General features: G+C 60.1%; 58 protein-coding genes (1 of these 58 cut by a window edge). 33 read left to right on the top strand and 25 right to left on the bottom strand.

Annotated elements, in window-relative coordinates:
- Nucleotides 1–301: 301 nt before the first annotated feature.
- Nucleotides 302–1054 (bottom strand): hypothetical protein, encoded by a 753-nt coding sequence (locus tag FEF26_RS07325; protein WP_138252891.1) that lies wholly within the window; start codon nt 1052–1054, stop codon nt 302–304.
- Complete coding sequence (locus tag FEF26_RS07330) at nt 1051–1317, bottom strand: helix-turn-helix transcriptional regulator (RefSeq protein ID WP_243730475.1); 267 nt, start codon at nt 1315–1317, stop codon at nt 1051–1053. The genes FEF26_RS07325 and FEF26_RS07330 overlap by 4 nt, the downstream gene beginning before the upstream one ends.
- A 163-nt stretch (nt 1318–1480) precedes the next feature.
- On the opposite strand from FEF26_RS07330, the gene FEF26_RS07335 reads away from it, so the two are divergent.
- The 3 genes from FEF26_RS07335 (at nt 1481) to FEF26_RS07345 (ending at nt 3526) form a co-directional block, all read left to right on the top strand.
- Nucleotides 1481–2284 carry a SurA N-terminal domain-containing protein gene (locus tag FEF26_RS07335; RefSeq protein ID WP_166432950.1) on the top strand — a complete coding sequence of 268 codons (804 nt, stop codon included), beginning with the start codon at nt 1481–1483 and terminating at the stop codon, nt 2282–2284.
- Between the two features lie 49 nt (nt 2285–2333).
- Entirely contained in the window at nt 2334–3032 is a 699-nt protein-coding gene (locus tag FEF26_RS07340) for a Pr6Pr family membrane protein (RefSeq protein ID WP_138252893.1), read from the top strand.
- A 68-nt stretch (nt 3033–3100) separates the two neighbouring features.
- A complete protein-coding gene (locus FEF26_RS07345) occupies nt 3101–3526 on the top strand; it encodes a VOC family protein (RefSeq protein ID WP_138252894.1) in 426 nt (141 codons plus the stop codon).
- A gap of 6 nt (nt 3527–3532) precedes the next feature.
- On the opposite strand, the gene FEF26_RS07350 is transcribed toward FEF26_RS07345, so the two are convergent.
- Both FEF26_RS07350 and purB read right to left on the bottom strand, forming a co-directional pair.
- Nucleotides 3533–4117 carry a sugar O-acetyltransferase gene (locus tag FEF26_RS07350; RefSeq protein WP_138252895.1) on the bottom strand — a complete coding sequence of 195 codons (585 nt, stop codon included), beginning with the start codon at nt 4115–4117 and terminating at the stop codon, nt 3533–3535.
- Nucleotides 4114–5523, bottom strand: coding sequence for an adenylosuccinate lyase (purB, locus tag FEF26_RS07355; RefSeq protein WP_243730476.1), 1410 nt, complete (start codon nt 5521–5523; stop codon nt 4114–4116). The genes FEF26_RS07350 and purB overlap by 4 nt, the downstream gene beginning before the upstream one ends.
- A 187-nt stretch (nt 5524–5710) precedes the next feature.
- Here purB and FEF26_RS07360 point away from each other — a divergent pair, with 187 nt between their 5' ends.
- Together FEF26_RS07360 and FEF26_RS07365 are read left to right on the top strand one after the other, a co-directional pair.
- Nucleotides 5711–6223 carry a hypothetical protein gene (locus FEF26_RS07360; RefSeq protein WP_138252897.1) on the top strand — a complete coding sequence of 171 codons (513 nt, stop codon included), beginning with the start codon at nt 5711–5713 and terminating at the stop codon, nt 6221–6223.
- A 24-nt stretch (nt 6224–6247) separates the two neighbouring features.
- Nucleotides 6248–7759 carry an alpha/beta family hydrolase gene (locus FEF26_RS07365; RefSeq protein ID WP_138252898.1) on the top strand — a complete coding sequence of 504 codons (1512 nt, stop codon included), beginning with the start codon at nt 6248–6250 and terminating at the stop codon, nt 7757–7759.
- A gap of 2 nt (nt 7760–7761) precedes the next feature.
- Here the strand turns inward: FEF26_RS07365 and FEF26_RS07370 are convergent, their stop codons facing one another.
- Nucleotides 7762–8151, bottom strand: coding sequence for a phage holin family protein (locus FEF26_RS07370; protein ID WP_138252899.1), 390 nt, complete (start codon nt 8149–8151; stop codon nt 7762–7764).
- Between the two features lie 44 nt (nt 8152–8195).
- Here FEF26_RS07370 and FEF26_RS07375 point away from each other — a divergent pair, with 44 nt between their 5' ends.
- The 4 genes from FEF26_RS07375 to FEF26_RS07390 are packed head-to-tail and all read left to right on the top strand — an operon-like array spanning nt 8196 to nt 12939.
- On the top strand, nt 8196–9302 hold the full coding sequence (locus FEF26_RS07375; RefSeq protein ID WP_208012868.1) for a histidinol-phosphate transaminase: 1107 nt from the start codon (nt 8196–8198) through the stop codon (nt 9300–9302).
- Nucleotides 9303–9332: 30 nt separating this feature from the next.
- Nucleotides 9333–10472 carry a thiamine pyrophosphate-dependent enzyme gene (locus FEF26_RS07380; RefSeq protein WP_138252900.1) on the top strand — a complete coding sequence of 380 codons (1140 nt, stop codon included), beginning with the start codon at nt 9333–9335 and terminating at the stop codon, nt 10470–10472.
- A gap of 56 nt (nt 10473–10528) precedes the next feature.
- Entirely contained in the window at nt 10529–11512 is a 984-nt protein-coding gene (locus FEF26_RS07385) for an alpha-ketoacid dehydrogenase subunit beta (protein WP_138252951.1), read from the top strand.
- Complete coding sequence (locus FEF26_RS07390; RefSeq protein WP_138252901.1) at nt 11512–12939, top strand: dihydrolipoamide acetyltransferase family protein; 1428 nt, start codon at nt 11512–11514, stop codon at nt 12937–12939. The genes FEF26_RS07385 and FEF26_RS07390 overlap by 1 nt, the downstream gene beginning before the upstream one ends.
- Before the next feature lie 23 nt (nt 12940–12962).
- Here the strand turns inward: FEF26_RS07390 and FEF26_RS07395 are convergent, their stop codons facing one another.
- On the bottom strand, nt 12963–13649 hold the full coding sequence (locus FEF26_RS07395; RefSeq protein ID WP_166432951.1) for a GerMN domain-containing protein: 687 nt from the start codon (nt 13647–13649) through the stop codon (nt 12963–12965).
- A gap of 177 nt (nt 13650–13826) precedes the next feature.
- Between FEF26_RS07395 and FEF26_RS07400 the strand changes: the two genes are divergently transcribed.
- From FEF26_RS07400 to FEF26_RS07410, 3 genes are all read left to right on the top strand, one after another.
- On the top strand, nt 13827–14672 hold the full coding sequence (locus tag FEF26_RS07400; protein WP_138252903.1) for an HpcH/HpaI aldolase/citrate lyase family protein: 846 nt from the start codon (nt 13827–13829) through the stop codon (nt 14670–14672).
- 49 nt (nt 14673–14721) lie between these two features.
- On the top strand, nt 14722–15825 hold the full coding sequence (locus tag FEF26_RS07405) for an enoyl-CoA hydratase/isomerase family protein (protein ID WP_138252904.1): 1104 nt from the start codon (nt 14722–14724) through the stop codon (nt 15823–15825).
- A 129-nt stretch (nt 15826–15954) separates the two neighbouring features.
- Nucleotides 15955–16725, top strand: a complete 771-nt coding sequence (locus tag FEF26_RS07410) for a winged helix-turn-helix transcriptional regulator (RefSeq protein ID WP_138252905.1) — start codon at nt 15955–15957, stop codon at nt 16723–16725.
- Between the two features lie 22 nt (nt 16726–16747).
- Here the strand turns inward: FEF26_RS07410 and FEF26_RS07415 are convergent, their stop codons facing one another.
- Together FEF26_RS07415 and FEF26_RS07420 are read right to left on the bottom strand one after the other, a co-directional pair.
- Entirely contained in the window at nt 16748–17827 is a 1080-nt protein-coding gene (locus tag FEF26_RS07415) for a prolipoprotein diacylglyceryl transferase (protein WP_138252906.1), read from the bottom strand.
- A gap of 101 nt (nt 17828–17928) precedes the next feature.
- On the bottom strand, nt 17929–18933 hold the full coding sequence (locus FEF26_RS07420) for an aldo/keto reductase family protein (protein ID WP_138252907.1): 1005 nt from the start codon (nt 18931–18933) through the stop codon (nt 17929–17931).
- Nucleotides 18934–18980: 47 nt separating this feature from the next.
- Here FEF26_RS07420 and FEF26_RS07425 point away from each other — a divergent pair, with 47 nt between their 5' ends.
- Entirely contained in the window at nt 18981–21998 is a 3018-nt protein-coding gene (locus FEF26_RS07425) for an AfsR/SARP family transcriptional regulator (protein WP_138252908.1), read from the top strand.
- Here the strand turns inward: FEF26_RS07425 and FEF26_RS07430 are convergent.
- Nucleotides 21985–23532 (bottom strand): MFS transporter, encoded by a 1548-nt coding sequence (locus tag FEF26_RS07430; RefSeq protein WP_138252909.1) that lies wholly within the window; start codon nt 23530–23532, stop codon nt 21985–21987. The two genes, FEF26_RS07425 and FEF26_RS07430, sit on opposite strands and share 14 nt — an antisense overlap.
- A complete protein-coding gene (locus tag FEF26_RS07435; protein WP_138252910.1) occupies nt 23520–24158 on the bottom strand; it encodes an NADPH-dependent FMN reductase in 639 nt (212 codons plus the stop codon). Before FEF26_RS07435 ends, FEF26_RS07430 begins: the two co-directional genes overlap by 13 nt.
- Nucleotides 24159–24359: 201 nt before the next feature.
- On the opposite strand from FEF26_RS07435, the gene FEF26_RS07440 reads away from it, so the two are divergent.
- Nucleotides 24360–25091 carry an aminoglycoside 3'-phosphotransferase gene (locus tag FEF26_RS07440; protein WP_138252911.1) on the top strand — a complete coding sequence of 244 codons (732 nt, stop codon included), beginning with the start codon at nt 24360–24362 and terminating at the stop codon, nt 25089–25091.
- Between the two features lie 62 nt (nt 25092–25153).
- Here the strand turns inward: FEF26_RS07440 and FEF26_RS07445 are convergent, their stop codons facing one another.
- A complete protein-coding gene (locus tag FEF26_RS07445) occupies nt 25154–25618 on the bottom strand; it encodes a GNAT family N-acetyltransferase (RefSeq protein ID WP_138252912.1) in 465 nt (154 codons plus the stop codon).
- 99 nt (nt 25619–25717) lie between these two features.
- Here FEF26_RS07445 and FEF26_RS07450 point away from each other — a divergent pair, with 99 nt between their 5' ends.
- The gene (locus tag FEF26_RS07450; RefSeq protein WP_138252913.1) at nt 25718–26641 is read left to right on the top strand and encodes a DUF4031 domain-containing protein; all 924 of its coding nucleotides are present in this window, start codon (nt 25718–25720) and stop codon (nt 26639–26641) included.
- Between the two features lie 77 nt (nt 26642–26718).
- On the top strand, nt 26719–27222 hold the full coding sequence (locus FEF26_RS07455) for an NAD(P)H-dependent oxidoreductase (RefSeq protein ID WP_243730477.1): 504 nt from the start codon (nt 26719–26721) through the stop codon (nt 27220–27222).
- Nucleotides 27223–27273: 51 nt separating this feature from the next.
- On the opposite strand, the gene FEF26_RS07460 is transcribed toward FEF26_RS07455, so the two are convergent.
- On the bottom strand, nt 27274–28014 hold the full coding sequence (locus FEF26_RS07460) for a TetR/AcrR family transcriptional regulator (RefSeq protein ID WP_138252915.1): 741 nt from the start codon (nt 28012–28014) through the stop codon (nt 27274–27276).
- A 105-nt stretch (nt 28015–28119) separates the two neighbouring features.
- Between FEF26_RS07460 and FEF26_RS07465 the strand changes: the two genes are divergently transcribed.
- From FEF26_RS07465 to FEF26_RS07485, 5 genes are all read left to right on the top strand, one after another.
- Entirely contained in the window at nt 28120–29088 is a 969-nt protein-coding gene (locus FEF26_RS07465) for an ATP-binding cassette domain-containing protein (protein ID WP_138252916.1), read from the top strand.
- Complete coding sequence (locus FEF26_RS07470) at nt 29085–29954, top strand: ABC transporter permease (protein WP_138252917.1); 870 nt, start codon at nt 29085–29087, stop codon at nt 29952–29954. The genes FEF26_RS07465 and FEF26_RS07470 overlap by 4 nt, the downstream gene beginning before the upstream one ends.
- A gap of 152 nt (nt 29955–30106) precedes the next feature.
- Nucleotides 30107–30664, top strand: a complete 558-nt coding sequence (locus tag FEF26_RS07475; RefSeq protein ID WP_138252918.1) for an acyl-CoA thioesterase — start codon at nt 30107–30109, stop codon at nt 30662–30664.
- Nucleotides 30665–30729: 65 nt separating this feature from the next.
- Complete coding sequence (locus FEF26_RS07480; RefSeq protein ID WP_138252919.1) at nt 30730–31455, top strand: MOSC domain-containing protein; 726 nt, start codon at nt 30730–30732, stop codon at nt 31453–31455.
- Nucleotides 31452–32369 carry a nuclease-related domain-containing protein gene (locus FEF26_RS07485; protein WP_138252920.1) on the top strand — a complete coding sequence of 306 codons (918 nt, stop codon included), beginning with the start codon at nt 31452–31454 and terminating at the stop codon, nt 32367–32369. Before FEF26_RS07480 ends, FEF26_RS07485 begins: the two co-directional genes overlap by 4 nt.
- A 43-nt stretch (nt 32370–32412) precedes the next feature.
- Here FEF26_RS07485 and FEF26_RS07490 read toward each other — a convergent pair whose 3' ends face one another.
- From FEF26_RS07490 to FEF26_RS07525, 8 genes are all read right to left on the bottom strand, one after another.
- Nucleotides 32413–33102, bottom strand: coding sequence for a TVP38/TMEM64 family protein (locus tag FEF26_RS07490; RefSeq protein WP_138252921.1), 690 nt, complete (start codon nt 33100–33102; stop codon nt 32413–32415).
- A 78-nt stretch (nt 33103–33180) separates the two neighbouring features.
- Nucleotides 33181–33414, bottom strand: a complete 234-nt coding sequence (locus FEF26_RS07495; RefSeq protein WP_138252922.1) for an NINE protein — start codon at nt 33412–33414, stop codon at nt 33181–33183.
- Between the two features lie 19 nt (nt 33415–33433).
- Entirely contained in the window at nt 33434–35062 is a 1629-nt protein-coding gene (locus FEF26_RS07500) for an ABC transporter permease (RefSeq protein WP_138252923.1), read from the bottom strand.
- Nucleotides 35059–35967, bottom strand: a complete 909-nt coding sequence (locus tag FEF26_RS07505) for an ABC transporter ATP-binding protein (RefSeq protein ID WP_138252924.1) — start codon at nt 35965–35967, stop codon at nt 35059–35061. The genes FEF26_RS07500 and FEF26_RS07505 overlap by 4 nt, the downstream gene beginning before the upstream one ends.
- Nucleotides 35964–36737 (bottom strand): TetR/AcrR family transcriptional regulator, encoded by a 774-nt coding sequence (locus FEF26_RS07510; protein WP_166432952.1) that lies wholly within the window; start codon nt 36735–36737, stop codon nt 35964–35966. Before FEF26_RS07510 ends, FEF26_RS07505 begins: the two co-directional genes overlap by 4 nt.
- Before the next feature lie 122 nt (nt 36738–36859).
- Nucleotides 36860–37549 carry a GntR family transcriptional regulator gene (locus tag FEF26_RS07515; RefSeq protein ID WP_138252926.1) on the bottom strand — a complete coding sequence of 230 codons (690 nt, stop codon included), beginning with the start codon at nt 37547–37549 and terminating at the stop codon, nt 36860–36862.
- Between the two features lie 35 nt (nt 37550–37584).
- On the bottom strand, nt 37585–38355 hold the full coding sequence (locus tag FEF26_RS07520; RefSeq protein ID WP_138252927.1) for a maleate cis-trans isomerase family protein: 771 nt from the start codon (nt 38353–38355) through the stop codon (nt 37585–37587).
- Entirely contained in the window at nt 38352–39242 is an 891-nt protein-coding gene (locus tag FEF26_RS07525) for a maleate cis-trans isomerase family protein (RefSeq protein WP_208012869.1), read from the bottom strand. Before FEF26_RS07525 ends, FEF26_RS07520 begins: the two co-directional genes overlap by 4 nt.
- An 80-nt stretch (nt 39243–39322) precedes the next feature.
- Here FEF26_RS07525 and FEF26_RS07530 point away from each other — a divergent pair, with 80 nt between their 5' ends.
- The 3 genes from FEF26_RS07530 to FEF26_RS07540 are packed head-to-tail and all read left to right on the top strand — an operon-like array spanning nt 39323 to nt 42266.
- Nucleotides 39323–40324 carry a D-2-hydroxyacid dehydrogenase gene (locus FEF26_RS07530; RefSeq protein ID WP_138252928.1) on the top strand — a complete coding sequence of 334 codons (1002 nt, stop codon included), beginning with the start codon at nt 39323–39325 and terminating at the stop codon, nt 40322–40324.
- A complete protein-coding gene (locus tag FEF26_RS07535; RefSeq protein WP_138252929.1) occupies nt 40321–41742 on the top strand; it encodes an amidase in 1422 nt (473 codons plus the stop codon). Before FEF26_RS07530 ends, FEF26_RS07535 begins: the two co-directional genes overlap by 4 nt.
- Before the next feature lie 2 nt (nt 41743–41744).
- Nucleotides 41745–42266, top strand: coding sequence for a DUF3830 family protein (locus FEF26_RS07540; RefSeq protein ID WP_138252930.1), 522 nt, complete (start codon nt 41745–41747; stop codon nt 42264–42266).
- Between the two features lie 37 nt (nt 42267–42303).
- Here FEF26_RS07540 and FEF26_RS07545 read toward each other — a convergent pair whose 3' ends face one another.
- The 5 genes from FEF26_RS07545 to pstS all read right to left on the bottom strand — a co-directional run bounded on the left by FEF26_RS07545 (nt 42304) and on the right by pstS (nt 47018).
- Nucleotides 42304–42729, bottom strand: a complete 426-nt coding sequence (locus tag FEF26_RS07545) for an arsenate-mycothiol transferase ArsC (protein WP_341805142.1) — start codon at nt 42727–42729, stop codon at nt 42304–42306.
- Entirely contained in the window at nt 42726–43505 is a 780-nt protein-coding gene (gene pstB / locus FEF26_RS07550; RefSeq protein WP_138252931.1) for a phosphate ABC transporter ATP-binding protein PstB, read from the bottom strand. The genes FEF26_RS07545 and pstB overlap by 4 nt, the downstream gene beginning before the upstream one ends.
- A gap of 38 nt (nt 43506–43543) precedes the next feature.
- Nucleotides 43544–44632, bottom strand: coding sequence for a phosphate ABC transporter permease PstA (gene pstA / locus FEF26_RS07555; RefSeq protein ID WP_138252953.1), 1089 nt, complete (start codon nt 44630–44632; stop codon nt 43544–43546).
- Between the two features lie 119 nt (nt 44633–44751).
- Nucleotides 44752–45645 (bottom strand): phosphate ABC transporter permease subunit PstC, encoded by an 894-nt coding sequence (pstC, locus tag FEF26_RS07560; protein WP_138252932.1) that lies wholly within the window; start codon nt 45643–45645, stop codon nt 44752–44754.
- Between the two features lie 239 nt (nt 45646–45884).
- Nucleotides 45885–47018: a phosphate ABC transporter substrate-binding protein PstS gene (gene pstS, locus FEF26_RS07565; RefSeq protein ID WP_138252933.1), complete on the bottom strand. Its 1134-nt coding sequence runs from the start codon at nt 47016–47018 to the stop codon at nt 45885–45887.
- 304 nt (nt 47019–47322) lie between these two features.
- Here pstS and FEF26_RS07570 point away from each other — a divergent pair, with 304 nt between their 5' ends.
- The 9 genes from FEF26_RS07570 to FEF26_RS07610 all read left to right on the top strand — a co-directional run.
- Nucleotides 47323–48699, top strand: coding sequence for an FAD-dependent oxidoreductase (locus FEF26_RS07570; RefSeq protein WP_138252934.1), 1377 nt, complete (start codon nt 47323–47325; stop codon nt 48697–48699).
- A gap of 439 nt (nt 48700–49138) precedes the next feature.
- Nucleotides 49139–49480 (top strand): potassium channel family protein, encoded by a 342-nt coding sequence (locus tag FEF26_RS07575; RefSeq protein ID WP_138252935.1) that lies wholly within the window; start codon nt 49139–49141, stop codon nt 49478–49480.
- Between the two features lie 264 nt (nt 49481–49744).
- Nucleotides 49745–49981 carry a 50S ribosomal protein L28 gene (rpmB, locus tag FEF26_RS07580; RefSeq protein ID WP_138252936.1) on the top strand — a complete coding sequence of 79 codons (237 nt, stop codon included), beginning with the start codon at nt 49745–49747 and terminating at the stop codon, nt 49979–49981.
- The gene (rpmG, locus tag FEF26_RS07585) at nt 49981–50148 is read left to right on the top strand and encodes a 50S ribosomal protein L33 (RefSeq protein ID WP_022872124.1); all 168 of its coding nucleotides are present in this window, start codon (nt 49981–49983) and stop codon (nt 50146–50148) included. The genes rpmB and rpmG overlap by 1 nt, the downstream gene beginning before the upstream one ends.
- Nucleotides 50149–50150: 2 nt before the next feature.
- Entirely contained in the window at nt 50151–50456 is a 306-nt protein-coding gene (rpsN, locus tag FEF26_RS07590; protein ID WP_119901835.1) for a 30S ribosomal protein S14, read from the top strand.
- Between the two features lie 239 nt (nt 50457–50695).
- Nucleotides 50696–50980, top strand: coding sequence for an HU family DNA-binding protein (locus FEF26_RS07595; RefSeq protein WP_138252937.1), 285 nt, complete (start codon nt 50696–50698; stop codon nt 50978–50980).
- A gap of 146 nt (nt 50981–51126) precedes the next feature.
- Nucleotides 51127–51324: a hypothetical protein gene (locus FEF26_RS07600; protein ID WP_138252938.1), complete on the top strand. Its 198-nt coding sequence runs from the start codon at nt 51127–51129 to the stop codon at nt 51322–51324.
- Nucleotides 51305–53377: a bifunctional copper resistance protein CopD/cytochrome c oxidase assembly protein gene (locus tag FEF26_RS07605; RefSeq protein ID WP_138252939.1), complete on the top strand. Its 2073-nt coding sequence runs from the start codon at nt 51305–51307 to the stop codon at nt 53375–53377. The genes FEF26_RS07600 and FEF26_RS07605 overlap by 20 nt, the downstream gene beginning before the upstream one ends.
- An 88-nt stretch (nt 53378–53465) precedes the next feature.
- On the top strand, nt 53466–55384 hold the 5' portion of the coding sequence (locus FEF26_RS07610; RefSeq protein ID WP_138252940.1) for an NHL domain-containing thioredoxin family protein. The gene runs 28 nt beyond the window's last position; the window shows 1919 of its 1947 coding nt (coding positions 1–1919); it begins with the start codon at nt 53466–53468; the stop codon falls past the right edge of the window.

The following is a 55384-nucleotide window of genomic DNA, read 5'->3' on the forward strand; positions in this document are numbered from 1 at the left end:
CTGGAGCAGACATACTCCATTCTATCCCCAGACGGCCTAACTATTTACGAGACACACCACTAGGTTCTTCGGTCTCTGTCTGTGTCGTGCCATTCGGGTCAGACTCGGGCGCAGCGTCGTCGTTCCCGTTGCAGGCAGCCAGGGCCAGCAGCGACAGAGAACTCAGCGAGGTTATTGTGATTAGTCGACTTCTGCGCATGATTCAGGGTCTTTCAGCGTCGCTTCCATCAGCCTTCCCCAGACTGCGAACTCCAACTGAACATGGGCTCAATTCTCGGTATCAACTCGGTATCGAAATGGACTAGTAGGTGGTTCGCGACTTCTTATGGAACCCGACAAGGACGGCGCCGTAGAGGACACCTGCCACGGCGAGGAGGATCGTGAAGCCGTCCGCCTCCGCGATGATGAGGGGCACTACGGAGAGAACAGCCACAAAGACACCCGTGGCGGGAACCAGGCGTGACCGGGTAATCGTTGCTAGTCCACTCTGGTGGTCATCTGCCTCACCGGACTCCCTCTCCCGGATTTCTTGTCGACGCTGACTGATGATGATGCCGAGCACGATGATGACGGTAAGGGGCGCGGCGAGTCCTAATCCCAGGATCGCCCCCACCGTGAGAGCGTTTTGGAGCTCCTCACCGACGACCTCAAAAGTTACTGTCATGTGCCAGAGCCCCTGGCCGTAGTAGGCCCGGTACACCAGGGCAGCGCAGGTTCCGAACAGAAGCAGCGCCTGGATGCATACCCAGCCCAGTGTCTTCGTAAGAGGGCCGCAGGCAAGAATCCTGTACGTGCTCACTCCGCGACGGGCCGCGAACCACTGGGCACCGAGTGCCGGCACAACCGGTGCCACGATCAGTGCCAGTGAGGCCCCCACGTGTCCGGTGGCCGCCACAACGAGGGCTCCCAGCCAACACATGAGGAACGAGAGCTGCATGCCGAATGCCTGAGCCTCCAGGTATACCGATCGTTCGCGTTCGTCGGCGTAGTTCGCATTGTCGATGTTCACCAACTGTTCAGCAGCTGAATCGATGACATTGCCCCTGCGTTTCATGTTCGCCTTTCTGACTTCTCAGGAACCGGCTCCCCTGCGCCGAAGAGCACCTCTACGGTGGTGCCCAGCAGCCGAGCTATGCGCAACGCTAAAAACACTGACGGTGCGTAGTCGCCTTGCTCGACTGCCACGATGGTCTGTCTGCTCACGCCCACTGACCCTGCCAGTTCCGCCTGGGTCATCCGCAGATCTTTCCGGAGAACTCGCACCGGGTGATCGCGAGTCCCCGCTGCGGCAGGAGGGCTTGCCTTGCGAGACATCATCACCACATGACAACTTAACTTGACATAGAAAGTCAAGGATATTTGTCACTCTTGATCTTGTATTTTGCTGGTGAAGGGCTGAGTGCATCGTTGTGGCTGGACTGCTACCCTGCGGTTTCGTCCGCAATTAGGAGGTACTCGGCAAATGGACATGACCCATAGCATGAAACTGGTCACTTCGGTGGCTGCGGCTGCGCTGCTCTTCGGGCTCGCTGCCTGCGATAACGACGATGCCGACGCGCCTGATAACGGTGGAGATGCGGCCGAACAGACTGAGAACGGAGACGCCGCCGCTGAGGGCGCAGAACCTGGCGAAGACCCCGAGCAGCCCGAGATGCCAGAGCCAGACCTTGAGGACGTCCCAGACGTGGTGGCTGAGGTCAATGGTGAGGACATCAGTGGCGAGGAATACAGCACCGCCTATGAGCAGCAGTTCATGCAGATGGCCATGCAGGCTCAGATGTCGGGTCAGTCCGTGGATGAGGAAGTACTCCAGGAGCAGATTCTGGACAGTCTCATCGGAGTGGAGCTGCTGAGCCAGGATGCAGAGGATTCGGGCTACGCTGCGAGCGAGGACGAAGTCGACGAAGAGCTGGAAGCCCTTGCTGAGCGAAACGATCTCGAGACCGTGGAGGAAATCCTCGATCTTGCTGAAGAGCAGGGCATCAGCGAAGAGGAACTCCGCGAAGAGGTATCCCAGGAAGTGATGATCAACCAGCTCATCGAATCCAAAGACGTTGAAGAGCCTTCAGAGGATGAGATCGAAGAAGCTTACGAGCAGCAGGTCGCTCAGCAGGAAGCCATGCAGGAGATGGAAGGTGAGGACGGTGAGGAGACCGAGGTCCCATCCCTTGAGGATCTGCGTCCGCAGATTGAGGAGGAACTGTCCACCCAGAAGGAGAATGAGGCGATTCTCGCTCATATCGATGACCTGCGCGAAGACGCCGATGTTGAAGTCCACATCTAAAACGCCGTAGCAAGCACGCCGCACCAGCTAGCTGAGGGATAATCTCCATGTGACCAAAGCACCGGAAACGGCGGCACTGCCCTGGCAATCCTCTCAGGTTGCTAGGGCAGTCCATGCTGGGGTGGCGTTGCTCTGCGCAGCTGGTCTGCTCAGCTCGCTGTACCTGGGGTGGACCGCAGGTACAGAGTTGCCCGACGGTGTCGGCTATGCCGGAGGATTTTCGGCAGGGTGGCCACATCTCGTCAACCAGCCGGCGTACTTCACTTTTCTCTCTGCGCTTCTGGTGTGTGTCACCTCGGCCTTGTTGGCTATTCAGCCAGTTCGCACATCCTGGCTATTCAGCACCTTGCGTTTGGCGGGTGTCGTCCAAGTGATCATCACTGGGGTGGTTTTCAACCTTTTGCTGCGCTCTGGCGCAGAACTTAGCGGTGTGTGGCTGTTCAATGACAAGGTTCTGCACATCATCGTTCCGGTGTTGGTGCCCATTGTCTGGCTCATTTTCGGCCCGCACGGCAGGGTCACCGCCCGAATCGTCGCTGGCTCCACAGTCCTGCCTCTGCTGTGGCTGGCGGTGACCCTTGTGCGCGGTCCCATGCTGGACTGGTACCCGTACACAATCCTTGATGTTCCAGGCATGGGTGCTGCCGGAGTTGCGCCCTATGTGGCGTCCATACTGCTGGCCTTTGTGGCCATCGCAGGTGTGATGTGGGGGATAGACCGGGTCATCTACCGCTCAGTTAGCCGGTAGGTATTCCCTTCTGGGCCAGATCGAGATCAGACTGGGCGTGACAGCATACCTTTGGATGAGGAACGACGATGGCACTTGGAATGACCCCGTATCTCATGTTCGACGGCACCGCCCGTGATGCGGTGACATATTACGCCTCTATTTTCGGTGGTGAAACGGAGTTGCTCACCTATGAGGAGGGTATGAATGAACAAGGAGAGGCGCGGGACCGCATTATGCACAGCTCTGTGTACCTTGAGCGAGGTGCTCAAATCATGGCTGCAGACGTGTTTCCTGGTCAGCAGTCCAACGGACTGGGCACGTTGGCCCTCAGCGCAAGTGAGGACGATCCGGAAGAGAACAGCCGCATTGTCGGCTGGTGGCATCAGCTGCTGCCCGAATCGGAGGTAGTCGTTCCGCTGGACGCCGCACCATGGGACCCTTCCTCAAAATACGGTCAGCTGAAGGACCAGTTTGGTGTGGAGTGGATGTTCCTGGTGGCCGCGACAGACTGAGAGCTGTCAGCCCAACTCTTTGACCACCCGTGCCGGGTTGCCGACTGCCACCACGTTCGCAGGAATGTCTCGAGTGACGACCGCACCTGCCCCAATGACCGAGTTTTCTCCGACCGTCACGCCGGGGCAGATGATCACACCCCCGCCGAGCCACACATTGTCCTCAAGAGTGATCGGTTCGGCGGACTCCCATTTGTCGCGCCGGAGACTTGGCTCCAGAGGGTGGGTTGGTGTGAGCAGCTGACAGTTGGGTCCGATCAGACAATCTGAGCCAATGACGATCTGGGCGACGTCGAGCGCCACGAGCCCGGTGTTGACGAAGGTTCGGTCACCGATCGACAGGTGTGCCCCGTAGTCCACTCGCAGTGGCGGGCGGATCTGCACGTCCTGTCCCAGCTGGCCGATCAGCTCGGCCAGCAGTGCCTGGGCCTCGCCTATGCGCCCCTCATGGGCATGCGTGTTGTATCGGTGTGCCAGCTGCTGGGCTGCGAACGCCTTGTTGAGGATCTCGGAATCAGCTTGGTACCAGTCCCCGTCGCGCAACCTCTGGTAGTTGCTCCGCCGGTTGTGTGTGTAAGGGCTGGAGCTCAAGCTGCACCATACTGCTGCGCGAGCGTTGCCGCGAGACCGGTGTACCCGGATGGTGTGAGATTCTTCAGCCTCTCCTCGGCGGCCGCAGAAAGTCCCAAACCGGCAACAAAGTCCTTGAGCTTCTCCGCATCGACACGGCGCCCCCGCGTCAGCTCCTTGAGCCGCTCGTACGGATTCTCCATTCCGTCCACGCCGGCGACAGCCTCAGCCCGCATCACCGTCTGTATGGCCTCACCGAGGACCTCCCAGTTGGAGTCTAGATCTGCGGCAATGGTTTCCTCAGCGACGTCGAGCTGTTTGAGTCCTTTAGTCACATTGTTCAACGCCAAGACCGAGTGCCCCAGGGCAGTGCCGATGTTCCGCTGGCCGGAGGAGTCAGTGAGGTCTCGCTGCCAGCGGGATTCCACCAGCGTCGACCCCAGAGAGTCCAACAAGGCGTTGGAAATCTCCAGGTTAGCCTCCGCGTTCTCGAAGCGGATCGGATTGACCTTATGCGGCATGGTGGAGGAACCTGTGGCTCCGGCCACGGGTATCTGCCGGAAGAAGCCGATGCTGATGTAACTCCAGATATCGACGCACAGCCCGTGCAGGATCCGGTTGAACCTGGCGATATCGGCGTAGAGCTCCGCCTGATAGTCATGAGATTCGATCTGCGTGGTCAGCGGGTTGAACGTCAGCCCGAGGTGCTCGACGAAGGACTTCGCCACACTCGGCCAATCGACGTCCGGGGCGGCAGCCAAATGAGCCGCGTAGGTGCCGGTGGCGCCATTGATCTTGCCCAGGAACTCCTGCTTCCCAATGCGGTCCAGCTGCCGGTTCAGCCGGTGAACGAACACGGCGATCTCTTTGCCCAGCGTGGTGGGCGTGGCGGGCTGTCCATGGGTGCGCGACAGCATTGGTGTCGCGGCGGCGTCCTCGGCGAGGGTGGTGAGACTATGCAGCGTCTGGCGAGCTGCGGGCTCCCAGACACTGCTGACGGCGTCACGGATTCCCACCGCGTAGGCGAGGTTGTTGATGTCCTCTGAAGTGCAGGCGAAATGCACCAGCGGCGCAAGGTTGCCCAGGCTCAGAGCGTCCAGTCGGCGCGCGATGAAGTACTCTACAGCTTTCACGTCGTGGACAGTCTCAGCCTCGATGGCCGCTAATTCGGCAATCTCCTCCGAGCCGAAGGTTTCCACAATGTCCCTCAGTCCAGCGCACTGCTGCTGAGCGAGGACCGGCAGTCCAGGCAGGACCTGCTCCTGGCAGAGGTGGATGAACCACTCGACCTCCACGTGGATTCGGTTGCGGTTCAACGCAGCCTCGGAGAGATGATCCACCAGGCCCGATACGGCCGACCGGTAACGGCCGTCCAGGGCTCCGAGGGCGATTGCAGGTTCAGCAGAGGCAAGAGAAACACGGGTCATGACCGTCATTCTTCCACGGCTGGAGGAGCAGAGTTATCCCCACACTCGTGCGGTGATGACTGACACGCCGGAGGGTACACACCATGTTTTTGGGTTGCGCAGCGGGGGATACGCACTCCATAGGCTCGCTACCTGAGCCCACAGCTCTGCAGCAGGTCACCATGCAGGAACGACTCGAGAAGGCACCATGATCCTTAACCCACACACGGTATTCCACGCCGGAACTGTCCCCATTGAGCTGGAAAGAGCCGCCGAGGCCTACGACGCCGCCGCAGGGAGGCTGCGCGGAGTGCTCGCCCGGTTGCCCGACTACCTGGGGGAGCTAGACCGTGCGGAGGACGTCAACTGGGACTCCATGGCCAGTGACGCATACCGCGCTGTGCTGGGTCTACTCCGGCTACCTGCAGAAGTGATGATCGTAGAGGTCTCTACCCTGGCAGCACAGGCTAACGCGATCGCCGCAGACCTCAGGTATTACGCCCAGCAAGCTCGGACTCTATTGACGCTGCTCAGCGCCGGGTCCGGGATTCCTCTAGGAGACGCGGCCTCAGGGGCTGCAGACCAGTTCACAGGGCTCTGGCATGAGGCCAGGGGCGCGTTGGAAGGTCACGCTTCACGCTTCACAGAATTCATCGATCGGCACGGAGGTATTCCGTCACTTCTCCACGAAGACCTCCGAGGCTCCATTCTGCCCGGTTAACCACATCAGGAGGACCCGCACACCATGCCACTGAACAACATTTGGGACGTTCCGGTCGTGGGAGGGGGCCAAGGTAACAACGCATCAGCTCTGATCGACTCCGCGAACCACGGGCCGCGCACCCCGCCCTTTCGGATTCGCACGTCAGGCGGACCTACTCGGATCAACTTCGAATGGGAGTCGCTGAGAGAATCCACTATGCACGTCCAGCGGGCATCGGAGACCTTCTCCCAACTGCGGCGGGAGGTCATCAGCGTTTACGAGGAGTTCTCCGCAAGCGGTTTCGCCCATTTGCACTGGGAGGTCCCAGCCTGGCACATACGACTGGGCCAGGTGGTGCTCACGGCCACTGCGACAGAGCAAAGCCTGCTCCACGGAACCGTAGGGATCGAACGTGCACATGAGGCCTACCGAAACATGGAGACCACTGTGCACCAATGGTTCCACCTTGGAGTTCGCACCGCAGAAGGAAGCATCGCTGTGGAGCATTTGGTTCACCCTGACGGAGACCGAAGCTTCACCTACGATTGGTTCGCCACCACGCTGGTCACCGGAGGCGCCCAGGGCATTGAACATGTGCTGAAGAAGTACCCTGCATTGGACGTCATCCTCAGCACCATCATTGCCGTAGATAAGCACGCGGGACTGATGCCGGCGCTGATGGGACGCCACGAACAAGTCATCGATCCGCACATTGCCTCTACACATGTCCTCCAACCAGATGGAACGCTTGCGAACTACTTCGAGCATGTGGGCCAAACAGCTGAGCACGGAGACATCGCGGTCTCAGTGATTCCTCGTCCCAATATGGAGCCGGCGTACGCGGTGCACCTACCAGGGATCGATGTGGATGGTTTTGAGGTCGAACACGGTCGCAGCCCGATGAGCCTGGTGGATGGGCTCACCAACGAGTCAGCTCATATGACCAGTGCTGTTGAGGATGCGCTGGCAGAAGTGGGGGCACCGGAACGTGCGGAAGTTTTCATGACAGGATTCAGTCTCGGAGGGCTGCACGCTACCAATATCGCGAAGAATAGGGATTTCCGGCAGAAGTACACTCTGCGTGCCGTGACCACTGTGGCTAGCCCCATCACAGGGGGCGCTACTGCTCCAGGAGTCAAAGTGACCCACTTTGAAGACGCCCGCGACCCGGTGCCGCATATCACCGGGGAGCGACCCGAGCTCTCCGCCGACCGGATGGTCATCGAGTACAGCCACCTGGATCCAGACATCGAGGTCGAGTCCATTGCGGGATCAGCGCATACCTGGGAGCACAATGTGGATGCCATAGAGCTGCTGGAAGACAACGATGCCGAATGGCTGGATATCGCTGAACGAAACCACGTCGACGAACTTCGGGCCCAACTCATGTTTGGCGAGGAGATTGAGACCTACGTCTTTGATTCACACTGGCAACCTATGGAAACCCCTGAGCACGTTTTGCCGTGGGAAGCGGAGAACATCGAAGACCTTGAATACCTCTATGACGCGCTCAAGGACGGAGCTCAGGAGTTGCGGCGGCTACCCCTAGACTGAGGCTACGCCCGCTGGGGAGAGACCACGAACTGGTTCAGTAAAGCAGAGACCAGTGAGACAACGATTGCGCCCAGCACTGCATCCCAGAAGAAGCTCTCCACCACAAACGTCACCGGAGTGAAGGTGGTCAGCCAAGCGGTGAGCATGAGCATCAGACCATTGATGACAATGGCGAACAACCCGAGGGTCAAGCAGGTGATCGGCAAGGAGAGGGTCGCGACGATCGGCTTGATGACCACATTCACCACCCCGAAAACTGCGCCAACGATCACGTAGGCCAACACAACCGCTGCGAGCCCATCGCCCCAGCCTTCGAGCCGGATGCCGGGGACCAACAAAGCGGCAGCTGCAAGGGCCAGTGCATTCAGCAAAATCGCCAGTAGGATTCTCACAGAATGAATCTTCTCACGGCCCACTGGACAGCGAGGAATTAAGCGTGAACACAACACCACCCATTACGCCGCGTGAGGCGGTCGCCGCCCTACCGGCATACAGCGCGGGCAAACCGCCTCAGGCTGCTGAAGGGTTTACTCCCTACAAGCTCTCCTCCAACGAGAACCCGCTGGGGCCCGTACCGGCAGCGGCTCAGGCGCTGCGCGACGTGTCCACTCTCCACCGGTACCCCAACCCCGGAGCCGAATCACTCCGTGAAGCGCTGGCTGACCAGCTGCAGGTTCCGTTCAGCGACATCGTCACCGGCGCCGGAAGCCTCGGGGCGCTGACCCAATTGATCAGTGCATTCGCCGGCACAGGACAGAACGGGCAGAAAGATGAGGTCATCTACGCCTGGCGTTCCTTCGAGGCCTACCCGATTGTGGTGCGAACAGCGGGAGCCCAAGACGTAGCCGTGCCAGTGGCCGAAGACGGTCGGCACGACCTGGCCGCTATGACCGAGGCAGTGACCGACCGCACCAAAACCATCCTGCTGTGCACCCCCAATAACCCCACCGGGCCCGCGTTGACTCACACAGAGGTCACCGAGTTCCTGAAGACCATTCCGCAGAACATTGTGGTCGTCATCGACGAGGCATACTTCGAATTCGTTCGTTCGGCGGACCCGGTGGATGCTCTGGCGCTCTACCGGGAGCACTCCAACGTTGTGGTTCTGAGAACATTCTCCAAAGCTCACGGCCTGGCCGGACTGAGAGTGGGCTACGCCATCGCCCAGCCTGCGGTAACAGACCACCTCCGCAAGGTGGCTGTCCCCTTCGCCGTCAGCGCGGTCGCTGAAGCTGCGGCAATGGCCTCGTTGAGCCACATCGATGAGGTGCACCAGCGGGTGGAAACCATCGTTCAAGAGCGTGATCGTGTCGCTTCAGCTCTGGCTGACGCCGGATGGGCGATCCCCGAAACTCAAGGAAACTTCGTGTGGCTTCCGCTGGGCAGCGCCTCGGTCGACTTCGCCCAGGCAGCCGGCGCCCAGGCCCTGGCCGTGCGCCCCTTCGATGGAGAAGGCGTTCGAGTCAGCGTCGGAGAACCTGAAGCCAATGACCGTTTCATCCAGTTGTGCAGAACCTACAGCGGCCGACCAGGACTCTCCTGAAACAATGACCCCATGGGAGACGTGGATCACATGAGCGATATTAGGCTGGCAGATCCAACTCCGGTGCAGTTACTCGCAGAGGATGGAACGCTCACTGAGCACCCGATCTTCAGCAAGTACATCGAGGACCTCGACGAGGAGATTCTCCGTGAGCTGTACCGGCATATGGTGCTCGAACGCCGATTCGATACGGAGGCGACGTCGCTACAGAGACAGGGCTTGTTGGCTCTGTGGGTGCCGGCCTTAGGACAAGAAGCGGCACAGATCGGCGCGATCGCTGCCTTGGAACCGACGGACCGAGTGTTCCCGACTTATCGGGAGCATGCCATGGCGCTTTACCGTGGGATCACCCCTGAGGAGTTGATGGGCACCTTCCGGGCGACACGGCACACCGGTTGGGACCCACACGCCTACAATTTCAACGCCTACTCCGTGGTCTTGGCATCCCAGGTGATGCATGCTGCTGGGTGGGGCATGGGCATCAAGCAAGACGTCGCAACGGGGACTCTCGCAGAGGGCCGTCCAGAAAACGAGCTCGTCTTGGCCTGCCTCGGTGACGGTGCCACCAGCCAGGGGGACGCCCATGAATCCATGGTGTTCGCAAGTTCCTACGAGCTGCCGATGCTCTACTTCATCCAAAACAATCACTGGGCCATCTCAGTGCCTCAGGAGACCCAGTCGCGGGTGCCACTGGCGCATCGCGCCGCTGGATACGGGTTTGAAGGTCTGCGGGTAGACGGCAACGATGTCTTGGCCACTTTCGCAGTGACCCGCTACATGGCGGAGCAGATTCGCTCGGGGTCCGGACCGAAACTGGTGGAGGCTGTGACCTACCGGATTGGGGCACATACCACCGCGGATGATCCGACGAAGTACCGCAGCAAAGAAGAACTCGAAGTGTGGAAGAGCCGGGATCCGATTGCGCGCTACCGGGCATGGTTGGAATCCACGTCGGTCATTGATGCGGCCTTCACCGACAAGGTGGATCAGGAGGCCGCGGAACTTGCCAAGCAACTCCGGAAAGCTGTCCACACCATGGAGCCGGTGCAGCTTGAACGCGTCTTTGACACCGTCTACGCCGAACCGCACCGCCAGGTTGAGATGGAGAAAGCGTGGCTGAAGGACTATGAGGCGGGCTTCGCTGAAGAAGGGCAGGTGGCCGACAAGTGAGTGCTGAACCTGCAGTACAAGCCGAGCCGAAGGAAGCTGTGACCACTCCCGCCCCTATGCCGCTTGCCAAAGCCATCAACCGAGCTTTAGCTGACGAGTTGGCAGCCGATGTGAAGACCCTGCTCATTGGAGAAGACATTGGCGCTCTTGGCGGTGTCTTCCGAGTCACCGACAAGTTGCAGGCGCAATTCGGCCCCGATCGTGTCATCGACTCGCCACTGGCCGAATCCGGGATCATTGGTGCCTGCATAGGGTTGGCGATGCGTGGTTATCGCCCGGTCGCTGAGATCCAGTTCGACGGATTCGTCTTCCCCGCGTTCAACCAGATCACTACTCAGCTGGCTAAAGTGCACAACCGCACCGATGGTGCCGTGACAGTGCCCGTCACCATTCGGTTGCCCTACGGTGGTCACATCGGCTCGATCGAGCATCACTCCGAGTCCCCTGAGGCATTGTTCGCCCACACAGCAGGGCTGCGCATCATCGCACCGTCGAGCCCTCACGATGCCTACTGGATGACGCGTCAAGCCATCAACAGCGTCGATCCGGTGATCGTGCTCGAGCCGAAGCGCCGGTACTGGCTCAAGGGCCCCGTCGACTTCGACACACCCGCGCCCGACGCCTTCACCGCTCAAGTGCTCAGAGAAGGTACCGATGTCACACTTGCCACCTATGGTCCGCTGGTTCCCGTCGCACTGGCCGCAGCTGAAGTGGCCGCTGACCAGGGCAGAAGCGTGGAAGTAGTCGACGTTCGTTCCATCAGCCCACTTGATGATGAGACCATCGCCCGGTCTGCGGCGAAAACCCAACGCCTCGTCGTCGCCCACGAAGCACCAACCTTCGGCGGTTTCGGAGCGGAGATTGCTGCCAGAGTTTCCGAACGTGCTTACCACAGGTTGCAGGCTCCCGTGCTGAGAGTCGGAGGGTTCCACATGCCGTACCCGCCTTCAGGACAGGAACACCGGTACTTGCCAGACATCGATCGAATGCTCGAAGCCCTGGAACGCAGTTTTGTCTACGAGAACGCAGGAGGTCACTGATGAGCCAGACCTTCAATCTTCCTGATGTGGGCGAAGGGCTCACAGAAGCAGAAATCGTGTCATGGCGCGTCTCCCAGGGCGACACAGTTGACGTCAACGACGTCGTCTGCGAGATCGAGACCGCGAAATCTCTCGTCGAGCTTCCTATTCCTTTCGCCGGCACTGTCCAAGAACTTGTAGCCGGTGAGGGCGAGACGATCGAGGTCGGGCAACCCCTCATCAGAATCAGCGCGGCCGATTCCGGTGGAGCCCCGCCGCCAGATTCGGCGGACTCCAATGCAGAGTCCGCCTCATCCGCAGCCCCAGCTTCGGAGAAGCCCTCAGTGGCACCCGCCGAGGAACACCAGCAAGAGCAGGAGCAGTCACCACGGGGATCGGGCGAGGAGCAGAACCGGGCGCTGGTCGGATCAGGACCCAAGGCTGACGCGCCCAAAGCGCGGCCCCGCACACGACCTGCAGCTCTAGACCTCGTTGATGTCTCAGACTTGGGGGTCCGCGGCGGAAACGGCCGCAAAGACGGACGAAGTCCTGCTTCAGCGTTGGGGCACTCCGCGGCGGAGGTGGTCCGCAGGGCTGCCCCGCCGGTACGAGCTCTGGCGAAGAGGTTCGGTCTGGACGTTGTCCAACTGGTGGGGACTGGGAGGGACGGCCGGATCACCCGTGAAGACGTTGAGGCCCAGGCGCAGCAATTTTCCGGCTCTCAGCAGAGCCCTGAAAGCGTCTCCCTCTACGAAGGGCCGCGGGAAGAGCAGGTACAAGTTCGAGGCGTGCGCAAAGCAACTGCGCTCAACGTCTCTGCCTCCGCCTCAGAGGTGCCACACGTCTCGGTGTTCAAAGAGGTTGATGTCACCCGCATGATGGAGCTCCGGGCGGCGCTGCGCAATGACCCTGCCTATGAGAACCTAAGCGTTTCTCCTATGCTGTTCGCCGCTCAGGCGATCATCCGGGCTGCGAGGAAAAACCCTCAGGTCAACGCGACGTGGCACGGATCTCACTACACGCTGTGCAATTACGTGAATCTCGGAATCGCCGCGGCAACACCTCGAGGGTTGGTCGTCCCGGTCATCCATGATGCTCAGGCTTACACTCCCCTCGGTCTGGCAGCAGCCCTCACTGCGTTGACTGCGGAGGCCAGGGAAGGCAAAACAACACCGGCCCAAATGCAGGGAGGGACGGTCTCGATCACCAACATCGGATCTCTGGGTCTTGATTTCGGTACTCCGATCCTCCCGCCAGGGCAAGCCTCGATCGTTGTCCTCGGAGCAGTGCGGACAAAACCGTGGGTCGTGGGGGGCCAGATTGCTCCGCGGCAGATCATGACCATTGGCGGATCCTTCGACCATCGCCTGATCGATGGGGACCTCGCCGGGGCGTTCATCTCAGATGTCGCTGCCGTGATGGAACAACCAGGGCTGCTCATGGCCTAATGGGCGGATAAGCGAAAGTACTCTTAGTCCAGGCTGTGGATTGTCAACGGGGTGGTGTCCTCTAAACCCAATTGGGCAGCCAGGGGCACGTCATCGAGGACAATGTCAGCCTGTTGAGCACCAGTTGCGGCTCGAGCCGTCGTCTCAATCTGTTTCAGAATCTGCCATGACTGGCACTGATCGGTGCTTCCTGCGAAGCCGGTGAGATTCACTGTGACGGTGTCGTTGTCCTGCTCGACTCCTGTGACCTCCAGGCCAGAGGATGCCAACGGATTCAGGAAGGCCGGACTGCCGTGCTGAGATGTGTCCATAGAGATCAGGTACTCCAACGCTGACTCTGTGGGATTCTCTGTGACCATCGGAACGCTGTGCATGACGGAGATGTAGTCCTGGCAGCCGAACATTTCCGTCCGAGCGACCTGGTGGCTGTGAGGTTGATCCGGTTGGAATTCGTCATCGGAGCTGTAGATCTCCCAGTCATATCCGGGGGGGCTGACAAGGCCCAGGGGGAGCGCGACAGTCTCATCGTCGCCGAATTCTGGTTCAGGGAGAGGATTATCCGGAATCTCTTCCTCCGCAGCCTCCTGCGCGGGATCTGGGGCCCCACCTGCGTCATCGTCACCGGAGTCCCCATTGCACGCTGAGAGGCCGAAGAGCGCCAAAACGGCGAACGCGGAGAAGACACCGCGGAAGGTAGGGACAGATGTCATGGAGACAGGATACGAGCCTCTGCTGAATGAGTCCGAATCGGGGGCGGCTCTGAGCCGGATCGCTGTCGACCTCGTGCCGGACGTGTAGCTTGCATCGGGCGCGGAGTGCTTCCTGGATCGCTGCCGCAAATCGTCCTTCATCATCTTGTCAGAGCTCCACTCGGGTAGGCTGAGTTCATGCCTATCAGGAACCGTCGAGCCGCTGCGCTGCCCGCCAAGCTCTCCCGCTCTTGGCTGCTTATCAACGCCGCCAAGGAAGAGGATTTCGCCCCCGGTTTGGCCAGTGAGGCCGACTCTGTGATCTTCGATCTTGAGGCCTCCGTCCCGGACTCGCTGAAGGCTTCGGCGCGTGAGTCGGTGATGAGCGCACTCAACGGCGGCATGACGGCTTGGGTGCGGATCAGCCCCACTACCAGTGAGCACTGGGAAGATGATGTGGCTGCCCTGTCGAAAGCTGACGGGCTGCGCGGTGTCATGTTGGCCGAAACTGAGCGCCCTGATCAGGTGACTTACACCGCGATGCGCCTGCGTGCCGGCACACCGGTGATCGCGCTCCTCGAGTCAGCTCTCGGGGTTGAAAACGCCACTCAGATCGCATCGGCCCCAGGCACTTTTCGGCTGGCGTTCGGCACCAATGACTTCCGCAAAGACGTAGGCGTCTCTGCGGACCCCATGGCGCTGGCATATGCGCGCTCGCGGCTCGTGGTGGCTTCACGGGTCGGTGGGCTGCCAGGTGCCATTGATGGCCCTACCGAGGTCAACGCTGACGAGACTGCGATCGCTCAAGCATGCCAAGTGACTGCAGATATGGGCATGACGGGCAAGCTCTCGCTCAACCGTGCGCAGGTCGAACTGGTCAATCAGGGCTTGAGCCCCTCTGACGATGAGGTCTCCTGGGCGTTGGAGCTCATCGCTGCTCATGAAAGTGGCGCTTCGATAGGTGACGGATCGTATTTGCCACGCTTGGCACGGGCGCAGAAGATCGCCTCATTGGCTGACTCCTACGGGCTGTGGAACGCCTAAACTTACGCATCAAGTGGATGTGAGCTGACCAGAGAACAAGGAGGTTCTGATGGGAAGAGAAACCTTTACGGGCGACGTCGCATTCGAGGTGCGGGGCCACCTGGGGATCATCACGCTCAACCGCCCTAAGTCGCTGAACTCTCTGACTGGGCTCATGTGTGATTCTATCCGTGTGCAGTTGGAGGACTGGGCAGACGACCCCGCAGTGGCTCAGGTGCTCATTCGTGGCGCCGGTGACCGAGGCCTCTGCGCTGGGGGTGATGTGGCCAGCGTCTATCGAGAGATGGTGGAGCTTCAAGACCAAGACGGCGGCGGCTCTCTGCCAGATGGTCGCCCCGAATATCGGGCAAATTTCACGGCGGAAGGCTTCTTCGCCTCAGAGTATGGGATGAATCAGTACATCGCTCGGTATTCCAAGCCGTACATCGCTCTCATGGATGGTGTAGTTCTCGGAGGCGGTGTGGGGGTTTCCGCCCATGGCTCTCACCGTATTGTCACCGAGCGCAGCCGAATCGGAATGCCCGAGACCACCATCGGTTTCTCCCCAGATGTTGGTGGCACCTACCTCCTAGGCCGTGCCCCGGGACAGCTAGGCGTCCACGCAGGATTGACTGGGGTGCACTTATCAGCCGCTGACGCGATTCACCTCGGTCTGGCAGATTCACTCATAGCATCCGACTCGATTGACGCGTTGATACACGAATTGACCGTGGAGGATGTGGAGCGCGTCTTGCCCGAATTTCTCCGCGAACCCGAACCCTCCGCGTTGGAAGGTGCCGAATGGGTTAATGAGGCATACTCCCAGGAGAGCGTCGTCGAGGTTCTCCGGGTGCTGGATGACCTCGGTGAGCGTGTGCCGGAGGCAGCAGAGACGGCCCGCACCCTGCGCACTAAATCGCCCACTATGGTTCGTGTGGCATTCCGTGCGATCCGTGGGGCGCGGGAACTGGGATTGGAAGGTGCCCTCAGTCAGGAGTACACGATCGCTGTCCACGCGCTGCGCTCACACGACTTCCGAGAAGGAATCCGCGCTCAACTCATTGACAAGGACCGCTCACCCTCGTGGAGTCCGAGTTCGTTGGAGGCTGTTGATGAAGAGCTGGTCGACCATTACTTCACTCCTGTTCCGTCAAAAATTTTGACCTTTTCCTGAGCATCTACGGGTCCACTCTCAGGCCACGCATGCAACGTGGGGCCGCGAAGCTGGATATGATCTGGTCAGCGGTGTTTCTGCGCAGCGCCGCACGCAGTGGACTTGCTGCCAGAATCTGAGAGGACTCGTATGGAAGGCAGGGACGAACCCGCCCGCTCTGAGCCTGCCCAGCCGCTGCGCATTAGCTCTCCTGTGCTCATTCTTGGTGGGCCTTCCCCTGCGAGGAACGAACTGACCCAACGGTTGCGGAGTCTCGACGTCAAAGTGCTTCAGTCGGCCAGCGGCGCTGAGGCCCGACAGCTCCATGCCGAAGAGTCCCCGAGCCTATTGGTCGTTGATGCCAGGTTAGCCAGACGGGCCCCGGCGCTGGAGGATGCGGTCGATGACCTCCGATCGGGAAATGACGACACTGCCGTCTTGGCCTGGTTCGACGCCGACGCTCCCCAGGAGGACATCCTGACGCTTTGTCACCCCATTGATGACCATATGGTCGGTTCAATCGCAGTGGAGGAGTCCTTGAGGCGGCTGCATTTCCTCACCGGAAGGCTCCCCGCTCAACGGGATGGAGAACGACTCATTGTCGGAGATTTGGAACTCAATACTTCCGTCCGCACTGTGACTCGAGCCGGAAGAGACATTGACTTATCAGATACCGAATTTCGGCTACTGCGGCTCTTGATGCGTCATGCGCGCACAGTGCTTCCCAAATCTCAGATCCTCCAGGAGGTGTGGGAGTACGAGTTCGCCGGACAGGCCAATATTGTGGAGCTCTACGTCAGCTACGTGCGTAAGAAAATTGAAGCGGGCATGCCTCGCATGATTCACACAGTCCGTGGAGCAGGCTATGTGCTGCGTCCGGCACGACCAGCCGAAGCGACCGGAGAAGCGTCGGATTCTTAGTTCACGCTTGCGCGCAGGAACATTAGCGTAGTCGGCGAGAAGTGAAGAGAACACTCGCGCCCAGCGCAACAGCCAGTCCACCCAGCGCCGCAGCGCTGAATGCCGCACCGGTGCCGGTCCGCGCCAGAGAACCCTGCTCATTGCCGCTTTCCGCTTCAGGGGAGGGGTCCGTTTCCTCTGCACCAGCCGACGGGCCGGATCCGACCGCTCCATCCGATGGTGGAATGATGAGTTCGATCAGTCCAGGCATCCCCGGCACCGGGAGCAGCATAGAACCGGCGGGGGTCTGCTCTTCAACTGTGGCCGGCGCCCCAGGTGGTTGGACCGTGACTGTGGGCTGGCCGGAAGTGTTACCAGGCGCCGCCGAAGGTGTTTGAGCCGGATCCGCCTCCTCGAGCCCTGACTCCTGGGTCGGTGAGTCATCCGCTTCTGGCACGTTGTCCGCGCCTTCACCGTTTTCCGGTGTGGCGCTGTCATCCTCATCCGCAGGTGATGTTGTGGTTTGGGGGGGAGTGGGGGAGGTCTCAGCCGAGTCGGCGGCTGGTTCGACAGTGAAGGTCACCTGGGCCGTTCCATTTTCGTGGTCCGGTGCACTCGCGATGACGGTGAAGTCATCGGTTGTGGTTGTGGCCACTTCGGCAGGGGCTTCATAGACAAGCTGATTGCCATTGGTAGTGAGGTTTCCGCCGATCTGCGAGACGGAGTTTACCGACAGAGTCGCGCTGGACGGGTCCGTGTTGCAGGTGACAGTTGTGCTTTGGCCTGCTGTCACCGTGGCGTTGTAGCAGTTCACGGCCACGCCTTCAGGTGGCGGCGGTGTGGTCTCCCCACCAATATCTGTCTCGCCGTTATTCAGTTCGCGGTCCGGATCCGTCTCCGTAGGGGTCGGAGTAGGTTCGGAGGTGGCCGTCTCAGTGGGCGAAGGAGTGGGGCTTGAGTCTTCAACGTCCTCGTCGATCTCAACCTCGGCATCCTCGTCTTGGGTGCCTTTTGCGTCCTCGGTAGGTACTTCTGTTCCGTCCGGTTCAGGGGAGGCCAAAGCGACACTGGTAGTGCCCAGCATGAGCCCGACCGCTAGGGCTAGGGCAGAAAAAATGCGCACGGGAGAGCAAGTGGGTCCCCCTGCCTTTCCAGAAACCACAGAACCTAGTGTAGGGCATGCTTCAAACCGCCAGGTCAGCGGCGTCGCGAGTGGTTTGTGCTTTAGGTGAGGCGCTCTTCTGGTGAAGTAGTCAGAGCTGGGTCGTCCTGAGCCAGGTGGCCTACTACTGCGTCGATCGATTCCATGGCAGCCGAGTCCAAGGTGACGCCGGCAGCGGCAACGTTGGAGGCTATTTGGCCGGGCCGGGAGGCACCGACCAGAGCGGATGCCACATTGGGGTTCTGCAGTACCCAGGCGATAGCCAGCTGTGCCAAAGTCAGGTCGTGATCCTCAGCAATGGGCTTAAGTTTCTGGACCGCCTCGAGGATATCTTCGTTGAGATACCGCTCAATGAACCACGCGCCCCCTTCGGAGTCAGAGGCACGGGAGCCTTCTGGGAACGGCTCACCGGGCAGGTACTTGCCAGTGAGGGCTCCCTGCGCGATGGGGGACCAGACGATCTGGCTGATGCCCAACTCCTCAGAAGCTGGGACGACTTCAGGTTCGATGACTCGCCACAGCATGTTGTACTGCGGCTGGTTGGAGATGAGCTGGAATCCCAATTCCTTGGCGAGGGCGTGACCTGCCCGGAGCTGCTCGGCTGTCCATTCGGAGACACCAATGTAGAGAGCCTTTCCTGAGCGCACCACATCAGCGAAGGCTTGCATGGTCTCTTCCAGAGGGGTCTCATAGTCGAACCGGTGGGCCTGGTAGAGGTCCACATAGTCGGTTTGCAACCGCTTCAGCGAGGCGTTGACGGACTCCATAATATGCTTTCGGGAAAGCCCTGTGTCGTTGGGGCCACTCGGGCCGGTGGGGAAGTACACCTTGGTAAAGATCTCCAAGGACTCCCGTCGCTGACCACGCAGGGCGTCACCAAGAACCTGCTCGGCGACTGTGTTGGCGTAAACATCGGCAGTGTCAAAAGTCGTGATGCCAGCGTCTAGAGCGGCGTGAACACACTCGGTGGCGACGTCGTTCTCAATCTGTGACCCGTGGGTGAGCCAATTGCCGTAGGTGATTTCCGAGATCTTCAGTCCGCTGTTGCCCAAGTATCGAAATTTCATCTCCATACCCTATCGGTGCCTAGTGACCAGAACCATACAATCGAATCATGAGGATTGATGTGCTGGGCCCGGTGAGGCTTCGGGACGACGCCGGAGGCATCGTTGACGTGCCCGAGCGCAAGGTCCGTGCACTGCTGGTGTCTCTAGCAGCTTCCGTTGGAGAAACAGTCTCTGTCGATACTCTGATCGATCGGGTTTGGGGTGAGGACCTGCCCGCCAACCCGCGAAGGGTCCTGCAGGCCAAGCTGTCTCAGTTGCGGTCACTGCTGGATGCGGCCACTCCGGCTGGTCACAAGATATTGGTTCGAGAGCCAGGCGGTTACCGCCTCCGCGTTTCAGAAGAGAAGCTCGACGCCGCCGATTTCCGTCGCTTGGTCCGTAAGGCCCTGAGCTTGCCTGCTGATCAGAATCGGGTCCGTGCGTTGAAGGAGGCTCTGCAGTTATGGCGAGGGACGCCTTACGGCGAGTTTCGTGACGAGCTGTGGCTCGCATCTGATGTTGCTGAGTTGATGGAGGTTCGCCTGCAGGCGGTTGAGTTCTGCGCCGAAGCTCTGACCGCGGTGGGTGAAGCTGAGCAGGCTGTCTCTTTGGGGGTTCCACATGTGGCCGAGAACCCAGCCAGGGAAAGGCTCGTGGCCGCTCTGATGCTGGCCTATTACCGCAGTCGTCGCCAACCGGAAGCATTGGCCGCCTACGAACGGATGCGCAGTCACCTGGCAGAGGAGTACGGGGTCGACCCTGCCCCGGAGGTTCGGGAGCTCCACACAAGAATCCTTCAGCAGGATTCAGGACTAGACCCGCTGGCAGGTCAGGGCAGTAGCCCGGAATCGGCAGCACCTTCAGCGGCTGAACAGGACTCACCTGCAACACTTGGCGTTAGACGCCTGCCTGCCTACGCCTCGCCGTTCCTCGGGCGCGCTGAAGAAATCAAGACTGTTGGTGAGCTGCTTGCTGAACACCGATTGGTCACCTTGCTGGGCATCGGCGGTATCGGCAAGACCCGTTTGGCGGTCCAGGCCGCTCACACCGCCGCGGATCACCGCGCTGCTGAAGCATGGTTTGTGGACCTCTCCGAGGTCCCAGAGCGCACCTCTGAGTCGGTGCGCGAACCCGGGGATCGAATTGCACGCGTGGTGGCGGCTGCGCTGGACCTCTCAACGCCACGGCAGGGCGGTGGCGATCTCACAGAACGCATTGCCGCCGCGCTGGAGGCCAGGGATGTACTGCTGATCTTTGACAATTGCGAGCATGTGATCGATGAGGCCTCGATTCTCGTGAGCCAACTGCTGGTGCGGGTTCCCACCCTCCGCGTACTTGCCACCAGTCGGGAACCGATGGCTTTGCCGGAAGAACAGCGCTACGTAGTGCCGCGTCTGCCGGTCAACGGAGGTGCCAGTCCGGCTGTAGGTTTTTTCATCTCACGGGCGCGCACAGTGAACCCGGAACTGGAAGTCGACGAGGCCGCTCTCGAGGCTGTAGCAGAGTTGTGCCGCCGCTTGGACGGACTGCCCCTAGCTTTGGAGCTGGCTGCAGCCCGCACCAATGTCCTCTCCGTGGCTGAGCTCCTAGAACGGATCACAGACAGACTGGACCTGCTGTCCCGGCCAGGCCGCGCGGCTCCACGCCGACAGCAGACTCTCCGGGGCATGTTGGACTGGAGCTGGTCTTTGTTGGATGATCAGGAGCGCATCCTGATGCGCCGACTCTCCGTTCACCCGGTCACGTGGAAGCTCGATGTGATGGAGTCGATCTGCGCTGATTCTCCGCGACAGCCTGCGCCGCTGAAGGAAGCTCCCGGCGCGTGGAGTGCCGCTAAGGATTCGAGCCCTCGTGACTTCTTGTCGCGTGGGCGCGTTCTGCCGATTCTGGCACGCCTGGTGGAACGCAGTCTGGTGTCCACGGTGAACGTCGATGGCGAGATCAGGTACCGGCTGCTGGAGACCGTGGGAACCTACGCTTCTGAAAAGTTGGCTGAGGCCGGGGAGCGTGAAGCAGTGGAGCTGCGACACCTGTCCTACTATCGGAACCAGGTCGAGTGCGCCAGAGAATACCTCTTTGGCCCCCGCGCTCGAGACTGGGTGCGTTCCCTCGGCGAAGCTCGTCCGCACCTGTCACACGCACTACATGTGGCGCTGCACCGAGGGGACGGCGCTGACGCCGTAGCCCTCGTCCTGAACACGTTCTGGTACCGATGGATGACCGGCCACATCGACTCCATCATCGAAGAACTGCCTGCAGTGGTGGCCTGCGCCCAGCCCGGGGAAACGCCTGCTGACCAACACGCCTATGCTCAAGTGGCGGTGCTCGCCACGGTGCTGGAAGACCAGCAACTGGAAGGGCATATCGAGCGCGTTCTTGCCTCTTTGGACGGTTTCGCCGACGACGAGTCCGGGCTGCTAGCCAAAATGCAGGTCCAATGGTTCGCAGCCACTTGTCTGCTTGCCGAGGAGGAGTATCGGACACCCGGTGAGCGCCTGGCTGACGAAGCAATTCAACACCTGCTAGACGTGGGTGAGCTCGCAGGGGCAGCCTTCGCCTCCACCCAGCGGGACTGGTTTCTGTTGGAGTACTGGGGGATTTCGCCGAAAGGGTTACCCGACGGCCACGACGCGGAGCGCATTCTCCGGGACCACGGCGATGCCTACGGGCTGACCCAGGTGCTTGCAGTCCAGCATCTGTTGGCGGAGACCGAAGGCCGAACTGAGAATGCCCTCGAGCTCACCAATCAGGCCGCCGCGCTCAGTGCTGATCTTGGGCTCAACGGGGAGGTCGCCTATTGGCGATCGGTGCAGGCGGTCAATGCGCTTCGCAAGGGAGATCTCACAACGGCCGAATCACACCTGGAGAGTGCACGTGAACTGGCTCAACGCACCGCATTTGTCTTCGCTACCGCCTCAATCGAGGCAATGGAAGCTGTCGTGGCGCACACCAGGGGAGACTATGAGCGCGCTGCGGAACTCCTGGAAGGGTTCTCCGCCGAGGATCGTGCTGTTGCCAGCCGGGGGCTTGCTCGGTTCCTCGGCGAAGAGTCCCTTCCGACTGGCCTGCAATTCAGCCGATCCTGACGAAACGGCGCAGCAGCAACACCATCGACACCAGAACAGCGCTGGAGACGGCGTAGACCAGGTACCCGGACTGAGTTGTGGTCGTGAACGCGGTCTCCGCCGCTGATACCAGCAGGGCCCCCTCGTTCAGGCTGAGGTCTCGAACCACAGATGTGGGAACGCCGAAGTTCTCACCTGCGGCGGTCACGGCCTCTGCGGGCACCTCGCCGTCGACTTGGGCGGTGAGAACTCTCCGGTAGATCACCAGCGCGCCGGCGCCGAGGAAAGCCAGCGAGGAGGCCATACCAAGCCCGGCTGTGACATCTTGTACAGCCGTGGCTGAACCGGTTTTCTCTTCTGGGACTGCACTGATGAGCATCTGGGATACCAGGGTCATGAAGGGTGCGCCCGCAATCGAGATCAAGGTCAGTGCCGCAATGATGCTCAGCAAGCTCCCGCCAGGCAGCAGCAAGACCAGGAATCCTGAAGCTGTTCCAGCGATCGCGACTGTCGCCGCCAAGGGTAGCGCCTTCCTCCGCGCTCCCGCCAGAATCGGAGTGAGCATCGTGCCCGCAGTAGCACCCAAGGCCGGAGCCAGTAGCAACAATCCCGTCTGCAGCGGACTCATCCCACGGACCAACTGGAGGTACTGAGGCAGCAGCATATCGGCCATCGTCATGCCGAACATGGCGGTGAAGATCAGTATGAGCATGAGCCGGAAGGTGCGGTTGCGGAACAGCGCTAAGTCCAGCAGTGGGTTCGAGCTGGTGCGCTGGCGGCGGATGAATAGCAGCAGCAACCCAACTCCTAGACCTGCGGAGCCCAGGGGCAGACCGGCGAAGCCACCAGCTGCCAGCTCCTGCAAGCCGTAGACCAGGGCCAGGATCATCGCAATGGAGAGAACCACTGAGAGCATATCGATGCGCACGTGGCGATCAGCATGATTGCGTTCCAGAAGGAACGGCCCTCCGATGAATAGCACCGCTGCGATGGGTACGTTGATGAGGAAGACGGCGCCCCACCAGAAGTACTCTAAGACCAGTCCGCCGAAGGGTGGTCCGGCTGCCATGCCGCCGGCGAATGCTGCCATGTAGGCAGCGAAGGCCACGTTGTACTGCTTGGGGTTTCTAAAGGCCCTGCGGATCAGCACCATCCCCGCAGGAGTAAATGCTGCAGCAGCGACCCCCAGTAGCGCGCGACCCATGATGAGCATCTCTGCGTTGAGGGCGTACGCTGCGATCAGTGACGCCGCACCGTAGACCGCGACTGCCCCCAGCAACAGTCGGCGCGCCCCTATGCGTCTGGCCAGTAGGCCGAAGGTAATAATGGTTGCTGCACTGAGGAACTCGCCGATGTGCAAGATCCACAGCGACTGTGCCCCCACGGGCATGAGGTCGGAAACAATCGCGGGCATCGCTAGGTACAGGACAGTGATATCCGTGGAGAGCATAAACAGTGGAATGACCATAATGATCAATCCGGCCCACTGTCTCTTAGATGCTCGGGGCGCGTGACTACCAGAGGCATCCTGGTGATCGTCTGTCAGGTTGCCCATGCCGGAATCTCCTGATGCTGCTCTGCGGGTACCACGTCGAAGTCCATACCTGGGTAGGGGCGGTTTTCTCGGGCGTCGCGCAGCATTGGGGCCCACCAGGAGAGTTCATCCAGCACCTCGGTGGCTGGTGTGCGCAGTGCCGCGGAGTCCACCGGCCGTCCGTCGTGATCGAAGGTCTTCCAGAAGTTCGCCAGCGCAATGAAGCTCTTGGTGGTGACCGCAGGGAACTCAGGAAAGATGCCTCGTAGGTGTTCTATGGACGTGAGGCCGCCAGTGAAACCGCCGTAAGAGATGAACGACACCGGCCGCAGCGCCCATTCGCCGTAGAACCAGTCGATGGCGGTTTTCAGCGCGGCTGAGTAACTGCGGTTGTAGACCGGTGTGACGAGTACGAAGGCGTCGGCTGCTGCCAAGCGCTTGCCGAGTGCAGTAACGGCGGTTGGAGGCTCTCCGTCGGGGTCGTTGCCGCCGAGTTCCATGGGCAGGTCATAATCTGCCAGATCGATGAGATCGACCTTGAAGGTGCCGTGGCGTTCGGCTTCGGCGGCGAACCAGCGTGCTGGGGTGGGGCCGAAGCGGTCCGGGCGGATGCTTCCGACGACGATTGCGAGAGTAGGCGTGTTCATGAGTTTCTCCATTCGGCGCTTATTATGTGCTCTCTGATGATTGGTCGACGCCGTTCCGAAAAAGCTTTACAAAAGCTCCGGTAAGGGTTCGCTCCTAAGATGAGCCCATGCGTCTGCCTGCCGTTTACTCCGTGGACCGGTGCGAACAACTCGTGACTTGGGGAGAAGAGATGGTCGTTCGACACCAGAAGGTCGTGTTTCATGCCCCGTGACTTTCTCCGTGGGTTTACGCAGACTCCGCAAAAGGTGCTGGAGATCGCCAATGGGGACGCCGTCGAACCTGTCTGGCGCAATGAGCTGGGTGGTCTCACATTCCGGCTGCAGGGCAGTGGAAGCACCCGTTTCGTGAAGTGGCAGCCGCACTCTGGGGTACATCCCGCCCGCCGACAAGATGTCGATCTCACAGCGGAAGCCGAGAAACTCTCCTGGGCAGGACATTTCATCCGGGTACCACGAGTCGAAGATCAGGGTGAGAACGACGACGCCGCGTGGCTTGTCACCGAGGGAATCGACGGTGAGTCAGCTCATGCCAGGCGTTGGCGCGCGGACCCGGAGACCGCAGTCGTGGCAATCGCTGCGGGCCTGCGCCAGCTCCACGACACAGTTCCGGTCAAGTATTGCCCCTATATAGGCACATGGTTGGCCTCGAAACTGGATCGAGCCCCGGAGCCAGATCACTTGGTGGTCTGTCACGGTGACCCATGTGTGCCCAACACACTCATTGCCGAGGACGGGTGCTTTGCCGGACTTGTAGACCTGGCCCAGCTAGGGGTCGCTGACCGATGGGCTGACCTAGCCATCGCTACCTACAGCATCAGCTGGGACATCAACTTTGGCCGCAGCTACGACGAGCTTTTCTTCGAGGCTTATGGCCTCGAGGCTGATACGGAGCGCATCCGCGCCTATCGTCGTCTCTGGGACGAGCCGGACTAAGCAGCTCTCCTGTGGGCTGATCAAACCTTAAAAGCTCTGGCAGGTTATCCAATGGGTCCTTGTCACAGTGCCAGCGTCATAAACACGCTGTTGGGGTCCTCGGTGTAGTCACCGAATGGAGGGCACTCCGTGAAGCCGTGGGCATAGTAAAGAGACCGAGCGGGAGAGAAAAAGTCTTGGCTGCCGGTTTCCAGACTCACTCGTGAAAAATTCCGAGCGCGTGCCTGGCTGATGATGTGTTCAAGCATGAGGCGTGCCACGCCCCGGCCTCGCATGACCGGTACAGTCCGCATGGTCTTGATCTCGCCTTCTCCGTCCAAATCCTTGAGCGCTCCGCAGCCAGCGAGTCGCTCGTCAGCGTCGCTATGTGCCCAGACCGTCCAGAAAGACAGTCTTGGGTCACGCATTTTCGTGAGGTCGAGGGCGTGAACGCTGCACGCGGGGGAAGTGGCCCGCATTTCTTGAAGGTGGTCGGAGATAAGAGACCGGACTTCAGGAGATTCAAAGTCGCCAGGGGTAATCCGCATGAAACTATGATCTCGCGCGATTGTTACGGCGGAATCACGCATGTCGCCATATGAGGCGTGAATCCTTTTGTTGGGTGAGGTGCTTTGTACTCTGTATGCATGGCCATCTTTATCGACCCCCCGGTCTGGCCGGCGCATGAGACCGTGTTTTCGCACGTGATCTCAGATGTCTCGCTCCAAGAACTGCACCTGTTCGCCCGCAATGCAGCAATCAGCGACCGCGCCTTCGACCGCGACCACTACGATGTTCCGGCTCACCGGTTTGATGACCTCATCGCGTTGGGTGCAATACCAGTCAGCGGCCATGAGTTGGCGCGTCGGCTGTCAGGATCCGGGCTGCGGGTCAAGGCACGGGAACGCCCGGAGAAGGTGCGCCGCGGTCTGCTTCATCGTTGGCAGAAGCTTTCAGGACATGCCAATGACGACGCCGCCCGTGAGGCCTGGGAAACTGTGGGCCGCGACCTCTTGGCCCGTTGGAGTGAACCGCACCGGCACTACCACGCGTTGCCCCATCTTGTCTCAGTGCTTCGGGTCAGCAGCCTCCTGGAACGATCTGGTGAAGTGGGTGAGGTAGAGAGTCGGCTGGTGGCGCTGGCTGGATGGTTTCACGATGCTGTCTACGCCGGGGCGGCCGGACAAGATGAAGAGGACTCAGCGCAGTTAGCTCAGCAGCGTTTGGACACACTGCTGCCCGATGTGGAGATCTCTGAGGTCACTCGGCTGGTGAGGCTCACCGCCACTCATACCCCGCGGGCAGGCGACGTCGCCGGAGCGGTGCTGAGCGACGCGGATCTGGAGGTGCTTGGCCGCGATCGCGCTGAATATCGCCGCTACGCCACTCAAGTTCGCGCGGACTATGCTCATGTCCCAGAAGAGAACTTCTCTGCTGGTCGAGTACATGTGCTGCAGGGGCTCTTGAGCTCCACGAAGCTCTTCCACACTTCCACCGGCTACTCCCTGTGGGAGGCCGCTGCCAGACGCAATGTCGAGGCTGAACTGAACGAGCTCGAACGGGGTGGGTAACTCCATGACTGAGGCGGGACGGCGTAACCCACCTGCGAGCAGGCGGTCATAGGGTACTTGAATCTGATCTCTACGCAATGGACTGGAACCCTGTGGTTCAACGTGCGGACGCTGACATTCCCGACGAGGAGCGGTTCCATGTGACGGAGGATGTGAGGCAGGCCTACCGGGAAGGGAAGCTGCCCGCTGATGTGGTGACGGAGCAGGAGAAGCTGAGCCGGGCGGATGCCGTTATAGTGCAATTCCCCTTGTGGTGGTACGGAATGCCCGCGATCCTCAAGGGATGGTTCGACCGGATCTTCGTCAATGGCTTCGCCTTCGGCAAGGATGTAGAGACCGGGCAACGTCTCCGCTACGAACAGGGCCCTTTCACAGGAAAGCGCGCGTTGGTCGCAGTGACTCTGGGGGACCGTCCTGCTTCGATCGGCCCTCGAGGGAAAAGCGGAGAGATCGATGAGCTGCTGTTCGGCCTTCTGCACGGCACTTTCGCCTACACCGGGATGAGTGCCCTGGAACCGTGGGCGCTACTTACCATATCGCCTGGAGAAACTGGACTTTCTATCCACCGCGAAGATGGTTAGCCACACCGCCGATCTCACTCTCGAATCAGTTCTTTTGACCTCTCCGAGACGCTATTGCTCCGCGCGGCGAATAGTGGTCTCCAACCCGTCCAAAAGCAGCTGTAGCCCGAATTCGAAGCTCTCTTCCCAGGTGCTGTTGAACGTCTCGTTATCAAGGGCGGCCATCATCGGGAACCGTCCTGAGGTCATTTCTCTCTCAAGCGTGGGGACCTGGTAACCCCAGAACTCATCGTCGGTCATTCCGCTTTCCGAGGCCGCGTTGATCCACATCATCTCTTGGCGGACCGTCCCCTGGGCATATGAGTCCAAGACGGTGGCCAGGTCCATCTTGCGCTGGTCGCTTAGCGGCAGATCCTTCACTCCCGCCATAAACAGTTCTAGGTCTGCGACGCTATTGGGACCCAGGACGGGCCGGCTCCAATTGGCCTGCAGAGTCCACGGGTGATTCAAGTAGAGCCGCCGCCCCTCGTGCACCGTGGCGGTGAGGAACGTTCGCCAGTCTCCGCCGACCAACGAGAGCCGGTGCTGTGAGGGGCCGACCACGGAGTCGAGCATGAGGTTCAAAAGCTCAGTCTTGGACGGGACGTACCGGTACAGCGACATTGTTCCCACATCCAAGACACGTGCCAGTCTGCGCATGGACAGTGCTTCTAATCCTTCGGCGTCCGCTAAGGCGACTCCTGCTTCAACAATCTGGTCAAGCCTCAGCTTGGGCTTCGGGCCCTTTTCCGGCTCGGGGAGTCCGTTCCAGAGCAGCTGCAAGCTCCTCGTCAAAGGGTTCTGATCGTTCATTGCGCCTCCAGGAATTACACCCTTGTCTATTGCGCACACTGTACGCTAGTATTCTGCGTGCACAGTACGACGTACGGCGTACTAAGATATTGGAGAGGCGCGCAGATGACAGAACAACCAGCTGTGGTGGCACAAGGACTCATCAAGAGGTACAAGAGCAGCACAGCACTCGACGGTGTGGATTTGGAAGTTCCGCGCGGCACGGTCCACGGCCTGCTCGGACCCAATGGCGCCGGCAAAACCACCACTGTGCGAATACTGACCACATTGACCCACGCGGACGGCGGTAGTGCACGTGTGGCGGGCTGGGACGTTCAAACCCAGGCCCGAGAGGTTCGGCGGCGCATCGGCTTGACGGGTCAGCAGACAGCCGTTGATGACCTGATGACTGCTCGACAAAACCTCACGATGTTCGGCCGGCTTTTCCGCCTGAGCACTGCTGATGCTCAGCGCCGTGCCGACGAGCTCTTGAACACTTTCGGTTTGACCGACGCCTCCGGCCGGACCCCCAAGAAATTCTCAGGGGGGATGCGCCGCCGGTTGGACCTGGCGGCATCCATGATTCTGGCACCCGAGGTGCTGTTCCTCGACGAACCGACCACCGGCTTGGATCCAGCAGGGCGTCGGGAAGTATGGGAAGCGATCCGGCACCTTGCAGCACAGGGGACCACCGTCCTGCTGACGACCCACTACCTGGACGAGGCCGACAAGCTCTGTGACCGCATCAGCGTGATCAATCACGGTAAGAACTTCGTGGAAGACACTCCTGCAGGGCTTAAACGCAGGATCGGCGACGAGTGGCTCGAGCTTGTCGCCACAGATCCTTCCGAGGTGGAGCAGCTTGAACAGCTCATTAGGCGTGTCCTCGGTGCCGAGCCTGTCCTCGAGGACGCCGAGGCGCGGCTCAGTGTCTCCGTAAAAGACGGAGTGGCGGCACTGACTGCGGTAGCTGCGGAGATCAGTGCCCAACAGCTCGACATCGCTGATATTGGACTTCGGCGCCCAACTCTTGACGAAGCGTTTCTGCACCTCACCGCCCCTGCCGCGGAGACCACCCTGGAGGAGACCCGATGACAACAACCCCAACGACGACGCAAAAGGCTCATCACAAAGCCACGGGAGAGACATCCAGATCCAGGATGCTCTGGGGGATTCGCGACTGCTGGACCATTGTTCTTCAGGAGTTCACTCATCTGTTCCGCCAACCCTCGACCTTCGCCTGGCAGATCGGCTTCCCTGTGGTGATGGTGCTCATGTTCGTCTATGTCTTCGGCTCCGCAATGGACGTCACGGGTCAAGGGGCTGGTGAAGGATATGTGGACTTCGCTATGCCGGGCATGTTTGCGATGACGATGGCGCTTGGGTTCATGGACACTGCCTACGCTGTGACGCACAACAAGGAGAAAGGTTTCACGGACCGTTTTCGGTCTATGCCGATGTCTTCCTCAGCGCCGGTGACCGGACGGGCGGTTTCGGATGTGATTCGCGCAGGTATCGACCTGGTGGTCATTGCCGGGGTTGCCCTGTTGATCGGGTGGCGCTCAGGTGGCAGTCTCGGTGCCACTCTGGCAGCTTTCGCTCTATTGCTGTGGCTTCGCTTGGCGCTCATTTTTGTGGGCATCTTCCTTGGGCTGTGCATTAGGAACACCGAGACGGCGGGGATGCTCTTTGCCGTTGCATTTCCCCTGGGCTTCATCTCATCGGTCTTCACCCCACCAGAGATGATGCCCGGCTGGTTAGGAGCCATCGCCGCATGGAATCCAGTTTCATCAACAGCTACTGCGATCCGCGAGCTGTTCAATACTCCAGGCATCGAATATTTGGAACCTGCCTATTGGATTGACGGGCATGCCTTAGCGGCGGCGATCATCTGGCCTGCGGTGGTCATGGCGATCTTCGTGCCGCTGGCTGTGCGCCAGTTCAAGAGTCTCAGTCGATAGTGCCTCACGGGGAGATTGCGCTCAATGCCGTGCCAGGCGGGTGGCGTTTAGATGGTCGAAGGTTCGGCGGCATATTTCACGTAGTGTCCTCAGTGCTCTGAAGACCCAGCCCGCGTGTAGTACCGATTGCTACTCCGTAGTAACCTGGCCGTATGCATGTGATCTTCCGTACTCTGCTGATTCTGCTCAAGGCTCGACGCCGTCGCCGCACCACGCCTTGGGAAGCTGCGGAGATCACCCTGCGCGCTCTACCCACCGATGTCGACATTCTGATGCATATCAACAATGGTCAGTACTTCAGCCTGTTCGATCTAGGCCGTTTCGACATGATGGTCCGCTCCGGGTTGTGGGCAGGAGCCAAGCGACGGGGATGGAATCCGGTGGTCCAGGCCGAGCAGATCACGTTCCGCAAGTCAGTGAACTTCTGGACCAAATTCCAGATCTACACAAAGTTCATAGGTGTTGACGACCGCTGCTTCTATATTGAACACCGTGTGGTGGTGGACGGGGAGATCTACGTCCGGGCTCATGTAGCCGGCAGGCTCATCGGCAAGAACGGACCTGTGCCAATGGAGGAGATCTTGGAAATGGCGGCGGAAACCGGGCACCCCGTTCCAGAGAATTTCCAAGTGAGTGACGACCTCAAGGCATGGCGTCAAGACTTTGCGCTCCCTGCGTCCCGCAAGCCCGCACCACATATCAGTTTCTAAGCGGACGTTTCACGAGGGATCACGAAAGCCGTGCGCTGAAGCGATCGTTTGGCTAATGTTGAGCCATGGAGCTCACCGTCATCTCAATCCGCCGATACCCGGTCAAGGCCATGGGCGGAGAATCCTTGCCTTTCGTCGAATTGGACAAGCGAGGACTCGTTGGGGATCGCTGGTACGCGGTGACGGACCAGGACGGAAAACTCGCTTCTGGGAAGGACGGTTCCCGTTTCCGCCGCCACGACGCCGTTTTTGACTATCGTGCACAGACCGAGGACACCACGGTAAGAGTCACGGGACCCCGCGGCACTTGGGCAGTCGATGAGCCCAAGCTGCGTGAGGACCTGTCCGCAGTCATAGGCGCTCCAGTGTCAGTGAGTGGTGAAACTGAGGTACCCCACTATGACGGCGGGGCTGTCTCGATCATAGGGAGTGCAACTCTCGCCTGGATGGCACAGCAGTGGGGGATCAACGCTGACCCTCGGCGTCTGCGCGTCAATGTGGTCCTGCAGACGCAGAAACCCTTCATTGAGGAATCATGGACGGGTCAGAGCCTTGACATTGGGCAAGGCCCTGACGGTGCCGTGCGCCTGTCAGTTCAGCGACGAATTCCGCGCTGCCGAACTATTGACCTTGACCAAGATGGAGCTCAGGCGAAGGGTCGGCTTCTGAAACTTTTGGGCCAACACCGCGAGATGTGTGCTGCCGTTTACGCCGGCGTCGTCGTTCCCGGTCGCGTTACCGTCGGTGATTCAGTCCGGGTGGGTCATCCCACCCCGCAGGTACAATCATGACGACGATGATGTGGCTGCTTGTCGCAGTTTTTGCCGCCGTGCTGGTTGGTGGTGGTCTCCTGGCCCGTCGCAGAGAAGTTCGCATCAGAGAAGCCCACTCAGCAGCGCTGGAATGCAGAGATCAGGAACTCAGCCAGGTGAGGGAGGAATCGACGCAGCGAGCTGAGTCGAGCAACCATCAGCTCACTCTCGTTGAGCAGACCGCCAAGGCACGGGAGCAGGCGCTTTCCGGATACCTGGCGAAGGCCCTGGACTATGACCTGCGATCCCGCCACAGCATTCTGAATGCCTGCCATAGCGAACAGCTCGACGGCGTCCTGTTGAGCAACGTGGTCTTCCTGAGAAAGAACCGGGCCGTTGGGGGAGACCTCTACCGGAGGCAGATCGACCACGTGGTGGTCACGTCCGAGAAGGTGCTCCTGCTTGAGAACAAGGGATGGAAAGGGCTGGTCTTCGACGGGGTGCCTCCCGGAACCATACATCCGGATCTGGGGGCCGTAGTGGGTCCGTTGCCTTCGAAAGACACGTTCGCGGTTCATATCGGAGGCCAGGACCGGTCCATTCGTATTGCGGAGGAGGCTCCTATTGACCAAGCCGCGAAACAAGCCCGGGACCTGAAGAACATTGCAGCCGAAAGCGGCGTCGATGCAGGTTTCGTGGAGATCTGCGTGCTCTACTCGCACCCCCAAGTTCGCCTACATGCGCTGAGCCGTCAGGTCTCCAGAGGATGGCACGGACGAGTCATCGACCTACCCCAATTGGATCAGGTCCTCAGGGCTGGCTCCGGCGAGCGGCGGGTCGACGTCGAGCAGCTCACGGGCCTGTTGGAACCGCTAGCGGGTGACATTGCGGGCTTCGGGTCCTATGAGTCCACCTGGCCCTCACGTTTAGCGCCCCGGGTTCAAGTCAGTTGATAGGGGGACGGAGCAGTTCAGAGGCCCGACGCTGCGTGATCAACTAGACCTGACGGTCGCTGCGCCAACGGTGGTAAGCCATCACGGTCAGTATGCCCACCGCAACCCACCCGATGGCCACTGCGGCGCCAGTCATGATTGATGGGTCGGCGATGAAAGCTCCAATTGCCACTAGGGAGAACTGACCTGGGATGCAGGAAACCAAGCTCGCCAGCACATACGGAGTGTGTCTGACGCCGAACGAACCACTCCCATAATTGACCGGCCAGTAAGGGATACCCGGTATTAGCCGCAGCGTCGCTACTGCGTAGAATCCAGAGTCTCGAAGATGCTGCTCGACAGTGGCGCGATGCCTGCCCAGCAGCTTGATCATGGTGTGTTTGCCCAGGCCGCGGGCCACCCAATAAGCAATCCAGCAGCCCAACATGACTCCGACAACAGACAGAATGGTCCCTGCTGCCACGTCGAAGAGAATCCCACCAGCCACTGCCATGATTGTCACCGGGATAGGTGTGGTGGCTACCAACGCGTAGAGGCCAACGAAAGCAATCCATCCGGCCCATCCCAGAGCTTCGATGTTCCGCTGTATCACGTGAACAGGGGGGAGTTCCACATTGAATACGACCCACAGAAGCCCAAGCACCACGGCGCCTAGAGCTGTGTTGCGCAGAACTGAGACCCACCGCTCCTGATCATGGGCCGGGTCCTGCGGCTCATTGGGTTCGCTGGTCATGCAGGCCAGGCTACAGACGTGACAGAAGAGTCCACGGATTTCGGTTCCGTTGCGCAGCCGGGGGAACGGCGCGGTTGATCAGAACCCCAGAGCTCGTTTCCGGTTCACTTTCCGGGTTGCCCGTCTAATGGTGAACAGGGAGATGATCGTGCCTATGTAGAGGAATCCGATGGTGATGAGAAACAGAAAACCCTTGAGGAACTTGCCGAGATAGAAGTACTGCAGGCCAGCGAGGAAGAAGAACCCCAGTAAAGCCAGCACGAACGCCAGGCCGGGATCCTTCTGTGGGCCGTCAAAGTCTCGGTATGCCATGGCGTGAGTCTACCCCTGCTCAGGCGCGGTTGATCTCACGTAGGTGCCAGCCGAGCAGTCCCACCAGAATACCGGTCACGCCCATCCCCGTGAGAATCACGACAGAAGTCCATGACACGGCCTCGACGGGGTAGGGAGACAGGTGGCCGAAGATATTGAGTTCATGAAAGAACTGCGGAAGTTCCAGTAACTGGCCGAAATTGGCCATGATCGCTGAGTACCCGACGATGGCCCAACCCACACTGCCCGAGGCGCGAGGCAGCCAACCGAAGAACGCGACGACGATGCCCACCACTGCTAGGACGGCAGGTGCCTGATGGACACATGCTGCCAACAACTCGACGAAGAATCCCTCGCTATTGCCCTGCAGGACCGCAACTGCCCCTACCCCCATCAGTGACCCGACGGCAACAAGTACGGTGGCGATGCCCAGAAGGAGGACGGTGACATGGGCTCCCAGCCAGGTGACTCGGCTCATTGGTGTGGACAGTCCCAGCTCAGCCCTTCCATGGGTCTCCTCGTTGCGCAGTTGCTGCATTGCGCCGACCACCATAGCCGCCACGAACACGGCGACGAATAGCGCAGCGTACGCCAGATAACCCTTGACCATGTCTTCGCCAGCGAAAATCTGCGCCATCTCTTGGGGAAGATCATCAGCGGCATCGACCATAGTCTGGGCGAAGCTGCCAAACATGAGCCCGGTCAGGATCAGTGCGATACCCCACCCGCGCAGGGTGCCCTTGAGTGTGTGGAAGGCCAATCCCAAGGGAGATCCCAAAGTCGGGCGAGCGTTCGGCCGACCCGGTCGGGTAGGCAACAGGCTGGCTCCCAGATCGCGTCGAGCAGAGAGTGAAAAGCTCAACCACAACAGCAGAATGGTCCCGCCGACCGTGAGGAGCAGCGGCCACCAACGATCGTCTACATAGGGGGCGGTCTGTTGGGACCAAGCAAGAGGTGAAAACCAGGAGGCCGCGCTGCCACCAGGCTCTGCTGCGTCCCCTCCCATTCGTATGAGGAAAGCAACGCCAATAGCGCCACCTGCTGTTGCTGCAGCCCCCCGCGAGGTTTCACACAGTTGGCTGGTGACCGCGGCTACGCCGGCGAAGAACAAACCGACGACGAAGCCTCCGAGGGCCACCAGAGCGGAACCGATAGCGGCGTATCCCGCTGTGAAGGCAGCCATCCATACCAATGCTGCCACCACTGCGTTCGCTGCACCTGTCAGGACCAGTGTTGCCGTCAGCGTCGAATGTCTGCCCACAACGTTTGCCCTGATCAGCTCTGCCCTACCGGTCTGCTCTTCCATCCTGGTATGGCGGACCACGGTGAAGGCGCTCATGAGCGCGATCAGGATATAGAGGTACAGAACGTAACCGCTGGCGAAGAACCGTTCATGAGTAGGCTCTTCCATCCCAAATCCGGGTCCCGACATCATTCTTCCGACTGGATCGGCGAACATGATGGTCAGGGAGCGGAGCTCATCGGCTGACTCGGCGATGACTTGGATGGCGTGGGCGAAGTAGAAGGCCGCCACTCCGATGCCCACCACCCACGCGTTGGTGCGAATGCGGTCCCGGCGGAGCATGAATCGTAAGAGGGCACCGGTGCCGGAGAGCGTGTGGTCATGCTTGAGCTCGATCGCCGTCATGAGGGCACCTCATGGGAGTAGTGCCGCATGAGCAGCTGCTCAAGTGTGGGCGGATGCGCCACAATCGACTGCGTCTGCAGCCTGGTCAGGCGAGCCATCACATCCTGAATATGTTCGGCATCGACTTCGAAGAGACTGCGCGCGCCCGATGTGCGGATGTTGTGAACGTAGCTCAGGCCAACTAGGGCTTCGACAGAATGCGTAGTCTCCACCTCAAAGGTAGTCCTTGTCATATGCCGCAACTCTGCGAGTGTTCCCGATTCCACTACGCGGCCTGCGCGGATGATGGAGAGCCGGTCCGACAACGCCTCTACCTGGGCAAGTATGTGGCTGGAGAGCAGCACTGACCGCCCCTTCAGACGCTCCTCCTTGATGATTTCTTGGAATTCGGCCTCCATAAGCGGATCCAAACCTGAGGTCGGTTCGTCGAGGAGCAGCAGATCGACATCCGATGCCAGCGCCGAGATCAGTGCGACTTTCTGACGATTGCCTTTGGAGTAGGTGCGTGTCTTCTTCCGCGGGTCCAGGTCGAATCGTTCTACGAGCTCGTTTCGGCGCGTTCTGGTGTGTGCATACTGACCGCGCAACCGCAGGAACATGTCGATGACCTCACCTCCGGTGAGGTTCGGCCACAATTCAACATCCCCCGGAACGTACGCCAAGCGCCGGTGCAATGCGACCGCGTCATGCCATGGATCGCGGTTGAAGATTCGCACCGTTCCAGAGTCTTGGCGCATGAGCCCGAGCAGGATGCGCATCGTCGTTGATTTGCCGGAGCCGTTGGGCCCCAGGAAACCGTGCACTTCGCCGGGTGCGATTTCGAGGCTGAGATCGTCTAATGCTCTGACTGCGCCGAAGGTCTTCACCACGTTGTGCGCAGAGATGACGGAATTCTGATTGCTCATCGGTCTGTTCCGCTTCTCTGTGGAGTCGCTGGGACTGCTGACTCGGCCCCGGGAGCGTCTTCGGGCACATCATTGTGGATGTCCCGGTCGAATGCTTCTTGGGACTCCATCAGCTCGCGGTACTTCTCCGCATTGATGACCGGCTGGGTGTGTACCTCCAGCACGGCGGCCATATAGGGCAGAAGATCCTTGGGGTCCCCATCCAGGGGGCTGACGCCGAACTCACGTTCCATCTGCTTGTGCAACATGAGGGCGCCGAAGGAATGTAGGAAAATCACCACAGCTCGATGCCTGGGATTTTTGCTTGGGTGGACCAGTCCTAGGCTCTCAGCCTCCGCCAGGTAGTCGAGTGAATCTTCGATCATCCGGTCGAAAAGCTCGTCCATGTTCGGACCACCGGCGGCGAACGCCTGGATCATGTATTTCAGCAGATGCCGATTGGCGTAAATGGCATCCAGGGCATAGTTGCGCGGCATGGGGCCTTTGAAGCGGACAGACTCTGTTTTTGATTTCCGGAATTCCTCGGCGACATGGCGATCACACGCGGTACGGAGTCCAGCCTTGGACTGGTAGTGGTGGATGACCAGCGGAGCGGAAACACCAGCATGTGCGGCGATGGCTTTGAGGCTGACCTCTTGGAAACCGTGTTCGCCGAAGAGATCTATAGCGGACTCGAGGATTCTGGATCTGGCATCCGCTGCCGGAGGACCAGCGTTGCCTCCGGCACTGTGTCCTTGCGATCCGCGTGATGCTCCGTACTTGTAGACCACCAGAGTGACCCCATTCCGCAGACGAGACAATGGGCGTCTGAACGGTTGTTCAGTCCGTACTAAGAACGGTAGCTGAACGGGTGTTCAGGCCACAATAGGGCTGAACACCAGGGGTTTGATGTTCAGCCGTGGGTGGCAGCGTCCGCGCTGCGTCCTCCGGGTATCAGCCGGTCGAGGGCCTCCTGCATGTGCTCCTCAATGGCACCAGCGAAAGCATCAGAGTCCCCTGAGGCGATGGCCTCGGTGATGCGACGGTGTTCTGCCACCTGGTCCTCGGGATCCCGGTATGTCCCCTGCAGCGCTGTCAGGCACATGCGGGTCTCTACCATGAGTGTCTGGTGCATCCGCTGCAGCCGTGGACTGCCCGCGCTGCTGACCAAGACCTCGTGAAAATGCAGGTCAGCGTCTGAGAGGTCGTCCAGCGCGCCGCTTTCGGCAGCGGACTGCATGGCCTCATAGGCGGACCTGAGTGCAAGCACTGCCCGTTGTTGGCGTTGTCGGATGATGGTGCGCCCCGCCGCAGTTTCAATGGCGGTGCGGGCTGCGTAGAGGTCCCGGACCTCATGCGCATCCAGTTCTTTGACGAAGAGGCCGCGGTGCGGTTCGGCACGCACCAGTCCCTCCTGTACTAGGCGCTGGGTAGCCTCACGAAGTGGGCCGCGGCTGACCCCGAACTCGGCCGCAAGGGTCGCCTCAGACAATTGAGTGCCGGGTCCCAGCCTGCCGAACATAATGGCCTCGCGCAGTTGGCGGGTGATGAGTCCGGCGGTGGACTCCCGGTTGACCCGCTTGAACGGCTGAGGGCTGGACATTCATGCTCCGATCGATGGATTGTTGACAATCGATTCTAGACGGCCCGCGGCTGCGCTGCGTTCAACGGGTCGAAAAGTGATCCCAGTCCCGGCAGCGTGGGCTGTTCCACTCCAGCGATTCGCATACCCTCCCATATGGTGACCTGGTTGGCCGTGAGTACGGGTTTACCCAGTGATTGTTCAAGGTCCGCTACCCATGCAAGCGAGTGCATAGCGGTATCCGGAACGAGTATTGCCTGGGCTTGTGGCAGATCCACGTTTCGGATCATCGCGAGGAGATCCTCACGGGCCATGTGGCCTACCGCGGCGGCGGTGAACACTCCTTGGGCTTGGAAGTTCACCACTTCGATGCCACCGGCACGAAGGAATTCTTGAAAATGTGCAGCGAGAGTCTCTGGGTAGGAGGCGGCCACGGCCACCCGTTGCACTCCGAGTGTGTCCACGGCCCGGGCAAAGGCCAGCGACGTTGATGAGACGGGCCGTCCAGTCGCTTCAGCCAATTGGTCCACCTGTCGATGTGCGCCGTGCCACCCGTAGACGAAACTGCCTGATGTGCAGGCCCACATCACCGAATCGACCTCGTGTTCGGCCAGCAGTCGTTCAGCTCCCTCACTCAACCGGGCGTGTGAGCCCGTTTCGAACAGAGCTTCAGGTGTGTGTTCGTCCACGCCGATGGTCGTAATAGTGACGGGCAGCCTCACAGACGCGCTGGCGGCGTCGTCCCTCAACCTGGCTTCAAGGGCAGGGTAATCATCCTCTGCCGCGTGGCCCGGATAGAGAATGCCGACCGTTACTGCGTCGCTCATACCGGAGGCGCTCCTTCCCGGTCCGCTGTGTCAACTGGTTCTGGGGTCACGTTCGCACACGCCCGGAGTGCTGACCCGGGTCCGAAGTAGTCCCGTTGAGCACGTCTGAGTGCAGCCCAGATGGTCGCCTGGTTAGCCGAGATCACTGGTTTGCCGAGATCCTGCTCCAGCTGGTCGAGAATTTCATACGTCGGCAGATTTGTGCAGGAGACCACGACCGCTTCAGCGTCATCGGAATCCGCACGCCGAACCAGGTCGTACGTGGTCTGCCAGGGCACGGTCCAAATGCGACCAGTGAGCCCAAGATTGGCCGTGTGCACTAGCTTGACCCCAGCCTCGGCAAAAAACTGGCCAAACAGTGCCCCAATAGCCTCGTCATAAGGAGTTGCAGCGGCGATTGTAGTGATCCCCAGAGCGTGAACGGCCTCTAGGAGAGCTCCTGAAGTTGTCACCGCGCTCGGAGTCCGCTTACGCACAGGAACGGGGTGCTCCTGTGGGTAGACATGCGCTGACTCCACCGCGTAGGCCGCATCTGATGCTGCTTTCCTGCCGGCTTCGGCTATGGCGTGCAACAACCGACGTTCACCAGCCAGACCTCGGACAAAACTGCCGGATGTGCAGCCGTACACGTACCCAGAAGGGTCAGTCGCTGACACGGCCTGCACCGCAGCGGTAATCAATTCTGGGCGGGAAATCTCGCGAGCCTGCTGCACAGTGACAGCCAGGGGTTCGAACGGCGTTCGGGTGAACAGCAGGTCAAGCTGGTCGAACCCAAAAGTGTCCCGGGAGAACTGCCGCAGCTCACGGTCCAAAGCCATGTCATAGGGCACGACGACGCCCATGGGAACCGCCAGTGGAGACTGTTGAGGTTGGTGTGCCGGTGTCATGTATACCCCTTGAATGACGGCGACAACGATCACTGCAGGATTGTTGACAATCTGCAGATTGAGTTCCTAATGTAGCACCCATGTCAGAGTCTCGTCCGGTCATCACAGTTCTTCGCCCCTCCGACCCGGATTCTCCGGCTCACGAACCCCCCGGACTTGAGCAGATTTCCGACAGGGCAGATATCCGCCTTACCGACGCCGACCACATTGTCGAGGACATCGCGGGGTCGGACGCGCTCTTCCTCTGGGACTTCTTCTCCGGTGCCCTGCAAAAGGCATGGCCGTCAGCGGACCGCTTGAAATGGATCCATGTCGCCGCTGCCGGGGTGGACAAGCTGCTCTTCGATGAGCTGAACGACTCAGATGTGATGGTGACCAATGCGCAGGGCATTTTCGACCGACCCATCGCGGAGTGGGTCCTCGGAGCAGTTCTGGCAGAAGCCAAAGATTTCGCTGGAAACTACCGCCTCAAAACCACCAAAACCTGGGACCACCGGGAGACCAAACGCGTACAAGGTTCCCGAGCCATGGTGATCGGCACAGGTGCCATCGGTCGCGAAATCGCGCGCCTGCTCAGCGCAGTGGGTATCGAAGTGACTGGGGCAGGCCGCACAGAACGCGAGAACGACGAGGACTTCGGCGTCGTCGTGCCCTCAGAAACTCTCGAAGAGCACATCGGTGATTACGACATCATCGTCAACGCCGCCCCACTGACCCCCGCTACAACCGGTCTCATAGGTGCCACAACCTTAGCTGCGATGAAGCCCGGAGCGCATCTGATCAATATTGGGCGTGGAGCCTCGGTGGACCAGCAAGCGCTGGTGGCTGCACTGCATGACGGGCCGCTGGGGTTCGCGTCATTGGATGTCTTCGATGAAGAGCCTCTGCCCCAAGATTCCGACCTCTGGGGCCTGGAGAACGTAATGATCGCAGCCCATATGTCAGGAGACGTCCACGGGTGGCGTGACTCCTTGGCTGAGCTGTTCATCGATAACGCTCAACGATGGTTGGATGGAAAAGACTTGGTCAACGTGGTTGACAAAGACAAGGGATACGTCCCAGGAAAGAGGAGCGCATCATGAGGGATCTGGTTGAGCTGACTGCCGCCGAACTGCTCGAGGGCTACGCCGCGGGTAGTTTCACACCCGTGGACGCCACGGAGTCCGCCCTGAGACGTATCGACGAGTGCGACGGTGATCTTAACGCCTTTGTGCTGGTGGACCGTGAGTCCGCCATCTCCTCTGCTGAAGCGTCAGCCGCCCGGTGGAAGGCTGGTGAGACCTTGGGCATTGGCGACGGCGTACCGACCTCTATCAAAGACATGTTCATCACAGCAGGCTGGCCTACCCTGCGCGGGTCGACCCTTATTGACGACGCCGGCCCATGGGACGCTGACGCCCCCTGCGTAGCCCGGCTCCGTGAGACCGGTGCGGTGCTGCTAGGCAAAGTCACCACCCCGGAGTTCGCCTGGAAGGGCACCACGGACAGTGAGCGGTACGGTGCCACCGGAAACCCCTGGGACCCCGCCACCACGGCCGGCGGCTCGTCCGGAGGCTCCTCAGCTGCAGTCGGAGCGGGCATGGGGGCTTGGTCGGTGGGTACCGATGCAGGCGGCTCGGTCCGGATCCCCGCGGCATTCACGGGCACAGTAGCGCTGAAGCCGACGTTCGGAACAGTGCCGATGTTCCCCGCCTCGCCGTTCGGAACCCTGGCACACGCCGGACCGATGACTAGGACTGTGGCGGACGCCGCCATGTTGATGGACATCGTCTCAGGCTTCGATTCACGGGACTGGGCTGCGCTGCCCACCCCTGCCGGATCGTTTACAGACGGGCTGGAGGACGGAATTGCTGGCCTGCGGATCGCTTATTCACCGACTCTCGGATTCGGAGAGAACGCCCCGGACATCGATCGACTGGTGCGGCAGGCAGTGGGGGAGCTTGAGGCCATGGGCGCGGTTGTCGAGGAGGTCGATCCGGGGTTTGCGGACCCGGTGGAGGCCTTCCACGTGCTGTGGTTCACCGGTGCCGCCAAGGTGGTTGCGGCCTACGGGCCGGAGGCGCTGGCCAAAGTGGACCCGGGCCTCCGGGAAGGAATAGAGCAGTACGCCGACGCCACCGCACAGGACTACCTTGACGCCACCGCTGTGCGGATGGAACTGGGAGTGCTGATGGGAGCCTTTCACCAGAATTATGACCTTCTGGTGACTCCGACGATGCCTATCACCGCTTTCGACCGCACCCGCCAGGCTCCCGAGGGGTGGAAGTCAGACCTATGGACCTCCTGGACGCCCTACACCTACCCGTTCAACATGACCCAGCAGCCTGCGGCTTCTGTGCCGTGCGGGGTGGCCGACAACGGGCTTCCCGTAGGACTTCAGATCGTGGCTGCCCGAACGCAGGATCAGCTTGTACTGCGTGCCGCTCGAGCATATGAGAAGGCATCAGGGGAGAAGTTCTCCCGCCCGGTATCTGTACCCGCGGGGCAGGGAACGGCTTAAGCGTGGCCAGATACATTACGGTCACGCTAGAAAAGCGGGGCGTGACGTGCCTGGCCAAACTGCTCGACGATGCCGCCCCCCGCACCTGTGCGGCCGTATGGGACGCGCTGCCGCAATCAGGACAGGTCTATCACGGCAAGTACGCACGCAATGAGATCTATCACCTCGTTGAGGCCTTCGCCGCGCAAGAGCCCGGAAAGGAGAATACAACCGTGACGCCGATACCGGGGGACCTGTGTTACTTCGCCTTCGATTCCGATGACCTGGGCAACCCCGCCTACGGGTATGACTCAGGCGCAGATGTGCGCGCTGAGGAGCCGACTCAAGCCAAGCCGATTATTGACCTGGCGGTGTTCTACGGCAGGAACAATCTGCTGATCAACGGTGACCAGGGCTGGATCCCCGGAAACGTATTCGGCACGATCGTTGAGGGTCTAGAGGATTTGGCAGAGGCTTGTCAATCCATCTGGATGGACGGTGCGCGGGGAGAGACGTTGACCTTCGCCCGGTCCCACGAAGACTGACCCATCAACCGGCTAAACGGTAAAGGGCCAGTTCGGCTCACAGGCGCGATGCGAGTTCACGGATCCGCGCAGAGAGATCCTCGCGAATCATCACCATGCGCTCATGCCCTTCAACCCCTTGCTCAGACGGTTCCACTGTTTCCCAGCGTTCTACAGTGACGCCGTCCAGCCCCGGAACCTGAGCTTCAGCGCCGATCACAATCACGTGGCCGGCTGAGCGCATCGCTTCCTCCGTCAACTGGGTCGGCGACTGGTCAGAGATGTCAACGCCCACATCGCTCAGCACAGCAGCTGAGAGCGGATTGACCTGCTTTCCAGCCTGGGTTCCCACTGAGGTGACGGTCACGGCGTCGAGCTTTCCGGCTTCCTGCAATTCCTTGCGCAACAGGCCGGCGGCCATCTGAGACTTCCCGCCGTTCTTCACGCAGACGAACAGCACACCGGAAGAAGGGACAGACATCATCCGAACTTGCCGGATACATAGCGTTCCGTTTGCTGGTTTGTTGGATTGTTGAAGATTGTTGATGTCTCCGCGTACTCGATCATCTTGCCGGGCTTTCCGGTGCCAGCAATGTTGAAGAATGCGGTCTTCTGGCTCACTCGGGCTGCTTGCTGCATATTGTGCGTCACGATCACGATCGTGTATTCCTTTTGCAGCTCAGAGATGAGGTCTTCGATGGCGAGAGTGGAGATCGGATCGAGAGCAGAACAGGGTTCGTCCATGAGGATCACCTCAGGCTTCACCGCCACAGTCCTGGCAATGCACAGGCGCTGCTGCTGTCCTCCTGAAAGACCGGAACCTGGTTTGTCGAGACGGTCCTTCACCTCATTCCACAGGTTTGCTCCCCGCAGAGCGCCTTCGACGATGCCGTCTGCCTGGGACTTGGACATTCTCGCCCCGTTGAGTCGGTATCCGGCGAGCACGTTGTCCCGAATGCTCATTGTGGGGAATGGGTTGGGACGTTGGAAGACCATGCCAACCATGGAGCGTACGGTCACGGGGTCAACGCCGGGTCCGTAAATGTCGTCATCGTCGAGAAGCAGCTGGCCCTCGACGCGCGCCCCTGGAAGAACCTCATGCATACGGTTGAGGCTCCGCAGAAACGTTGTCTTTCCACAGCCAGACGGACCGATGAAGGCCGTGACAGAACGTGCCGCGATTTCGATATTGACGCCTTCGACGGCGAGAAAATCTCCGTAATACACATTGAGATCTTTGGCGGTGATGCTCTTAGACATGGCTTAAGCTCAATCTTTCGTGAGGTTCCGTTGGGTTGTCAGCGGCCGGTCTTCTTCGGCGCGAAGATAGTCGCGATAATGCGTGCGGTGAGGTTGAGGCCCATGACAATGATGATGAGGACAAGTGCAGCTGCCCATGCCCGCTGATGCGACGGGTCTGAAAAGTTTGGTGACGTCGGGTTCTGAAACTGTCGGAAGATATACACCGGTAGTGCCGTCATCCACCCTTGGAACAGATTCCAGTTATTGCTGACGACGAATCCAGCCGTGACCAGGATGGGTGCTGTCTCACCGATGACACGGGCGATTGCGAGAGTAACGCCTGCGGCGATTCCGGAAATTGCGGTCGGGATCACCACTTTGAGGATCGTCCGCCATTTGCGCACTCCCAGAGCGTAGGATGCTTCGCGAAGCTCATTCGGGACCACACGGAGCATCTCCTCGGTGGTTCGGACCACAACGGGGATCATGAGGACAGAGAGAGCAATGGCGGCGGTAATGCCCATAGTGGATCGGCTTGGCAGAGGAAGGCCCAGGCTGTTCCCTACGCCCAAGAACCACCCCATGGCTGCTGCGCCGAAAAGTCCCGCCACAATGGAAGGGATACCTGTCATTACGTCCACAAAGAAGGTAATCGCCCGGGAGAGTTTGCCTCCACGAGCATACTCAACCAAGTAAATGGATGTCATGAGTCCGATTGGTACAGAAATGAACGTTGCGGTGAGAGTTATGAGAAGTGATCCCACCAGAGCGTGCCGGATTCCCCCCAGTACTGGTGCCCCCTCTTCCTGACTACGTTGGTCAGTTGTTCCGTCGATTCCCTGCATGTCGGATGCAAGGAAACCAGGTTCCAGAAGTCCAGGAATTCCGATGGATGTCACTGACCATATGACGGAAAACAAGGGAAGAAGAGCGATGATGAAAGCCAAATACACCAGGTTCTTCCACATCTTGTCTCTGGCTTGGCGTCGGTTCACCTTGGCTCGGGTGACGGCATAACTGATCATTACATAGAGAACTGCAGTGAACACGAACCACAGTGCAAAATTGAATGAGATAAGGGAACTCAGCGCTGCTCCGAACAGTGCAGAGACAGCGAGGACGGCCAGACCGGTCCACCATGGCATTCGGTTCTGCGTCAAGGAGGTTGGTCGGAGGATGGAGGAAGGGTCAAAGTCGTTTTGCCTCGCCGGCCCAGCTGGTCCCTCGACCGATGCTGACGTTAGTTGTTGCTGTGTCTGGCTCATCAGTTAGCTCCAGAGAAGTCTTTGTGACGGTTGACGATCCAGCGGGCTGTCATGTTGACGATCAGGGTGATCACAAACAGCACCAAACCGATCGCGATGAGCTGTGCCTGCCGTTCAGATCCTGGGGGCGCTTCGGGGAATCCGAGAGCTATTTCCGCAGGGATAGTGCTGTTGCCGGAGGAGATGAGCGATGCCGTGAGCAGACCGGGCGAAAGCACCAGTGCCACCGCCATCGTTTCTCCAAGAGCTCGGCCCAGACCCAGCATGACGCCCGAGATGATGCCGGCCCGGGCGAAAGGGAAGACCGCCATGGTGATCATTTCCCATCTCGTCGCCCCAAGTGCCAAGGCTGCCTCTTCATGGAGCTTCGGTGTCTGGATAAAGATCTCTCGGCAGACTGAGGTGATGATCGGAAGAATCATGACTCCCAGCACAACGCCTGCTGTAAAGATGGTCCGCCCTGTCTGTGAGGGGTTACCTGCAAATAGGGGAATGAATCCGAGGTGCTGGTGGAGCCAGCCGTAAACGGGGACGAGCGCGGGTCCCAGAAAGCTCATTCCCCAGGCGCCGTAGACCACAGAAGGAATCGCAGCAAGCAGGTCAATCAGGTAACCAATGGATTTGCTCAACCTGGGCGGGGAGAAGTGTGAGATGTAGAGTGCCACTCCCACCGCCACTGGAGTCGCCAGCACTAGGGCAATCAGCGAGGCTATGAGCGTGCCGATGACCAATGGGTAGGCGTACTCCAGGAACTGCCGAAGAATGAGCCCTTCCTCTTCGCGGTATACGGCGCCCACTGAGTTGAAGCTTAGGAAGATGGCGACGAAAGCCAGGGTGATGAGGATTGCCACACCGGCGAGGAGCGCAAGCCCGGAGAATACTCTGTCGCCCATGACTCCACCGGAGTCTGAGGTCGTCAGTGCGTTGTGAGAGGGCTCTTGGCGGTTGGATGGTTCTGTCGCCTTAGCTGGGGAGTGAGACTCACCAGGACTGGTCACGGGGGCTCCCTGCCTCGATACGTGTGCGTGTGATGGTCAGAAGTGTGGTTCTGGCGGATACCGAGTTCTGGAGAGCGGCACGAAGCACGGTCTTTAGTCTCGGTATCCGCCAGGCGTTCGGAAGAGGGTCGCTGCTACTCGGCGACAGTGATTTCAGAGATGGCGTCCATCGCGGTATTGCGGAGGTCCTCTGACATCGGAGCGTTGCCTGCGGCGGATTCAGCGGTTTGCTGTCCATCTTCAGAGACGAGGTACTCAGCAAATGCGACTGCAAGGTCCGCGGTCTCCTGGTCCGGATATTCGTTACAGAAGATGTTGTATGCGGCCAGGACGATCGGGTAGGCGCCTTCTTCCTCCGTATCGCGGTCAAGCTCGACAGCCATGTTGTTCGATGCCTGGCCTTCGACCGGAGTTGAGGAGGCTACTGCCTGCGATGCCGCTTCGGCGTTGTGTTCAACATAGTCGTTGCCAACCCACACTGCTACCGAGTTCAATCCACCGATTTGGGAAGCATCTGCGTAGGTGATCGCGCCATTGGTCTGCGAAGTCAGGTCAACCACACCAGAGTTCTGCTGTGCGGATTCAGCGGAGATGTCTGCTGGCCATGCATCGCTGGCTTCCCATTCCCAGGTGCTTGCAGCCGCCTCGAGGTATTCGGTGAAGTTGTCGGTGGTGCCGGAGTCATCGGCGCGGTGAACAACAGTGATAGGCGTGTCGGGCAGGTCGACGTCTTCGTTGTGTTCGGCGATGGCTTCGTCGTCCCAAGTGGTGATCTCCCCAGCGAAAATGCTCCCGATAGTATCGCCGTCGAGGTTGAGGGTGTCGTCGATGCCCTCAACGTTGAACGCGACAGCAATAGGAGAGATGTACGCGGGAATATGGAATGCCCCATCAGGCCCGCAAATCTCCTTGGACTGCTCCCACTCATCATCGTCCATGGCTGAGTCGGAGCCGGCCCAGTCGTACTCTCCGCCGAGGAAGCCGTCGCGCCCGGCTCCAGAGCCTACTGACGCGTAGTTGACCTGCGCCTCAGGCGCTACAGAAGTAAAACCGTTCGTCCAGGCGGTCATGGCTGCCTCTTGGGAGGACGCGCCGCCTCCGACCAGGGTGCCCTGCACCTCACTGGTCTCGGCGCCCCCGTTGGCCTCCCCATTGCCGTTGCCATCGCCGTTCTCAGCGCCCGGGTTGTTGGCCTCGCCGCAGGCAACAAGTGCCAAGGATGCGACGGATAGGACGGCCGCTGCGCGACCGAAACTTGCTAGCTTCACGTTGTCCCTCTCTGAGGATTTGTCATCAGCGCTATCGAAGATACGCCGCGTTGCAAACTGCTGTGGCTCGTAAGGCTCACGCGCATGAATTCGGACATGGTCGCGCGGCCGAGTGTCACGCTAGGGAGGCCAGGTGACAGAAAGTTGCTGTGGGAGTGAACGCAGGGTGAACAGCTGAAGGCTAAAGAGTTTAGTTCCCGCGCTTGTTGCCGTACGGCGTATTTGGGACGATACATTGACATTCTTCGATTTACGCCACAAGCTACTGGTATATATCGAAATGTATCAATGAATGGCGGACCTGATGGCGAGTAGTGCACACACTGTCAACGAACTTCCCGTGATCGTGATTGGCGCAGGCCCTGTGGGTTTGGCAGCCGCCGCCCACCTGGTGGAGCAGGGGCTCGACCCACTCGTACTCGAAGCCGGTGATCAGCCAGGCGCCGCCATTCACAACTGGGGTCACATCAAGCTGTTCTCACCGTGGCGGTTCAATATCGACGACGCCTGCCGCCGACTCCTTGAGCCCACCGGGTGGAATGCCCCTAGCCCCACAAGGCTGCCCACTGGAGAACAGCTCGTCAGTGAATATCTGTTTCCGCTGGCGTTTAGCACCGTGTTGAAGGACAAGATCAGGTTCCAAACGCAAGTCACAGGCGTAAGTCGTGGTGATAGGGACAAAACCCACACTGCGGCGAGGCAGGGTACTGCCTACACGGTGCGCGTGGAGGCAGACGGCACAGCATCTGACCTGCACGCTCGGGCTGTGATCGATGCTTCCGGCACATGGTCACAACCCAACCCGATGGGAGCTTCAGGACTCCCCGCGCTGGGAGAAGAGGATCCTGCTTTAGGTCAGTACCTGACGGGAGCACTGCCCGATGTCCTCGGCGCGGAGCACAATCGTGCGGCTGGCAAGCGCGTGCTGGTGGTCGGCGCGGGACATAGTGCCACCAATACGCTCCTGAACCTCACGGCGCTGAAGCGGGAAGACACGCAGACCCAGGTGGTGTGGGCCGTTCGTGGTGAGAGCGCCGAGCGCAGCTTCGGCGGTGGTGACCGCGATGGCCTACCCGAACGTGGTGCACTGGGGGAGCGGTTGCGCCGACTCGTCGAGGCCGGTCACATCCAGGTGATGACGTCTGCGGCCGTCCGCCGACTATCAGAAGCGGAATCCGGAGGCGTCGTCGTGGAATTCAGTGATGGCCGGATGATCAACGTCGATGCTGTGGCCGCTGCTACCGGCTTCCGACCAGATCTGGAGATGCTGCGTGAACTGCGGCTGGACTTGGATCCTGGTGTGGAGTCGCCATCCCGGCTAGCACCTCTCATCGATCCTGAGTTCCACTCCTGCGGGACCGTGAAGGCACACGGAACGGAGGTGCTCGCACACCCTGAGGATGGGTTTTTCCTCGCTGGTATGAAGTCCTATGGAAGAGCGCCCACCTTCCTCCTGGCCACAGGATATGAGCAAGTGCGCTCTATCGCTGCGCACTTGGCAGGAAACGACGCCGAGCCAATCGATCTTCAGCTGCCCGAAACTGGGGTCTGCAGCGTTGCTGATCCAGAGCACGCGGAGACTCCAGATGAGCTCGCAGAGGAACCCTGTACGGACAACGGTCTCGAACCGGCTGTCATCGGTGTCCCGACCGGTGTAGAGCACGGGCGGAGAGGTCACTGAGCAGCTTCCCTCCTCATGTCAGAAGAAGAGCCGTCTCAATAGTGTCCACCGCGGGCCCCTGCGGCTACGGTTAGTGAATGAGGGTATGGAATAACCGGGCGGCCTATGAGAGGTGGACTCGCCTCACTGAGTGGCCCATGGTCCTTGTTGCAGTTGCTTTTCTTGGAGTCTATTCGTATGTGGTGATCTTCGGGAATCCCAAGTCACCTGGCCCTTCTGGGTCATCAATATCGTCTGGGTCCTCTTTGCAGTGGACAATGTGGTGACACTCGTACTTGTTCCCCACACCAAGCGATGGTTCGTGAGGCATCTGCACGAACTGGCCATTGTTCTTCTCCCCGCTCTGAGGCCCCTGAGGCTGCTGAGACTCATCACCGCAGTCTCAGTTCTGCAACGCTCGGCCGGCACAGCACAGCACTGAGGAAAAGTCATCCTCTATGTGGCCTTTACCTCACTTCTCATGGTGGTGATGGCCTCGCTCGCCATGCTCGACGCCGAGCAGAATGCTCCGGGTGCGAACAGCACCAGTTTCGGCGACGCTATGTGGTGGTCCATGGTCACCATCACCACCGTGGGCTATGGCGACTACTACCCGGTGACCGGGCTCGGCCGCGGTATCGCCGCCGTACTCATGATCTGCGGGCTGGGGCTGTTGGGCACTATCACCGCAACACTGGCCAGTTGGTTTGTCGAGAGGGTGGAGGAGACCGTTGGGACAAAACGGGACGACGCCGCCGACACGCCAGGTGGTCCAAAGGACGGTTCCACGCCGGATAACTGATCAGTCAGATTGCGGCACTGACGAGTTCTGCGTATCATGGAGCGTTGTCTGCTTGGCTGAGTTGCGCCTTCTCACAGGGTGCAGCGCCGGAAACAGTTCAAGCGCCGCCAAACTTTGCACCGTCCACGTGGTTCCCGCGTGTCCGTAGGCAACTTCGGTTGGATCTCACCCAGCCTGGTCGTCCTCGTACCGGTGTCAGTGAAACGGTTCACACCAGTGGGCCTTCAAACAGCATCTACGTACAGAAACTCAAGAGGAGTGATCATGGCAGCACGTTGCCAAGTGACGGGAGTGGTGCCGCAATTCGGCAACCAGATCTCCCACTCGCACCGCCGTACCAAGCGCCGGTTCGACCCCAACATCCAGAAGAAGACCTACTGGGTTCCTTCGCTGGGACGCAAAGTCACCCTGAACCTCTCGGTTAAGGGCATCAAAACTATCGACGTGCGCGGCATTGACGCGGTCGTCGCCGATATGCTGAAGCGGGGTGAGAAGCTCTAATGGCAAAAGACAAGGACGTACGTCCGATCATCAAGCTGAAGTCGACTGCCGGCACGGGTTTCACCTACGTGACGCGCAAGAACCGCCGAAACAACCCTGACCGCATCGTGCTGAAGAAGTACGACCCGGTCGTCCGCAAGCACGTCGACTTCCGAGAGGAGCGCTGATCATGGCCAAGACCTCCAAGATCGTAAAGAACGAAAAGCGTAAGGTCATCGTCGAGCGCTACGCCGAAAAGCGTGCCCAGTTGAAGAAGACGCTCGTTGATCCCAAAGCCTCTGATGAGGACCGCGAGGCCGCGCGAGTGGGCCTGCAGAAGCTGCCCCGCGACGCATCCCCGATCCGTGTGCGTAACCGCGATGCCATCGATGGTCGTCCCCGCGGTACTTTCCAGAAGTTCGGAATTTCCCGTATCCGGTTCCGCGATATGGCTCACCGTGGTGAGCTTCCGGGTATCACGAAGAGCTCCTGGTAACCAGCACACGCTGAACTCAAGAATTTGCGGGGTCTTCCTTCGGGAAGGCCCCGCTTTTTCGTACGCTGACAGGCGAAACTCCTGGGAACACGCTGTAAAACTGCCGTTTCATGCCCAGTTCAGGGCTTGTGCGTGGTAAGTTGCCACACTGAAAGCCCTTACGCGGCCGCAGATCCGCAGAATGACGCGGAAGTTCGGCCTCAAGGGACAGGAACAAATCAGTCCAGGAGGACAAACACATGGCACTGAACCGTAGCGAGCTCGTTGCAGCAGTCGCAGAGAAGTCCGGTAACTCCCAGGCAGCCGTCAACGGCGTGCTTGATTCCGTCTTCGAGGTCTTCACCGAGCAGGTCTCCAAGGGCGAGAAGGTCTCCATCCCAGGTTGGCTGTCCGTGGAGCGCACTGAGCGCGCCGCGCGCACCGGCCGCAACCCACAGACCGGCGAGACCATCCAGATCCCCGCCGGTTACTCCGTGAAGCTCTCCGCAGGGTCCAAGCTGAAGGCTGCCGCAACCGGCAAATGAGCCCAAGGCTTACCATTGCAGTTCCATGAGCTGCACTGAGCGAGCGTCATCGTATGCTCAGCTCAAAACTTCATAGTCGACGACCCCCTAGCCTCAGCCGAGGCAGGGGGTCGTCGGTGTTTTCGACAACTTGTAGAATTTGTCCTATGTCATGGTTCCGCATACAGCAGCTGCTCGTTCAGCCCGACCTTGAGGTGGATGCTCCGGGATGGGCACCGATAGTCTTCGCAGGCGGTGCGTTCATCGTCGTCGCTCTTGTGTTGATCTTGATGTGGAAGAAACTCCGACAGTCTGAGCAGTGGCGTGGCGAGCAAGAACCACCGGATGACTACGAGAATCGCTGAGCGGCGGACCTGGGCCGCTCCGCTGCCCCTGGCCGCAGCGGCGCTCTCAGCGGGCCTCATAGCGCTGATCGTGGCGGGTATAGCTACCGGCATAGGGCAAGTGGGTGCAATCTCCGACCCGGGCCTGCTCACCAGGTGGGGACTTCCCACAGCGCGTTATATCCACCACATCGCCATGTCAACAACTGTGGCTGCCGCCATTCTGGCCACCGTGGCCATTCCCTTCCGAACGGGGCCCAGAAACAGGCAGGACAGGCAAGCGGGCCAAGAACACCCTCTCTACACCCGCACGATGCAGATAGCCATGGCCGCGTCGGTCGTGTGGACAGTGGCGGCGATTGCGGTCCTAGTACTCACGTTTTCCTCTTTGGCAGGGCTCCCCATTTCAGCTGATCAGGGATTCTCAGAAGGGTTCTTTGACTACACACTGAATATTTCAACCGGCCAAGCCTGGCTGACAATCGTGCTCATCGCTGGCCTGTGTGCCACCCTTCTGGCCGCGGTCCGCCAACCGGCTGGGGTGGGGTTCATCGCAGTCTTGGGCCTGAGCGCGATTGTGCCGATGGCCATGGTGGGCCACTCTGCATCGGGAGATGATCACACCGCGGCCGTCAACTCACTTGGTCTGCATCTTCTAGGAGTCGTCGTCTGGGTAGGCGGGCTCATCGTCCTGGCCCTGCTCGCGCCACAGATCGCCGAGACCGCACGAACTCTCAGCTCCAGAGATCAAGGTGGACCGGAAGTCCTCGGGACCGTACTTCGGCGATACTCACTATTGGCGGGCCTAGCGCTCATCACTGTTGCCGCCTCTGGTGTCATCAACGCGGAGCTGCGAGTAGAGAACCTCGATCAGCTGTTGGGCACCGACTACGGACGACTGCTCGTCCTGAAAACCGTGGCCACAGTGGCCTTGGCCGGTATCGGGTTCGCCCACAGGCGGTGGATCATTCCGCGCATTCTCTCATCAACCCGCCTCCTGTGGCAGCTGATCATCGTCGAGATCGCACTGATGACGACAGTCATCGGAATCAGCGCGATCCTTGGCCGCACACCGCCGCCAGTACCGGATGATCTTCCCCCCGACGCCACACCCGCCAGGTTACTGACCGGCTATGACCTGCCGCCCGAGCCCAGCCTGATGAACTTCTTCACCCTGTGGCGTATGGACTGGCTCTGGATCGCCATCATCCTCTTCCTCGCCATCTGGTACGTGCGCGCCACCGTCAACGTCCGCTCGCGCGGGATCACATGGCCGGTGATGCGTGCGGTCTCCTGGCTATTCGGCCTAGCCGTGCTGATGTGGATCACGTCCGGGGGTCCTGCTGTCTACGGCATGGTCACCTTCTCGGGGCACATGATCCAGCACATGACGCTGACCATGGTCGCCCCCATCTTCCTGGTCATGGGTTCTCCCGTGACTCTCGCCATGCGTGCACTGCCCGTCCGCAGTGACGGCACACGGGGTGCACGGGAATGGATTCTCTGGCTCGTGCACTCCACGTGGTCGAAGATACTGACCCACCCGATCGTGGCTGCGGTGAACTTCGCAGGCTCTATTCTGCTGTTCTACTACACGCCGATCTTCGGACTGTCGCTGGAGTATCACCTGGGTCACATCTTCATGACAGTGCACTTCCTGCTCACCGGGTACATCTTTGCGCTCGTGCTCATTGGACGGGACCCTCTGCCGTCACGACCGCCCCACTTCGCACGCGTGATCATTCTGCTCGCGACCATGGTCTTCCACGCTTTCTTCGCCGTGGCGCTGATGTCGACGGACCAACTGATCCAACCAGAGTGGTTCGGCAACATGGGGCATGGCTGGTTCCCGGCCATCGACGATCAGCACACCGGAAGTGAGTTGATGTGGGGCCTTGGTGAGATTCCAGCGGTGATATTGGGGGTGATCGTCTGCATCCAATGGGCTAAGGACGATACCCGGGAGATGAAACGGCTTGATAGAGAGGCTGAGCGCACCGACCACGCCGAGCTTGAGGCCTATAACCAGATGTTCGAGGAGATGTCCGAGCAGGATACTGCGCCCCGCCGGTAATACAGAGTCATACGCGGAACAGAACGGTTCTGCGACTGGTTGACTCAACAGACACCGACATCCTGACCTCGTCCGGAGGAAACCACGCATGACAGAGACGATTCGACGCACCAGCCGAGTGCGCGCATCTGAGCTGCTTGGCCGTAACTGGCTCAACACCGGCGGCAAACAGCTCAGCCTCGAGCAGCTGCGCGGGAAAATCATCATCCTAGACTTCTGGACCTTCTGCTGCATCAACTGCTTGCACGTGCTGGATGAGCTGAGGCCGTTGGAAGAGAAATATGCAGATGTCTTGGTCACTGTCGGAGTGCACTCCCCGAAGTTTGAGCATGAGGCCGATCCCGATGCCTTGGCTGCTGCCGTTGAGCGTTACGAGATTGAACACCCAGTGCTCGATGACCCGGAACTGATCACCTGGCAGGCCTACTCCGCGAGAGCATGGCCCACCTTGGTTGTAGTAGACCCAGAAGGTTACATTGCCGCCTCGCTCTCCGGTGAAGGGCACGTGGCAGGACTGTCCTCGCTGGTGGATGAACTGGTCGCAGAACATGAGGCGAAAGGCACTCTGCATCGTGGCGATGGTCCCTACGTGGCGCCTGAACCAGTCTCACGCACTCTGCGTTTCCCCGGTAAGGCACTTCCTGTCAGCCGGGCCCTCAACGGATCAACGGAGGGCTTTCTGGTGGTTGACACAGGGCACCACCGGATCCTGCACCTGGGCTCTGACCTTGAAACAGTCATCGACGTATGGGGTTCAGGGGAGAAGGGCTACGCCGACGGGGCAGCAACAACGGCCCATTTCAATGAGCCGCAGGGTGTCACGATCCTCCCTGAGAAGCTTGCCGAGCAGGTCGGCTACGACGTAGTCGTTGCAGATACGGTCAACCACAGGCTTCGCGGTATCAACGTCGCCACTGGAGCAGTCACCACGTTGGCCGGCAACGGCGTGCAACGACTCCTTGACGCCGAACGCACACGCGCCACGCAGGTTATCGGGTCACTCGGGACCGATGCGCTCGAGATCTCGCTTTCTTCCCCTTGGGACGTGCTGTGGTCGGAGAACTTGGACAGTGTTGTGGTCGCTATGGCAGGCACCCATCAGATCTTTCGCTTCGACCCAGCTACCGGCGAACTCTCGGTCTACGCCGGCACTGGACTTGAAGGGTTGACCGACGGGCCGCCAGCAGAAGCCTGGTTCGCACAGACTTCGGGCCTCGCCGAAGACTCCAACGGAGACCTCTGGATCGCCGATTCTGAGACCTCGGCCCTGAGAGTCCTCCGCACCTCCGCCAACCGGGGCGCCCCTGAAGTGGAGACTCTCATCGGAGAAGGCCTTTTCGACTTCGGTTTCCGCGATGGTCAACCTGCCCAAGCACGTCTACAGCACCCGCTGGGCGTCACGAGCCTTCCTGACGGGTCCATCCTGGTGGCAGATACCTACAACGGCGCGATTCGGCGTTACAAGGCCGAGCACACCGCCGCAGACGGCACTATTGTTCCCGCCGCGGTGTCCACCGTCGCCCGGGGGCTCAAGGAGCCTTCAGATGTGCTGCTGGACACCGATGGCACGACCATCCTGGTGGTTGAGACCAACGCCCACCAGCTTGTTCGGATCGCAGTGCCTGAGGAGTACCTGACCATCGATGAGGGAGCGACCCAGACTCAGCGTCCACGCACCCCGGTGGCATCCGGGGAGTTCGGCCTTAGCGTCAGTTTCCAAGCCCCCACGGGTCAGAAGCTGGATTACCGATGGGGAGACCCCACGCAGCTGCAGGTCTCCGCCACCCCCACTGAGCTCATCACCTCCGGGGGCGGAACAACGGAAGGTCTGAGTCGCACCCTGCAGCTGAACCCTGATGTCACCGAAGGTGTTCTGCACATCACTGCCCGTGCAGCAGCCTGCGACGGTGACCCAGGGGAAGAAATCCCCATGCATGCAGCCTGCCACCTGTACCAGCAGGATTGGGGTATTCCAGTGGTACTCGACGACACCGGAGATCAGGAGCT

This window comes from Nesterenkonia salmonea (assembly GCF_005771525.1).
Lineage (GTDB): Bacteria > Actinomycetota > Actinomycetes > Actinomycetales > Micrococcaceae > Nesterenkonia > Nesterenkonia salmonea.

Coding starts and splice junctions, on each gene's coding strand:
- FEF26_RS07485 (WP_138252920.1), top strand. CDS start 31,452: ATGACGACGATGATGTGGCTGCTTGTCGCAGTTTTTGCCGCCGTGCTG.
- FEF26_RS07545 (WP_341805142.1), bottom strand. CDS start 42,729: ATGATGTCTGTCCCTTCTTCCGGTGTGCTGTTCGTCTGCGTGAAGAAC.
- FEF26_RS07445 (WP_138252912.1), bottom strand. CDS start 25,618: ATGCGGATTACCCCTGGCGACTTTGAATCTCCTGAAGTCCGGTCTCTT.
- FEF26_RS07530 (WP_138252928.1), top strand. CDS start 39,323: ATGTCAGAGTCTCGTCCGGTCATCACAGTTCTTCGCCCCTCCGACCCG.
- FEF26_RS07425 (WP_138252908.1), top strand. CDS start 18,981: ATGAGGATTGATGTGCTGGGCCCGGTGAGGCTTCGGGACGACGCCGGA.
- rpmB (WP_138252936.1), top strand. CDS start 49,745: ATGGCAGCACGTTGCCAAGTGACGGGAGTGGTGCCGCAATTCGGCAAC.
- FEF26_RS07435 (WP_138252910.1), bottom strand. CDS start 24,158: ATGAACACGCCTACTCTCGCAATCGTCGTCGGAAGCATCCGCCCGGAC.
- FEF26_RS07360 (WP_138252897.1), top strand. CDS start 5,711: ATGATCCTTAACCCACACACGGTATTCCACGCCGGAACTGTCCCCATT.
- pstB (WP_138252931.1), bottom strand. CDS start 43,505: ATGTCTAAGAGCATCACCGCCAAAGATCTCAATGTGTATTACGGAGAT.
- FEF26_RS07595 (WP_138252937.1), top strand. CDS start 50,696: ATGGCACTGAACCGTAGCGAGCTCGTTGCAGCAGTCGCAGAGAAGTCC.
- FEF26_RS07385 (WP_138252951.1), top strand. CDS start 10,529: ATGCCGCTTGCCAAAGCCATCAACCGAGCTTTAGCTGACGAGTTGGCA.
- FEF26_RS07505 (WP_138252924.1), bottom strand. CDS start 35,967: ATGAGCAATCAGAATTCCGTCATCTCTGCGCACAACGTGGTGAAGACC.
- FEF26_RS07480 (WP_138252919.1), top strand. CDS start 30,730: ATGGAGCTCACCGTCATCTCAATCCGCCGATACCCGGTCAAGGCCATG.
- FEF26_RS07390 (WP_138252901.1), top strand. CDS start 11,512: ATGAGCCAGACCTTCAATCTTCCTGATGTGGGCGAAGGGCTCACAGAA.
- rpmG (WP_022872124.1), top strand. CDS start 49,981: ATGGCAAAAGACAAGGACGTACGTCCGATCATCAAGCTGAAGTCGACT.
- FEF26_RS07465 (WP_138252916.1), top strand. CDS start 28,120: ATGACAGAACAACCAGCTGTGGTGGCACAAGGACTCATCAAGAGGTAC.
- FEF26_RS07325 (WP_138252891.1), bottom strand. CDS start 1,054: ATGAAACGCAGGGGCAATGTCATCGATTCAGCTGCTGAACAGTTGGTG.
- FEF26_RS07500 (WP_138252923.1), bottom strand. CDS start 35,062: ATGACGGCGATCGAGCTCAAGCATGACCACACGCTCTCCGGCACCGGT.
- FEF26_RS07490 (WP_138252921.1), bottom strand. CDS start 33,102: ATGACCAGCGAACCCAATGAGCCGCAGGACCCGGCCCATGATCAGGAG.
- FEF26_RS07520 (WP_138252927.1), bottom strand. CDS start 38,355: ATGAGCGACGCAGTAACGGTCGGCATTCTCTATCCGGGCCACGCGGCA.
- FEF26_RS07400 (WP_138252903.1), top strand. CDS start 13,827: ATGCCTATCAGGAACCGTCGAGCCGCTGCGCTGCCCGCCAAGCTCTCC.
- FEF26_RS07450 (WP_138252913.1), top strand. CDS start 25,718: ATGGCCATCTTTATCGACCCCCCGGTCTGGCCGGCGCATGAGACCGTG.
- FEF26_RS07395 (WP_166432951.1), bottom strand. CDS start 13,649: ATGACATCTGTCCCTACCTTCCGCGGTGTCTTCTCCGCGTTCGCCGTT.
- FEF26_RS07495 (WP_138252922.1), bottom strand. CDS start 33,414: ATGGCATACCGAGACTTTGACGGCCCACAGAAGGATCCCGGCCTGGCG.
- purB (WP_243730476.1), bottom strand. CDS start 5,523: ATGACCCGTGTTTCTCTTGCCTCTGCTGAACCTGCAATCGCCCTCGGA.
- FEF26_RS07335 (WP_166432950.1), top strand. CDS start 1,481: ATGAAACTGGTCACTTCGGTGGCTGCGGCTGCGCTGCTCTTCGGGCTC.
- FEF26_RS07475 (WP_138252918.1), top strand. CDS start 30,107: ATGCATGTGATCTTCCGTACTCTGCTGATTCTGCTCAAGGCTCGACGC.
- FEF26_RS07365 (WP_138252898.1), top strand. CDS start 6,248: ATGCCACTGAACAACATTTGGGACGTTCCGGTCGTGGGAGGGGGCCAA.
- FEF26_RS07345 (WP_138252894.1), top strand. CDS start 3,101: ATGGCACTTGGAATGACCCCGTATCTCATGTTCGACGGCACCGCCCGT.
- pstA (WP_138252953.1), bottom strand. CDS start 44,632: ATGCCATGGTGGACCGGTCTGGCCGTCCTCGCTGTCTCTGCACTGTTC.
- FEF26_RS07470 (WP_138252917.1), top strand. CDS start 29,085: ATGACAACAACCCCAACGACGACGCAAAAGGCTCATCACAAAGCCACG.
- FEF26_RS07605 (WP_138252939.1), top strand. CDS start 51,305: ATGACTACGAGAATCGCTGAGCGGCGGACCTGGGCCGCTCCGCTGCCC.
- FEF26_RS07460 (WP_138252915.1), bottom strand. CDS start 28,014: ATGAACGATCAGAACCCTTTGACGAGGAGCTTGCAGCTGCTCTGGAAC.
- FEF26_RS07330 (WP_243730475.1), bottom strand. CDS start 1,317: ATGATGTCTCGCAAGGCAAGCCCTCCTGCCGCAGCGGGGACTCGCGAT.
- FEF26_RS07440 (WP_138252911.1), top strand. CDS start 24,360: ATGCCCCGTGACTTTCTCCGTGGGTTTACGCAGACTCCGCAAAAGGTG.
- FEF26_RS07525 (WP_208012869.1), bottom strand. CDS start 39,242: ATGACACCGGCACACCAACCTCAACAGTCTCCACTGGCGGTTCCCATG.
- FEF26_RS07380 (WP_138252900.1), top strand. CDS start 9,333: ATGAGCGATATTAGGCTGGCAGATCCAACTCCGGTGCAGTTACTCGCA.
- FEF26_RS07420 (WP_138252907.1), bottom strand. CDS start 18,933: ATGAAATTTCGATACTTGGGCAACAGCGGACTGAAGATCTCGGAAATC.
- rpsN (WP_119901835.1), top strand. CDS start 50,151: ATGGCCAAGACCTCCAAGATCGTAAAGAACGAAAAGCGTAAGGTCATC.
- pstC (WP_138252932.1), bottom strand. CDS start 45,645: ATGGGCGACAGAGTATTCTCCGGGCTTGCGCTCCTCGCCGGTGTGGCA.
- FEF26_RS07430 (WP_138252909.1), bottom strand. CDS start 23,532: ATGGGCAACCTGACAGACGATCACCAGGATGCCTCTGGTAGTCACGCG.
- FEF26_RS07600 (WP_138252938.1), top strand. CDS start 51,127: ATGTCATGGTTCCGCATACAGCAGCTGCTCGTTCAGCCCGACCTTGAG.
- FEF26_RS07515 (WP_138252926.1), bottom strand. CDS start 37,549: ATGTCCAGCCCTCAGCCGTTCAAGCGGGTCAACCGGGAGTCCACCGCC.
- FEF26_RS07405 (WP_138252904.1), top strand. CDS start 14,722: ATGGGAAGAGAAACCTTTACGGGCGACGTCGCATTCGAGGTGCGGGGC.
- FEF26_RS07535 (WP_138252929.1), top strand. CDS start 40,321: ATGAGGGATCTGGTTGAGCTGACTGCCGCCGAACTGCTCGAGGGCTAC.
- FEF26_RS07455 (WP_243730477.1), top strand. CDS start 26,719: ATGGACTGGAACCCTGTGGTTCAACGTGCGGACGCTGACATTCCCGAC.
- FEF26_RS07410 (WP_138252905.1), top strand. CDS start 15,955: ATGGAAGGCAGGGACGAACCCGCCCGCTCTGAGCCTGCCCAGCCGCTG.
- FEF26_RS07570 (WP_138252934.1), top strand. CDS start 47,323: ATGGCGAGTAGTGCACACACTGTCAACGAACTTCCCGTGATCGTGATT.